The organism is Streptomyces himalayensis subsp. himalayensis, assembly GCF_013778455.1.
Classification (GTDB): Bacteria; Actinomycetota; Actinomycetes; order Streptomycetales; family Streptomycetaceae; genus Streptomyces; species Streptomyces himalayensis.
On sequence record NZ_JACEHE010000009.1, the window covers coordinates 113,705 to 170,572 of the forward strand.

Annotated in this window: 52 protein-coding genes and 1 pseudogene (1 of these 53 running past the window's edge); 25 read left to right on the plus strand and 28 right to left on the minus strand. The window is 69.6% G+C overall.

Annotated elements, in window-relative coordinates; genetic code table 11:
* Positions 1 to 6: 6 nt before the first annotated feature.
* The 5 genes from H1D24_RS16925 to H1D24_RS16945 form a co-directional block, all read right to left on the minus strand.
* The gene (locus H1D24_RS16925) at positions 7 to 2,370 is read right to left on the minus strand and encodes a SpoIIE family protein phosphatase (protein WP_309484350.1); all 2,364 of its coding nucleotides are present in this window, start codon (positions 2,368 to 2,370) and stop codon (positions 7 to 9) included.
* 581 nt (positions 2,371 to 2,951) lie between these two features.
* Positions 2,952 to 3,986, minus strand: a complete 1,035-nt coding sequence (locus tag H1D24_RS16930) for a LacI family DNA-binding transcriptional regulator (protein ID WP_181658405.1) — start codon at positions 3,984 to 3,986, stop codon at positions 2,952 to 2,954.
* On the minus strand, positions 3,983 to 4,888 hold the full coding sequence (locus H1D24_RS16935; protein ID WP_181658406.1) for a carbohydrate ABC transporter permease: 906 nt from the start codon (positions 4,886 to 4,888) through the stop codon (positions 3,983 to 3,985). Before H1D24_RS16935 ends, H1D24_RS16930 begins: the two co-directional genes overlap by 4 nt.
* Positions 4,885 to 5,808: a carbohydrate ABC transporter permease gene (locus H1D24_RS16940; protein WP_181658407.1), complete on the minus strand. Its 924-nt coding sequence runs from the start codon at positions 5,806 to 5,808 to the stop codon at positions 4,885 to 4,887. Before H1D24_RS16940 ends, H1D24_RS16935 begins: the two co-directional genes overlap by 4 nt.
* Positions 5,805 to 7,133 carry an ABC transporter substrate-binding protein gene (locus H1D24_RS16945; RefSeq protein ID WP_181658408.1) on the minus strand — a complete coding sequence of 443 codons (1,329 nt, stop codon included), beginning with the start codon at positions 7,131 to 7,133 and terminating at the stop codon, positions 5,805 to 5,807. The genes H1D24_RS16940 and H1D24_RS16945 overlap by 4 nt, the downstream gene beginning before the upstream one ends.
* Before the next feature lie 310 nt (positions 7,134 to 7,443).
* Between H1D24_RS16945 and H1D24_RS16950 the strand changes: the two genes are divergently transcribed.
* The gene (locus H1D24_RS16950; protein WP_181658409.1) at positions 7,444 to 9,516 is read left to right on the plus strand and encodes a beta-galactosidase; all 2,073 of its coding nucleotides are present in this window, start codon (positions 7,444 to 7,446) and stop codon (positions 9,514 to 9,516) included.
* Between the two features lie 216 nt (positions 9,517 to 9,732).
* Positions 9,733 to 11,304, plus strand: coding sequence for a glycoside hydrolase family 53 protein (locus H1D24_RS16955; RefSeq protein ID WP_181658410.1), 1,572 nt, complete (start codon positions 9,733 to 9,735; stop codon positions 11,302 to 11,304).
* A 209-nt stretch (positions 11,305 to 11,513) separates the two neighbouring features.
* On the opposite strand, the gene H1D24_RS16960 is transcribed toward H1D24_RS16955, so the two are convergent.
* Both H1D24_RS16960 and H1D24_RS16965 read right to left on the minus strand, forming a co-directional pair.
* On the minus strand, positions 11,514 to 12,473 hold the full coding sequence (locus H1D24_RS16960; protein ID WP_258564121.1) for a class I SAM-dependent methyltransferase: 960 nt from the start codon (positions 12,471 to 12,473) through the stop codon (positions 11,514 to 11,516).
* 486 nt (positions 12,474 to 12,959) lie between these two features.
* Positions 12,960 to 13,370, minus strand: a complete 411-nt coding sequence (locus H1D24_RS16965; protein WP_181658411.1) for a DUF3662 domain-containing protein — start codon at positions 13,368 to 13,370, stop codon at positions 12,960 to 12,962.
* Between the two features lie 206 nt (positions 13,371 to 13,576).
* Between H1D24_RS16965 and H1D24_RS16970 the strand changes: the two genes are divergently transcribed.
* Complete coding sequence (locus H1D24_RS16970) at positions 13,577 to 13,912, plus strand: hypothetical protein (protein ID WP_181658412.1); 336 nt, start codon at positions 13,577 to 13,579, stop codon at positions 13,910 to 13,912.
* 262 nt (positions 13,913 to 14,174) lie between these two features.
* On the opposite strand, the gene H1D24_RS16975 is transcribed toward H1D24_RS16970, so the two are convergent.
* Positions 14,175 to 14,543 (minus strand): hypothetical protein, encoded by a 369-nt coding sequence (locus H1D24_RS16975; protein ID WP_181658413.1) that lies wholly within the window; start codon positions 14,541 to 14,543, stop codon positions 14,175 to 14,177.
* A gap of 380 nt (positions 14,544 to 14,923) precedes the next feature.
* On the opposite strand from H1D24_RS16975, the gene H1D24_RS16980 reads away from it, so the two are divergent.
* The 3 genes from H1D24_RS16980 to H1D24_RS16990 all read left to right on the plus strand — a co-directional run bounded on the left by H1D24_RS16980 (position 14,924) and on the right by H1D24_RS16990 (position 16,851).
* A complete protein-coding gene (locus H1D24_RS16980) occupies positions 14,924 to 16,021 on the plus strand; it encodes a glutathione S-transferase family protein (protein ID WP_181658414.1) in 1,098 nt (365 codons plus the stop codon).
* 28 nt (positions 16,022 to 16,049) lie between these two features.
* The gene (locus tag H1D24_RS16985; RefSeq protein WP_181658415.1) at positions 16,050 to 16,349 is read left to right on the plus strand and encodes a DUF4235 domain-containing protein; all 300 of its coding nucleotides are present in this window, start codon (positions 16,050 to 16,052) and stop codon (positions 16,347 to 16,349) included.
* Positions 16,350 to 16,488: 139 nt separating this feature from the next.
* Positions 16,489 to 16,851 carry a four-helix bundle copper-binding protein gene (locus H1D24_RS16990; RefSeq protein WP_181658416.1) on the plus strand — a complete coding sequence of 121 codons (363 nt, stop codon included), beginning with the start codon at positions 16,489 to 16,491 and terminating at the stop codon, positions 16,849 to 16,851.
* Between the two features lie 221 nt (positions 16,852 to 17,072).
* Here H1D24_RS16990 and H1D24_RS16995 read toward each other — a convergent pair whose 3' ends face one another.
* From H1D24_RS16995 to H1D24_RS44060, 3 genes and pseudogenes are all read right to left on the minus strand, one after another.
* A complete protein-coding gene (locus H1D24_RS16995) occupies positions 17,073 to 17,597 on the minus strand; it encodes a hypothetical protein (protein WP_181658417.1) in 525 nt (174 codons plus the stop codon).
* A gap of 311 nt (positions 17,598 to 17,908) precedes the next feature.
* Positions 17,909 to 18,049, minus strand: coding sequence for a hypothetical protein (locus tag H1D24_RS17000; protein WP_181658418.1), 141 nt, complete (start codon positions 18,047 to 18,049; stop codon positions 17,909 to 17,911).
* Between the two features lie 55 nt (positions 18,050 to 18,104).
* A pseudogene (locus H1D24_RS44060) lies at positions 18,105 to 18,353 on the minus strand (hypothetical protein); the annotation flags it as partial.
* Positions 18,354 to 18,470: 117 nt separating this feature from the next.
* Between H1D24_RS44060 and H1D24_RS17005 the strand changes: the two are divergent.
* From H1D24_RS17005 to qcrB, 4 genes are all read left to right on the plus strand, one after another.
* Complete coding sequence (locus tag H1D24_RS17005; RefSeq protein WP_181658419.1) at positions 18,471 to 19,532, plus strand: PHP domain-containing protein; 1,062 nt, start codon at positions 18,471 to 18,473, stop codon at positions 19,530 to 19,532.
* Between the two features lie 156 nt (positions 19,533 to 19,688).
* On the plus strand, positions 19,689 to 20,186 hold the full coding sequence (locus H1D24_RS17010; protein ID WP_181658420.1) for an SPW repeat protein: 498 nt from the start codon (positions 19,689 to 19,691) through the stop codon (positions 20,184 to 20,186).
* Between the two features lie 431 nt (positions 20,187 to 20,617).
* Positions 20,618 to 20,860 carry a DUF5133 domain-containing protein gene (locus H1D24_RS17015; protein ID WP_181658421.1) on the plus strand — a complete coding sequence of 81 codons (243 nt, stop codon included), beginning with the start codon at positions 20,618 to 20,620 and terminating at the stop codon, positions 20,858 to 20,860.
* 186 nt (positions 20,861 to 21,046) lie between these two features.
* Positions 21,047 to 22,681, plus strand: a complete 1,635-nt coding sequence (gene qcrB / locus H1D24_RS17020) for a cytochrome bc1 complex cytochrome b subunit (protein WP_181658422.1) — start codon at positions 21,047 to 21,049, stop codon at positions 22,679 to 22,681.
* A gap of 62 nt (positions 22,682 to 22,743) precedes the next feature.
* On the opposite strand, the gene ctaF is transcribed toward qcrB, so the two are convergent.
* From ctaF to H1D24_RS17040, 4 genes are all read right to left on the minus strand, one after another.
* Positions 22,744 to 23,133 (minus strand): aa3-type cytochrome oxidase subunit IV, encoded by a 390-nt coding sequence (gene ctaF / locus H1D24_RS17025; RefSeq protein ID WP_181658423.1) that lies wholly within the window; start codon positions 23,131 to 23,133, stop codon positions 22,744 to 22,746.
* Positions 23,130 to 24,881: an aa3-type cytochrome oxidase subunit I gene (ctaD, locus tag H1D24_RS17030; protein WP_181658424.1), complete on the minus strand. Its 1,752-nt coding sequence runs from the start codon at positions 24,879 to 24,881 to the stop codon at positions 23,130 to 23,132. The genes ctaF and ctaD overlap by 4 nt, the downstream gene beginning before the upstream one ends.
* Before the next feature lie 195 nt (positions 24,882 to 25,076).
* The gene (locus H1D24_RS17035; RefSeq protein ID WP_181658425.1) at positions 25,077 to 25,895 is read right to left on the minus strand and encodes a VOC family protein; all 819 of its coding nucleotides are present in this window, start codon (positions 25,893 to 25,895) and stop codon (positions 25,077 to 25,079) included.
* Between the two features lie 244 nt (positions 25,896 to 26,139).
* Positions 26,140 to 26,706: an ATP-binding protein gene (locus H1D24_RS17040; protein ID WP_181658426.1), complete on the minus strand. Its 567-nt coding sequence runs from the start codon at positions 26,704 to 26,706 to the stop codon at positions 26,140 to 26,142.
* 366 nt (positions 26,707 to 27,072) lie between these two features.
* On the opposite strand from H1D24_RS17040, the gene H1D24_RS17045 reads away from it, so the two are divergent.
* The 5 genes from H1D24_RS17045 to H1D24_RS17065 all read left to right on the plus strand — a co-directional run bounded on the left by H1D24_RS17045 (position 27,073) and on the right by H1D24_RS17065 (position 31,364).
* On the plus strand, positions 27,073 to 28,611 hold the full coding sequence (locus H1D24_RS17045; RefSeq protein ID WP_181658427.1) for an aminotransferase class I/II-fold pyridoxal phosphate-dependent enzyme: 1,539 nt from the start codon (positions 27,073 to 27,075) through the stop codon (positions 28,609 to 28,611).
* Positions 28,612 to 28,739: 128 nt separating this feature from the next.
* Complete coding sequence (locus H1D24_RS17050) at positions 28,740 to 29,426, plus strand: HemK2/MTQ2 family protein methyltransferase (RefSeq protein ID WP_181658428.1); 687 nt, start codon at positions 28,740 to 28,742, stop codon at positions 29,424 to 29,426.
* A complete protein-coding gene (locus H1D24_RS17055; RefSeq protein ID WP_181658429.1) occupies positions 29,410 to 29,751 on the plus strand; it encodes a CDGSH iron-sulfur domain-containing protein in 342 nt (113 codons plus the stop codon). Before H1D24_RS17050 ends, H1D24_RS17055 begins: the two co-directional genes overlap by 17 nt.
* Positions 29,748 to 30,833, plus strand: a complete 1,086-nt coding sequence (locus H1D24_RS17060) for an iron-containing redox enzyme family protein (RefSeq protein ID WP_181658430.1) — start codon at positions 29,748 to 29,750, stop codon at positions 30,831 to 30,833. The genes H1D24_RS17055 and H1D24_RS17060 overlap by 4 nt, the downstream gene beginning before the upstream one ends.
* A gap of 84 nt (positions 30,834 to 30,917) precedes the next feature.
* A complete protein-coding gene (locus H1D24_RS17065; protein ID WP_181658431.1) occupies positions 30,918 to 31,364 on the plus strand; it encodes a nitroreductase family deazaflavin-dependent oxidoreductase in 447 nt (148 codons plus the stop codon).
* Here the strand turns inward: H1D24_RS17065 and H1D24_RS17070 are convergent.
* The 5 genes from H1D24_RS17070 to H1D24_RS17090 form a co-directional block, all read right to left on the minus strand.
* Complete coding sequence (locus H1D24_RS17070; RefSeq protein ID WP_181658546.1) at positions 31,358 to 31,915, minus strand: metallophosphoesterase family protein; 558 nt, start codon at positions 31,913 to 31,915, stop codon at positions 31,358 to 31,360. The genes H1D24_RS17065 and H1D24_RS17070 overlap by 7 nt on opposite strands.
* Before the next feature lie 82 nt (positions 31,916 to 31,997).
* The gene (locus tag H1D24_RS17075; RefSeq protein WP_181658432.1) at positions 31,998 to 32,264 is read right to left on the minus strand and encodes a hypothetical protein; all 267 of its coding nucleotides are present in this window, start codon (positions 32,262 to 32,264) and stop codon (positions 31,998 to 32,000) included.
* Between the two features lie 193 nt (positions 32,265 to 32,457).
* The gene (locus tag H1D24_RS17080; RefSeq protein WP_374064253.1) at positions 32,458 to 34,869 is read right to left on the minus strand and encodes a SpoIIE family protein phosphatase; all 2,412 of its coding nucleotides are present in this window, start codon (positions 34,867 to 34,869) and stop codon (positions 32,458 to 32,460) included.
* Positions 34,870 to 35,187: 318 nt separating this feature from the next.
* A complete protein-coding gene (locus tag H1D24_RS17085; RefSeq protein WP_181658433.1) occupies positions 35,188 to 36,207 on the minus strand; it encodes a zinc-dependent alcohol dehydrogenase family protein in 1,020 nt (339 codons plus the stop codon).
* A gap of 66 nt (positions 36,208 to 36,273) precedes the next feature.
* The gene (locus tag H1D24_RS17090; protein WP_181658434.1) at positions 36,274 to 37,065 is read right to left on the minus strand and encodes a maleylpyruvate isomerase family mycothiol-dependent enzyme; all 792 of its coding nucleotides are present in this window, start codon (positions 37,063 to 37,065) and stop codon (positions 36,274 to 36,276) included.
* A gap of 373 nt (positions 37,066 to 37,438) precedes the next feature.
* On the opposite strand from H1D24_RS17090, the gene htpX reads away from it, so the two are divergent.
* Positions 37,439 to 38,335 carry a zinc metalloprotease HtpX gene (htpX, locus tag H1D24_RS17095; protein WP_181658435.1) on the plus strand — a complete coding sequence of 299 codons (897 nt, stop codon included), beginning with the start codon at positions 37,439 to 37,441 and terminating at the stop codon, positions 38,333 to 38,335.
* Positions 38,336 to 38,389: 54 nt separating this feature from the next.
* Positions 38,390 to 38,968: a PspA-associated protein PspAB gene (pspAB, locus tag H1D24_RS17100; protein WP_181658436.1), complete on the plus strand. Its 579-nt coding sequence runs from the start codon at positions 38,390 to 38,392 to the stop codon at positions 38,966 to 38,968.
* A 79-nt stretch (positions 38,969 to 39,047) separates the two neighbouring features.
* On the opposite strand, the gene H1D24_RS17105 is transcribed toward pspAB, so the two are convergent.
* Positions 39,048 to 39,287: a hypothetical protein gene (locus H1D24_RS17105; RefSeq protein WP_181658437.1), complete on the minus strand. Its 240-nt coding sequence runs from the start codon at positions 39,285 to 39,287 to the stop codon at positions 39,048 to 39,050.
* A 287-nt stretch (positions 39,288 to 39,574) separates the two neighbouring features.
* Between H1D24_RS17105 and H1D24_RS17110 the strand changes: the two genes are divergently transcribed.
* Both H1D24_RS17110 and H1D24_RS17115 read left to right on the plus strand, forming a co-directional pair.
* On the plus strand, positions 39,575 to 39,832 hold the full coding sequence (locus tag H1D24_RS17110) for a hypothetical protein (RefSeq protein ID WP_181658438.1): 258 nt from the start codon (positions 39,575 to 39,577) through the stop codon (positions 39,830 to 39,832).
* 495 nt (positions 39,833 to 40,327) lie between these two features.
* Entirely contained in the window at positions 40,328 to 42,031 is a 1,704-nt protein-coding gene (locus H1D24_RS17115) for a ricin-type beta-trefoil lectin domain protein (protein WP_309484352.1), read from the plus strand.
* Here the strand turns inward: H1D24_RS17115 and H1D24_RS17120 are convergent.
* The gene (locus tag H1D24_RS17120; protein ID WP_181658440.1) at positions 42,028 to 42,264 is read right to left on the minus strand and encodes a hypothetical protein; all 237 of its coding nucleotides are present in this window, start codon (positions 42,262 to 42,264) and stop codon (positions 42,028 to 42,030) included. The genes H1D24_RS17115 and H1D24_RS17120 overlap by 4 nt on opposite strands.
* A gap of 365 nt (positions 42,265 to 42,629) precedes the next feature.
* On the opposite strand from H1D24_RS17120, the gene H1D24_RS17125 reads away from it, so the two are divergent.
* A complete protein-coding gene (locus tag H1D24_RS17125; protein WP_181658441.1) occupies positions 42,630 to 43,367 on the plus strand; it encodes a hypothetical protein in 738 nt (245 codons plus the stop codon).
* A 178-nt stretch (positions 43,368 to 43,545) separates the two neighbouring features.
* Entirely contained in the window at positions 43,546 to 44,337 is a 792-nt protein-coding gene (locus H1D24_RS17130; RefSeq protein WP_181658442.1) for a class I SAM-dependent methyltransferase, read from the plus strand.
* 76 nt (positions 44,338 to 44,413) lie between these two features.
* Here the strand turns inward: H1D24_RS17130 and H1D24_RS17135 are convergent, their stop codons facing one another.
* The 3 genes from H1D24_RS17135 to H1D24_RS17145 form a co-directional block, all read right to left on the minus strand.
* Positions 44,414 to 45,190, minus strand: a complete 777-nt coding sequence (locus H1D24_RS17135; RefSeq protein WP_181658443.1) for an alpha/beta fold hydrolase — start codon at positions 45,188 to 45,190, stop codon at positions 44,414 to 44,416.
* 296 nt (positions 45,191 to 45,486) lie between these two features.
* Complete coding sequence (locus H1D24_RS17140) at positions 45,487 to 46,401, minus strand: YceI family protein (protein ID WP_181658444.1); 915 nt, start codon at positions 46,399 to 46,401, stop codon at positions 45,487 to 45,489.
* A 603-nt stretch (positions 46,402 to 47,004) separates the two neighbouring features.
* Positions 47,005 to 48,756: an FAD-dependent oxidoreductase gene (locus H1D24_RS17145; protein WP_181658445.1), complete on the minus strand. Its 1,752-nt coding sequence runs from the start codon at positions 48,754 to 48,756 to the stop codon at positions 47,005 to 47,007.
* Between the two features lie 140 nt (positions 48,757 to 48,896).
* Between H1D24_RS17145 and H1D24_RS17150 the strand changes: the two genes are divergently transcribed.
* Positions 48,897 to 50,780: a helix-turn-helix domain-containing protein gene (locus H1D24_RS17150; RefSeq protein WP_309484353.1), complete on the plus strand. Its 1,884-nt coding sequence runs from the start codon at positions 48,897 to 48,899 to the stop codon at positions 50,778 to 50,780.
* A 42-nt stretch (positions 50,781 to 50,822) separates the two neighbouring features.
* On the opposite strand, the gene H1D24_RS17155 is transcribed toward H1D24_RS17150, so the two are convergent.
* The 3 genes from H1D24_RS17155 to H1D24_RS43590 form a co-directional block, all read right to left on the minus strand.
* Positions 50,823 to 51,806 (minus strand): aldo/keto reductase, encoded by a 984-nt coding sequence (locus H1D24_RS17155; protein ID WP_374064250.1) that lies wholly within the window; start codon positions 51,804 to 51,806, stop codon positions 50,823 to 50,825.
* 89 nt (positions 51,807 to 51,895) lie between these two features.
* Positions 51,896 to 52,693: a VOC family protein gene (locus H1D24_RS17160; protein ID WP_181658447.1), complete on the minus strand. Its 798-nt coding sequence runs from the start codon at positions 52,691 to 52,693 to the stop codon at positions 51,896 to 51,898.
* A gap of 237 nt (positions 52,694 to 52,930) precedes the next feature.
* Positions 52,931 to 53,692, minus strand: a complete 762-nt coding sequence (locus H1D24_RS43590) for a chaplin (protein ID WP_181658448.1) — start codon at positions 53,690 to 53,692, stop codon at positions 52,931 to 52,933.
* 213 nt (positions 53,693 to 53,905) lie between these two features.
* Here H1D24_RS43590 and H1D24_RS17170 point away from each other — a divergent pair, with 213 nt between their 5' ends.
* The 3 genes from H1D24_RS17170 to H1D24_RS17180 form a co-directional block, all read left to right on the plus strand.
* Complete coding sequence (locus H1D24_RS17170; protein ID WP_181658449.1) at positions 53,906 to 54,313, plus strand: ArsR/SmtB family transcription factor; 408 nt, start codon at positions 53,906 to 53,908, stop codon at positions 54,311 to 54,313.
* A gap of 286 nt (positions 54,314 to 54,599) precedes the next feature.
* Entirely contained in the window at positions 54,600 to 56,123 is a 1,524-nt protein-coding gene (locus tag H1D24_RS17175; RefSeq protein WP_181658450.1) for an MFS transporter, read from the plus strand.
* Positions 56,124 to 56,448: 325 nt separating this feature from the next.
* Positions 56,449 to 56,868, plus strand: partial view of a DUF5709 domain-containing protein gene (locus H1D24_RS17180; protein ID WP_181658451.1) — the 5' portion only. The gene runs 51 nt beyond the window's last position; 420 of the gene's 471 nt are visible here — the first part of the coding sequence; the start codon lies at positions 56,449 to 56,451; its stop codon lies beyond the right edge, outside the window.

Genomic DNA, 56,868 nt, shown 5'->3' on the forward strand with positions numbered 1-56,868 from the left:
CGGGCGTCAGAAGTCGGCGAGGCTCTGCTCGGCCCAGATCGTCTTGCCGACGCTGGTCTGGCGTGTACCCCACGCCTGGGTGAGCTGCGCGACAAGCAGCAGCCCGCGCCCGCCCTCGTCGAAGACGCGGGCACGGCGCAGATGCGGAGCGGCGCTGTTGGCGTCGGACACCTCGCAGATCAACGTCTGGTCGTGGATCAGGCGCAGCTGGATGGGCGAGCTGCCGTAGCGGATGGCATTGGTGACGAGTTCGCTGACCACGAGCTCGGTGACATACGCCGACGCCTCGCCCACACCCCACCGCGCCAGCTGGCTCGCGACCAGCGAGCGCGCCTCGGAGACCACGGCGGGCTCGGACGGGAGTGTCCAGGTGGCGACCTGGTCCGCGGTCAGGGCGCGGGTGCGGACGGTGAGCAGGGCCACGTCGTCGGAGGGGCGGTCGGACAGCAGGGCCTTGAGCGCCGTATCGCAGGTGGCCTCGAGGGAGGGAGCCGGTTCCGCGAGTGCGTGCAGCAGTTCGCTCAGGCGGACACCGAGGTCGGCCTCCCGTGATTCGATGAGGCCGTCGGTGTAGAGCGCGAGCAGACTGCCCTCGGGCAGTTCGATCTCCGTGGCCTCGAAGGGCATGCCGCCGAGGCCGAGGGGCGGGCCCGCGGGCATACGGATGTAACGGGCGGTTCCGTCCGGGGTGACCAGGGCGGGTTCGGGGTGGCCCGCGCGAGCGAGGGTGCAGCGGCGGGAGACCGGGTCGTAGACCGCGTACAGGCATGTGGCGCCGATGTCGCCGCGGGCACCGTTCGGCTCCTGTTCGGCGTTGAGACGGCTGACCACGTCGTCCAGATGGGTGAGGAGTTCGTCGGGCGGCAGGTCGACGTCGGCGAGCGTGCGTACGGCGGTGCGCAACAGGCCCATCGTCGCGGAGGCGTGGATGCCGTGGCCGACCACGTCGCCGACGACGAGGGCGACCCGGGTGCCCGACAGCGGGATGACGTCGAACCAGTCTCCGCCGACGCCGATCTGGGGCCCTGCGGGCAGATAACGGGAGGCGACCTCGACGGCCGCCTGGGGCGGCAGATGGCCGGGCAGCAGACTGCGCTGCAGCGTGACGGCCGTACTGCGCTCCCGGGTGTACCGACGGGCGTTGTCGATACAGACGGCGGCCCGCGCGGCGACCTCCTCGGCGAGGAACAGGTCGTCGTCGTCGAAGGGCAGCGGCTGCTCGTGGCGCATGAACAGCAGGAGCCCGAGCGTGGTGCCCCGCGCCCGCAGCGGCACGCTCATCACAGAGTGGACCCCGTACTGGCGGACGCTGGCCTCGCGTCGAGGGCTTGCGTGGAGCCAGGCACGCATCTCGGGATCACCGACGTAGTGGCGCGTGGCGCGGCCGGTGACCAGGCAGCGGGCCAGCGGTGAGATGGCGGGGTACTCGTGGGCCTCTCCCGACGCGACCACCGATTCGGGGTGGCCCTCCAGGACCGACTCCTGTGCCATGCGGATCAGCGTGACCCCACCGTCGGGCGGTGGTTCCGTGCCAGGGGGTTCCAGTTCCTGTTCCAGCAGGTCGACCGTCGCGAAGTCGGCGAGCATCGGAACCACCAGCTGCACCGTCTCCTCGGCCGTGCGGTGCACGTCCAGCATTCCGCCGATACGGGTGCTGGCCTCGTTGAGCACCATGAGCCGACGCCTGGCCCGGTACTGCTCGGTGACATCGAGCAGAGCCGTGCACACCGCGCGCACCTGCCCGGCCGAGTCCTTCAGGGGCGAGATGACCGTGGTCCACGCGCGCACCTGGGTCTCCGGCGGCACACGGTCCAGGATCTCCTCCATGGACGGCTCACCCGTTCGAAACGCGAGGTCGATGGCCCGGTCGAGGCGCCCGGCCGACCTGGCGGCCGGTGCGATCTCCGAAGCCGTCCGGCCGCGCATCTGCTCCTCCGAGCGGCCCAGGATCCGTGTCATCTCCGTGTTCGCCCGGATCATCCGCCGTTCGCCGTCGTGGAGGGTCATGGCGATCGGGGACTGGTAGAAGACCCATTCCAGAAGCTCACGCACATCCTCCGGGGTGGCCTCCTGCGTCGGTTGCCGCAAGGTCAGGAACCACTGCGTCCGGCCCTCGCCGTCCAGCAGCGGCACCCCTCGCAGGCACACACCCAGGCGGCGGCCATCGCGGTGCACCAAGGTGACCGACTCGCTCCACTCGGTCACCTGCCCTGCCGCCGGAAACCCGGCCATGGCCGCCTCGCGCTCCTCCGCGTCGATCAGCCCCGCCAGCGGCCGCCCCACGACGTCCGCCGGTGCATGACCCAGCAGCCGCTCGGCCCCGGCGCTCCAGGCCGTGACGTTCCCCAGCTCGTCGACGGCGACGGACACAGGTTCAGGACCGGCCGTCCGCTCCCCCACATTGTTCCGCCCTGTCATACGAGGGCCCATCTCGTATCGCCGATCTTTCCTCGATGTGCTCCGGTCCAGGCACCAACAACGCGCCACCAACACCAACACTCGGCACTAACCATGCTGCCTCGCCACCGCCGGATCGGCCGCTCGGCGGCCCTGCCGACGGCATCCGAGGGCACGCACGGGCGGTGCCCGCCCGCCTCTCCGCTTTCCTGCGCCGGCACCCCTTTTCCCGTTCCGACACCCTTTGCCAGGCCAGCGGGCGGCGCGGGTGATCGCCGGAGATGGCAGCAAGGCCGGGTGAACGACGGAGATGGCAGCAAGGCCGGGCGAACGACGGGGGAGTCACCGATCAGGTCAGCGGAATGCCGGTGCCTTCGGATACGGGCGGCGCCTCGGGCTGAGCGGGGCGGTGCCCCTGCCGATCAGCGCCACCCCGCTCGCCCAGGAGAACGCGCCGGGCTGTCGCCCGGTCGCATCCCCGTCTCCCCACACGGGGAGTGGAAAGTGTGAGCTCCAGGCCACGGCCCCTCGCGGCGGCCCTCACCCCTTCGCCGTCAGGCCGACTCCCGCTTGACCAGCTCCGTCGGGAGTATCACCGCGGACGGGTCCTCGCCGCCGATCTGGGCGAGCAGGACTCGCACCATCTCGGAGCTGATGCGGTCCCACGGCTGGCGGATCGTGGTGAGGGCCGGGCTGCCCGCGGTCGCCGCGGGCGAGTCGTCGAAGCCGCCGACCGCGACGTCCTCCGGCACGCGGCGACCGGCCCGCTGCAGTGCGGTCAGCGCACCCTGGGCCATCAGGTCGGAGGCGACGAACAGTGCATCCAAGTCCGGTATGCGGGAAAGGAGTTCGGCCGCTCCGGCCTCGCCGCCGGCCCTGCTGTAGTCGCCGGGGACGATGAGGCGTTCGTCGGCCTCGACGCCCGCATCGGCCAGTACCTCGCGGTAGCCCGCGAGGCGTTCGACGCCGCCCGGGGTGTCGAGCGGGCCCGTGATCATGCCGATACGGCGGCGGCCCAGAGACAGCAGATGGCTGACCATGTCACGGGCGCCGTCCCGGTCGTCAGCGGCGACATAACTCACCTTGGAGCCCTGCCCGATGGGCTTGCCGCAGGCCACCAGCGGCACCCCTGCCTCGCGCAGCTGCTCGGCGACCGGATCGCCCGAGTGGCTGGAGACCAGCAGTACCCCGTCGACATGGCCCGCGGTGATGTACCGGCTTATCCGCCGCCGCTCGTCCTCCGTGCCCGCGATCATCAGCAGCAGTGGGATGTCGTGCGCGGCCAGCGCCTGTGTGCATCCTCGCAGCAGCACGTTGAAGTTGGGGTCCTCGAAGAACTTCTCCTGCGGCTCCGTGAGCAGGAAGCCCACGGAGTCCGAACGGCCCGTGATCAGCGACCGGGCGTGCCGGTTGACGACGTACCCGGTCTTGCGGATCGCGGCGTTGACCGCCTCCTGCGCGGCGGGGCTGACGTAGTGGCCGCCGTTGAGGACACGGGAGACCGTGCCCCGCGAGACTCCCGCCTCGCGGGCCACGTCATGGATCGTCGGCGGCTTGCGCCTGCCCCCCGTCTGGTGACTCATGGTCATGACTTTACGGCCCCGGACAGCAGGTCGAGGCTCCAGAACCGCTGGATGACCAGGAACAGTGCGATGAGCGGGACGACCGCCAGCAGGGCGCCGGTGATGACGAGGGTGTACAGCGCCGGTGTGTTGGCGCCCTGTTCGAGCAGCGTGAACAGCCCGAGGGTGATCGGGAACTTCTCGTCGTCGCTGAGCATGATGTACGGCAGCATGAAGTTGTTCCAGATCGCCACGAACTGGAACAGGAAGACCGTCACCAGTCCGGGGATCATCATCGGTAGCGCGATCCGGGTGAAGATCCGCCACTCGCTCGCGTTGTCCATCCGACCGGCTTCCACCACATCGGTGGGCACGGCCGCGGCGGCGTAGATCCGCGCGAGGTACACCCCGTACGGGGAGAGGATCAGCGGCAGCAGGACCGACGCGTAGGAGTCGGTGAGATCCACCTTGGCCAGCAGCAGGTACTGCGGCACGGCCAGGATCACCGGAGGCATCAGCACCCCGGCGAGCAGGATGTTGAAGACGCTCTCACGGCCGCGGAAGCGGTAGATGGCGAGCGCGTAGCCGCTGACGGCCGAGACGGCCGTGGACAGCAGGGCGCCGAGGCCCGCATACAGCGCGGAGTTGCCCATCCACTTCCAGTACACGCCGTCGCGGTACGCCGACAGGTCCTTGAGGTTGTCGGCGAACCCGGTGCCCGGCAGGAACGTGAAGGTGGAGAACAGCTCACGTCCCGACTTGGTGGAGGCGACCACCACCCAGGCGACGGGCAGTAGGCAGTAGAGCGCTCCCAGGAGAAGCGCGAAGGTCGGGACCAGGGCGATACGGCGGCGCTGCGGCGGCCCCTGGACGGTTCCGGGCGTCGTGCCGGCGGCCGGTATGGCCTTGGTGCTCGCGACAGAGCTCATCGTGCTTCCTCCTGCCTGTTGCGGGAGTTCGCGGCGCGCAGGAAGCCGAAGGACAGGACGAGCGTGGCAACGGCGATGATCACGGCGGTGGCGGCCGCCGAGTATGTGTCTGCCTTGCCGAAGGCGTCCTGGTACACCTTCATGAGCGGACTCCAGGTGGTGGAGATGGAGTTGGTGAGCGGTTTCAGGGTGGTCGGCTCGCTGAACACCTGCAGCGTCGCGATGATCGAGAAGAAGAAGGTGAGCACCAGCGAGGGCGCCACCATCGGGATCTTGATGCGGAGCGCGACCTGCAGCTGCGAGCAGCCGTCCAGCTTCGCCGCCTCGTACACCTCGGCCGGGATGGCCCGCAGCGAGGTGTAGATGACGATCATGTTGAAGCCGGTTCCGCCCCAGACCGCGATGTTCGACAGGGCGATATAGAGCGGCCCGCCGTCCAGCAGGTCCGGCTGCGGCATCCCCAGCTTGTCGAGCACGAAGTAGAAGGGGCTGACGTCCGGGAGGTAGAGGAATCCCCACAGCAGTGCGGCGATGACGCCGGGGATGGCGTACGGCAGGAAGATCGCGAGCCGGGTGAAGGGCGCGAGCCGTACGCGCTCGGTGTCCAGCATCAGCGCGAAGAGGAGGGCGAGGCCCAGCATCACCGGGACGACGATGACGCCGTAGCCGAGGACGTGCAGGGCACCGTCGAGGAGTTCGGGATCGGTGAGCGCGTCGGTGTAGTTGCCGAGGCCCGCCCAGGTCTCCTCGCGGGCGCCCTTGCCCAGGCCGAGGCCCTTGACCTCGACCTTGTGCAGGCTGAGCCACACCGCGTACCCGATGGGCAGTGCGAAGAACAGGGCGAAGAGCACGGTTGCCGGGAGGAGGAAGAGGTACGGGGCGCCCTTCACCCCGTACGTCTTCCGGCGTGCGCTGGTCACTCAGCGACCTCGAAGCCCTGCTTCTCGAGGTCCGCGACGGTGGCGTCCTGCATGGTCGTCAGGGCGGCACCGAAGCCGGACTGGTTCTTGGCGGCCTTGCCGAAGGCGTCCTTGAAGGAGGTGTAGGCGACGTTCACGTTGGGACCCCATGCGGCGGGCGCGGTGGTCTTGGCGATCTCGGCGGCGGCCGTGTAGAAGTCGGGCTGGTTGGAGAAGAAGTCGGGGGCCTTGGCCAGTGCGTCACCGGTCTGGGCGGCGGTGGCGGCCGGGTAGATACCGCTCTCCTTCACCAGCGCGGCCAGCGCCTCGGGGTCGGTGTTGAGCCAGCTGGCGAACTTTGCGGCGGCGGCCTTGTTCTTGCTGTCGTTGGTGACTGCGGTGGAGGATCCGCCCCAGCTGCCGGTCGCCGAGTCGCCGGCGTTCCACTGCGGGAGCGGCGCCATGGCCCACTTGCCCTTGGTGTCGGGGGCCGCGGTGGTGAGGGTGCCGGGCGCCCAGACCGCGCTCACCCAGGCGATCTGCTTGCCGGTGTTGAGCGCCTTGTTCCAGGCCGGGGTGTACATCGGCTGGTTGTCGATGACGTCGTCCTTGACGAGGCCGCCCCAGAAGTCGGCGACCTTCTGCGTCGCCGCGTCGTCGATGCCGACCTTCCACTTGTCGCCATCGACGGTCCACCACTTGGCGCCGGCCTGCTGGGCGAGTCCGGCGAAGAGGCCGGAGTCGTTGGCGGAGAACGTGGTCAGGTCCTTGTCCGGGGCCTTCTTCTTCAGCTTCTGAGCGGTCTCGGCGAACTCGTCCCAGGTCTTCGGGACCTCGAGGCCGTACTTCTTGAAGAGGTCCTCGCGGTAGTAGAACGCCATGGGCGCGGAGTCCTGCGGAATCGCGTAGAGGGCGTCCGTGCCGAGCGTGGTCTGCTGCCAGATACCGGCGGCGAACTCCTTCTCGACGCCCCCCACCTCGCCGGATATGTCCGCGAGTGCGTCATTGCTGACGAGAGTCGCCAGCGCCTGGTACTCGGCCTGGACCAGGTCAGGTGCCTTGTGCGCCTTGGCCGCGGTGAGGATCTTGGTGACGAGCGTGTCACCGGACGCCTGCTTCTTGACCGTGACCTTGATCTGCGCCTTCTTGCCCGGACCCTTGTTCCAGATGTCCGCGACCTTGTCCATTCCCGGCGCCCAGGTCCAGTACGTCAGCGAGACCGGCCCCGACGAGGCCTCCTCGTTGTCGTCGGACGAGCCGCAGGCGGCGAGCGAGGACGCGCCGAGAGCGACGGCGACGGCGGTGGCGGCTGCTTGACGGAGCCGACGGCGCGACGTGAACGGCATGGATGTTTCTCCCCTGACCAGGGTCTCCGCCTGCTGCGGAGACCTGCCCCTGTTTCATACGCGGCTCGCCTCCGGGGCGCTTCAGCCGGTGTCGAGGGCGCGACCGTGCTCAGCCCTCCGGGCCTCCGCGCGCTCACGCCCTCGACACCGGCGCGCCCCTTCGGCTCACTCGCGGTGCTTCTGTGAGCGTTCACAGTAGAGAAACATCCAGGACACTTGTCAATGGTTGTTGCCGTGCGGTTATGTTTGCATCACGTCGCCACCGCCGTGTGTGCACGTTCCCATTTGATCGACCTTTCAGGAGACATTCATGCCGGACGGCGCGGAGGCGGCGCAGGCCGCGAAGTTGGCTCCCCCTGCGGCCGCGGGGGCCGCACCCAAGGGCCTCACCCGGCTCGCGTTCGGCGGGGACTACAACCCCGAGCAGTGGCCGGAAAGCGTCTGGCACGAGGACGTCGCTCTGATGCGTGAGGCCGGCGTCACCATGGTGAGCGTCGGCATCTTCTCCTGGGCCCTGCTCGAACCCGAACCCGGGATCTACGACTTCGGCTGGCTCGACCGGCTCCTGGACCTCCTGCACGAGAACGGGATCCGCGCCGACCTCGGCACCCCCACCGTCTGCCCGCCCGCCTGGTTCTACCGGGCCCACCCGGAGGCGCTGCCGGTGACCCGCGAGGGCGTCCGCCTGGCGTTCGGGTCGCGCGGCGCGATCTGCCACAGCAACCCCGCCTACCGCGAGGCGGCGGCGGCCATCACCACACGGTTGGCCGACCGCTACGGATCCCACCCGGCCGTCGCCCTGTGGCACATCCACAACGAGTACGGCGTTCCCGTATCGGCCTGCTACTGCGACAGTTGCGCGGAGCACTTCCGCCGCTGGCTGGACACCACGTACGGTTCGGTCGAGGCGGTCAACGAGGCCTGGGGCACGGCCTTCTGGGGCCAGCACTACGCGGCCTTCGACCAGATCGACCCGCCCCGGCTGACCCCCACCGCCGCCAACCCCGCCCAGCAGCTCGACTACCGCCGCTTCGCCGACGCCACCATGCGCGAGAACTTCGTGCGGGAACGCGACATCCTGCACCGCCTCTCCCCCGGCATCCCGGTGACGACGAACTTCATGACGGCGCTCAGCCAGTGCGACTCGGTCGACTACTGGGCCTGGGGCCGCGAGGTCGACATCGTCACCAACGACCACTACCTGATCACCGACGGCCGCCGCACGCACGTCAACCTCGCGATGGCCGCCGACATCACCCGCTCCGTGGGCGGCGGCGCGCCCTGGCTGCTCCTGGAGCACTCCACGTCCGGCGTCAATTGGCAGTCGCGCAACCCCGCCAAGTCACCCGGCCAGATGGCCCGCAACTCCCTCACCCATGTCGCGCGCGGCTCCGACGGAGCGATGTTCTTCCAGTGGCGGCAGTCCCGGCGCGGCGCCGAGAAGTTCCACTCGGCGATGCTGCCGCACGCGGGCACCGACTCGCGGGTGTGGCGAGAGGTGGTCCAGCTGGGCGCGGACGTCGATGCGTTGGGCTCACTGCGCGGTACGCGCACGGTCGCGGATGTCGCGATGCTGTGGGACTGGCAGTCCTGGTGGGCGCAGTCTCTGGAGTGGCGGCCCAGCGAGGACCACGACGCACGCGAGCGCGCCGACGCGTTCTACGAGGCGCTGTACGACCGGCACCTGACGGTCGACTTCGCCAACCCCGAAAGCGACTTGTCGGCGTATCCCCTTGTCGTCGTCCCGGCGCTCTACCTGGCCACCGAGGCCGCGGGCCGGAACCTCCGCGCGTACGTGGAGAACGGCGGCACCCTCGTCGTGTCGTACTTCTCCGGCATCGTCGACGAGCACGACGCCGTCCACGAGGGCCCGTACCCGGGCGCGCTGCGGGACGTGCTCGGCCTGACGGTGGAGGAGTTCTCGCCACTGCTCCAGGGCGAGCGGGTGCGCATCACTGCGTCCGACGGTTCCGAGCTCTCCGGTGACGTCTGGACGGAGTTCGTCAGACCGATCGGTGCCGACACCGTGTGGACGTACGCCGACGGGCTCGCCGCCGGAGGCCCGGCCGTCACCCGCAACCACCTCGGCAAGGGCACGGCCTGGTACGTCTCCACGCGTCTCGCGCCCCGCGACCTCGACGTACTCCTGGGCTGGGCCTGCGAGGACGCCCGGATCGCGCCGCGCGCCGACCTCCCCCGCGACGTCGAGGTGGTGACCCGCTCCGGCGAGTCCGGCCGCTACCTCTTCGTGATGAACCACACGGCTGCGGACGCCAAGGTGCCGCTGGAGGCACACGGCACCGAGCTGCTGACGGGCGAGCGCGCCGCGGGCCGTCTCGCAGTGGCCGCGGGCGCCGTACGGGTCGTCCGCCTCGACGACTGACCGTACGGGGGCGTGCGCCTGGACGGCTCACTGTGCAGGCGCACGCCACAAGGGCTGACCGCAGAGGCTCGGAGGCCTCAGCAGGCGCCCCCTTTGATCGCCGGCCGGGACCGTGGGGGGACCCCCGGCCGGTACGTGCGGCGTCGTGCTCGAGCTCAGGGCACGACGCCGCACTCCACCCCCCACCTCCGTTGAATCTCGTCGAAGGGACCGACGATGTTCCATCCGAGACGCACCCTGCGGGCCCTGCTCCTCCCGCTGGCAGCCGGCCTCGCCTTCACGGCACTTCCCGCAACCGCCGCACACGCGGCATCCACGCTCACCAACGGCGGCTTCGAGTCGAACGGCACCGGTACGGCGACCCCGACCGGCTGGTCGACCTACTCCGCGGCCGGCCAGAACGCCGCCTCCTTCACCGAGGCGGGCGGCCACGGCGGCAGCTACCGCCTCACCCACTGGTCGTCGTCCGCGTACAAGGTGGAGACGTACCAGTACCTGTCCGGGCTGACCAACGGGAACTACACCCTGACCGCGTGGGTCCGGTCGGGCGGCGGCCAGAACTCCGCGTACATCGCGCTGAAGAACTGCGGCAGTTCGGAGCAGCGCACCGATCTGCCGGTCTCGTCGAGCGGCTGGATACGGATCGTCACCTCCATCGCGGTGACGAACAACCAGTGCACGATCAGCATCAACTCCGATGCCAAGGCGGGCAACTGGATCAACGTCGACGATCTGACCTTCACGTCGGGCAAGACCGGCCTGTCCATCAAGGGCTCCGACGTCTCGTCGCTCGCCAAGAGCGAGGCTCTCGGCGGCGTCTACAGGAACAGCTCCGGCACGACCGGCGACGCGCTCGCCATCCTGAAGTCCGCAGGTCAGAACTACGCCCGCCTCAAGGTCTGGGTGAACCCCGCCGACGGCTACAACAACAAGACGCGCGTGCTGGCGATGGCCAAGCGCATCAAGGCGCAGGGCATGAAGCTGCTCGTCGACTTCCACTACTCGGACACCTGGGCCGACCCAGGCGCACAGACCAAGCCGGCCGCCTGGTCCGGGCACTCGTACAGCCAGCTGAAGACGGACGTCTACAACCACACGTACGACGTCCTGAACGCCCTGAAGGCGCAGGGCACCACGGCCGACATGGTGCAGGTCGGCAACGAGATCAACGGCGGCATGCTGTGGTCCGAGGGTTCCACCGACAACTGGTCGCAGCTCGCCGGGCTGCTCAACTCCGGCTACGACGCGGTCAAGGCGGTCAACTCGTCCACCACCGTGGCGCTGCACCTCGCCAAGGGCGGCGACCTGTCGGGCACCCGCTGGTGGTTCGACAGCGCTGTCTCCAACGGTGTGAAGTTCGACGCCATCGGCCTGTCCTACTACGGCTACTGGCACGGTTCGCTCTACGACTTCCAGACAACCCTGGACGACGCGGCGTCCCGCTACGGCAAGCCCGTCTTCGTCGCCGAGACGGCCTACCCGTTCCGGCTGGACAGCGAGGACTCGCACGAGAACATCATCGACACGACCGGTGAACTGGTGGCCGGGTACGCGGCCTCGACGGCCGGGCAGTCCGCCTGGCTGCGGGACATCATGAACATCGTGGAGGCCGTCCCGAACGGCCGCGGCCTCGGCGTCTTCTACTGGGAGTCCACCTGGAACGCGGTCACCGGCAACGGCTGGGACCCGACGGACTCGTCTTCGGGCAACGGCTGGGAGAACCAGGCCTTGTTCGGCTACGACGACAAGGCGCTTCCGGCGATGTCCTGGTTCGGGGCGCACAGGTAGGCCACAGGCGGCCGCCCGTCGCTGTTCCGATAGGCCGACAGGCGGCCGCCCGTCCTGTTCCGATAGCCCGACAGGCGGCCGCCCGCCACTGTTCCAACAGGGACACGTGTCGGGCCGGCCGCCACAATTGAACCGGAATCCGCTGTCCGGGTGCGTCGTGAGGCGCACCCGGACAGCGGTGTTCGAGCCCGTCGCAAAACTCCGGTCAGTCAGTCCCCGGTCAGCTGGAAATGCCAGATGATCACTGCAGGCACTCCGGCGTGTGCGACTCCTGCGGCCTCGGGTACCAGGTCGGCCAAGCACCACGGCCAGACCTCCCACGGACCCAGTTCCGTCATGCGTTCCCTTGGCGGCTCGCGACCGTCGGACCTCTCGACGGCCGGCTCCGTCGGTTCCTCGCACCGGCGCACCTGCAACCCCACGGGAAGCGCGGCGCGGAGGTAGTCCCCGGTCGGGTGGCGGTAAGTCTCCAGACGTCCCGGTCGCCCGTCCGGCAGGCGTACCGGCGGAATCGAGCCCCGCGCCACCCACTCGGGGTGCATATCGCTGATGACCAGGTGTCCGCCCGGGCGCAGCACCCTGGCGAACTCCGCCATCACCGGCTTCAGGTCGGCAACATGCGTCAACGCCAGGGAACAGACGACCAGATCCACGGCGTCGTCGGCCACTGGCAGCCGGCCCACGTCGCCCAGGTGGAATGCGCCACCCGGCACGCGTTCGCGTGCCCGTGCGAGCATGTCGGGCGAGCTGTCCACGCCGATGACCCGGTGGCCACGCTCAGCCAGCAGGGCCGCGAGCCGGCCGGTGCCGCACGCGGCATCCAGGGCGACGCCCGTCGGCAGCCCGGCGACGATATCCTTGACCACGGGCCCGTCGAAGTCGAACGCCGAGTTGGGGCCGTCATACGTTTGCGACCAGATCCGGTATCCGTCGACCGTGTTCACGCGAGCCACTTCCACGGCCGCGCTCGCCAGCGACTCGTCGTCGAGCAGCTTACGGATCTCGGCGATGCGCGAGTCGACGAACTCCCGGTCGGCCTCGCCGGTGAACGAACGCAGCAGGGCTATGCCCTCAAGGCCAAGCAGGTAGGCCAAAGGATGCTCGTAGATCACGGGATGACGGTAACGATGCCCACCGCACAGCGCGACCGAATTAAGACCGACCGGCAAATGGGGGGGGTGACGCCGCCCCACCATTTGCCGGTCGGTCTAAGCCGCTCCCGGACGCGGCCGGTCACGGGGGACCGCACGCCGCGCTCACTCCGCTCGCCGAGCAAGGATCCGCTGATCAATCTGCGGCCCGCCTTGAGCTCCCGGTCGACCTGTTCGGACCGCTGTTGCCCTTACTGGCGCCGTCGCGCGCCGCCCCTCGTACTCCGTCCACGCCCGTGACGACCAGCACGCTGGAAGCGACATCCCCGCTGCCCGGATGCACGAGCTGGAACAGCTGCTGCCGGGGGTGACGCGCGGCAAGGGCGTGCTCGAATGCCCTTCGACCGCTAGGAACCCGTCCGCGGCACGCCGCCGACGCGCCCACGCACGGACCACAACTCCCTCAACCGCAAGGAGTACCTGGTCCATGTGGTACGCCGCGTCTGACGGCGGTGCCGCGGCGATACCGGCGATCCCACAACAACCCCGCGCATGCCCGCCGTTTCACGCCCACGGGTGCACGGCCCCGGCGTGCGCGGGCGCAATGCCGTGAGTCCTGGCATTGCTCACCACGCGGTACCGGCCGGCGGGCAGATGACGGACCTTGGTCACGTGGACGGTGAGCGGCCCAGCCCATTCATATCCGTTGGCCTCGGCATGCCGGTCCAGGACGTCGGTCAACTCCTGACCCAGCTCGCCGCGCCGTCCGACCAGTTCGTCGTGGACGAAACCGACGAGCTCGACCGTGTAGACATTGGGGACGAGTACACGGCTTTCGCTGCACACGACAGCGTGGTCATCGCACTCCCGCCGCAGCGCGTCGAGCAGTTGGACGGGGTCGCTCCGGAAGACCTTGTCCAGCAGAGCACTTTCCCAGCGCTCCAACGTCCGTTCCCATCGGCTCAGCGTTCCCATGGCGCATCGGGTTCCCGGGGCGAATCCACCCATGCGTCCCATACGCCCTCAATTGTCGGACCAGCAGGGGGCATCACGCGCGTGGTCACGCGGCTTGGTTCAGGTGCAGACCAGGTGATCGAAAGAAATCGAGACCTTGATAACGGGACGATTGCAGAACCGGTCGGCTCCATTGCCACGCGATCGACGATGACGTTGGTCAAAGCATGAACGCTTCTGCTGGTAATCCGATTCCGACGCCCAATGCGCAGCTCACAGGTGCCTACTGGCTGGACAGTCCGGTCGGACACGCGGAGGACTGTCCGTGGTGTGAGCAGCTGCGCGAGGCGGAGAAACGTCGCACCGATGATACGACAGTACGCAGTAACCTTTCGGCCCCGGTGTCCCCGGCGGTCCCGGCGGTCCCGGCGGCGAATGGCAGGACCACCATTGCGTACCCGCCACGGCCGGGCGAGCTGAACTGCCTCACCGTCCGAGCGGCGATGCTCGCGACCGCCCTCGCCACCATCATCGCGGCGGCGGCTTCGGTGGTACTGGGCTGAGAGGCCGCGCTGGCGGGTGCGGGCGATCGGGGGCAGAACAACCGGTATCGCCCGCCCGCAGCGGTACCGGCCGGCTCTAGCGGTCTGCTTCGCACCCGCCTTCAGGGGACTTCCGCGCGTTGTCCGGGCGGCGGAGGCTCCCTGACGGCGGCGACTCCCTGACGGCGCACGCCCCCGGACTGCGGGCCGGCCGCGGCGCCGCCCCCGCGGTCCCGCGCCGGGTCCCGATGCCCTGACGACGAGGCTCCCGGACTGCGGACGGTCAGTCCTCCCAGTCCAGCTGTTCTTCGGGAACGCCGACCGAGCGGGCGTACGCCTGCACCTCGCTGCGCGCGGCGGCATCCCCTCGCGGGTAGCGGAAGACGCGATCGGCGAAGACCACGAACGCCTCAGCCGTGGTGTTGTAGTTGACGTACCACCCGCCCGTCGGCTCCAGACACCCGGCCAACGCGGCGGCCAACCGCTCGGCGTCGGCCTCGGGGGCCTGAAAGTCCAACAGGGTCCACTCCCCGGGCTGCCCGGCCGTCGCGCTGCCAACCCCGATCCGCCGCACCCTCGTGACCTGCAGCGGAAAGCCGTTCAGCTCGCTGCCCACACGCAGGCTCTCCGCGATAAGTACGCCACCGAGCACGCCGCACTCCTCCTCATCGCACACACGACGCGCACGCTGCGCCGCAGCCTGCCCCGCCTACGGCAGGCACCCTTTGGCCACGGCTCAGCGCGCTTCTACAGGTCCTACCCGGTGGCCGTCGGCATGACCACCCCCATGACCACCCCCGCCGCCTCAGCCATGGCGATCAGCCTCACCAGGTCCTCCACAGTCCTCGCTCAGGACAGGGAGGCGGAAGACGACGGAATGGGGGCACTCGTACTGCGGGCGTTTCCCCTGCCGGACCAGGCTCCGACCAGGCGTCCAGACGGGAGTTCCTCAGAGGTGGCTCAGGAGGATCGACAAGACCATAAGGCACCCTAGCCACATCTGCCTCACAAGCACCAGAGAGGAGACCAGAAATGAGCCGGACCGACGAGGACAGGATCGGCCACGGCAACGGCGATCACACCGGCAGCAACGCCACCGGCGGCGACGGTGACGACCGTGGCGACGGCGGCAACACCGCATACGGACGCACGACCTTCACCCGGTCCAAGAGCCACTTCGCCGACCGCGTCACCGCGGACGGAAGGGACGGCTGGCCCGTCGAGGCGGGCCGCTACCGCCTGATCGTCAGCCGCGCCTGCCCGTGGGCGAGCCGCGCCCTGGTCTCGCGGCGCCTGCTGGGGCTCGAGAGCGCTCTCTCACTGGGCATCGCAGATCCCATCCAGGATGACCGCAGCTGGCGCTTCACCCTTGACCCGGACGGCCGCGATCCCGTGCTCGGCATCCGCTACCTCAGCGAGGCCTATGACGCCCGCGAGAGGGAGTACTCCGCCGGCGTCAGCGTGCCGGCGATCGTGGACATACCGAGCGGCCGGCTCGTCACGAACGACTTCCAGAAGATCACGCTGGGCTTCGCCACCGAGTGGACGGCATTGCACCGCCCAGGTGCACCCGACCTCTATCCGGAACAGCTGCGCGAGGAGATCGACGAGGTCATGGCCGACGTCTACCACGATGTCAACAACGGCGTGTACCGGGCGGGCTTCGCCACGCGTCAGAGCGAGTACGAGGGAGCCTGCGCCGACGTTTTCCGGCGCCTGGAAGCGCTCTCCAAACGGCTCGCCGACCGCCGTTACCTCGTCGGAGACACCATCACGGAAGCAGACATCCGGCTGTTCACCACGCTGGTCCGCTTCGATGCCGTCTACCACGGCCACTTCAAGTGCAACCGGTGGAAGCTGGCGGAGGACTCCGTCCTGTGGGCGTACGCCCGGGACCTCTATCAGACGCCAGGCTTCGGTGACACCGTCGACTTCGATCACATCAAGCGGCACTACTACCGCGTTCACACCGGCATCAACCCGACGCGCATCGTGCCCGTCGGCCCGGATCTCGCCGGGTGGCTCACGCCCCACCACCGACATGAGCTGGGCGGACGGCCGTTCGGTGACGGTACGCCGCCCGGACCGGTCCCACCGGACGAGCAGGTCGCGGCAGCCGGACGTCCCTGACCCTACGAACCGCACGAAGGAGATTCAGGTGCGCAAGAAGAAGAAGCTTCCCGTCGTCTACAAACCGTTCGGCTTCGTGCTCGGCTGGGCCAGCGGCGCCCTGGCCGGTCTGACGTTCCAGGCGATGTGGAAGGCGATACGCCACGAGGAGGACGCGCCGGACGCCCTCGACAAGGAACGAACCTGGCGCGAAGTGCTGCTGGCGGCCGCGGTTCAGGGTGCGATCTTCGCCGTCGTCCGCAGCGCCGTCGACCGCGCCGGCGCAAAGGCCATCGAACGCACGACCGGCGTCTGGCCGGAGAGCGCAAAGGGCAGGGGCAGGGACTGACGCCACCCCTCTGCTGCCCGACGAGCCCCCTAGCGGAGGGAGCGGACTGTTCCCGCCCGATGGCGCGTGGTGGCAAGGAGGCGTACGACGGAAGGGCGAGGGGACCCGGCTTGGGTCACCGTCACTCCGAGGAGGAATCATGCAGCAGCCCGGAACCACCACCACGATGCCGAAAGAGATGCAGGACTGCGTCGAGGCGTGCATGTCGTGCCACAGCACCTGCGAGGAGACCATGAGCTCCTGCCTGCAGATGGGTGGCCAGGCACAGATGCAGATCATGCGGGCCCTCATGGACTGCTCCGAGATGACCCGCATGTGCGCGGACATGATGATGCGCAGGTCGCCCATGGCGAACGAGATGTGCAGGTTGTGCGCCAAGGCATGCGACATGTGCGCGGAGGCGTGTATGGCCATGCCGGAGGACCCACAGATGATGCGCTGTGCGGAATCCTGTCGCCGCTGCGCGGAGATGTGCCGCACGATGGCGGGCGCCGCGGCCTGAGGCCCGCCTGAGGCCCGCTCTGATCCGGCCGTTAGGTCACATGGCCGGTGCCGGGTGCGCCCCGCGCGCATTCGGTACCAGCCGGTGCCGGATGCGTCCCACACACGGCCCAGGTCCCATACACGGCCCAGGTCCCACACACGGCCCAGCCCGTGTGCGGGGACGTTCGCGTGGCTCCGGCCGTTACAGCCGGAGCCACGGCGTGTGCGCGGGCCTGGGAATCAGGCCGGTCCGGTTTCCCCTTCGAGGAAGCGGCTGACCTGCGCGGCAATGCTGTCCTTGGCGGCGCCGGTCCGCTTTCCGCCGCATGCCGAGGGCTGGGGCATGCCGATGCCGCCGGCCCACACACAGCGACGGGTCCATTCGTCATCGGCTCTCAACTGGACCTGAATGTCGACGATCTCGATCTGGTCAGCCGGACCGGCGGCGTAGATCGTGGCTGTGGCCCGGCGCAGAGGGTAGATGTCGAAGCCCTCGATGAACTGCGAATTGCGCCAGTCGAGAAACGCGCCTTCGCCGTCGCTGCCGATCCGGACGTCGAGTTGACCGTCCTCCAGCTGAATGGCGATCGATTCCCCGGTGCGATTCTCCACGGTTACGCGGAAACTGAAGTACGTGAGATCTTTCGCGTGGTCGTCGCGACCTCGAGGCGGCTCGTCCTTTTTCAGGTCATGGACACGAACCCGGAGACCTGGGTGCTCGTCGTCGTACTCCTGCCAGTCCCCCACGATGTTCGGTTCGTGCACAATTCACCCCTCGGCTCCACAGAGCTGTTTCCTACCCGCGTGCGCGGCAGGGTGTCAAATGCCCGAAACCAACATCGTTCCGGGCTTTTTCCGGTTCCGTACCCGATGACCAGGGCATCCGGTCGGGAACTGATCAATAAGAGTCCTTTTCTGCTCGAGTCCCGGTGTCGCACATCACTTACGGTCTCTTGATCGCCTCAGCTCAGGGCGCAACGACACGCCTCTCAGACGGGTCGGCAGCTCGAGTACGGTCGCCTCCACCGCTCCCTGGATGGCCGGACGGCAGAACCGGCCGTGCTCTCCGAGCCGGATCAACGTGGGCCCGATGGTCTCGCCCGCATCGAAGCCTCGGTGGCGCGCGCCTCGTCGATGGTGACGGCGACCGCGACCGTGGCGGGCACGGTCGCGTGCCAGGTACGGAAGTCCTTGACCTTGATGTCGGTTCCCGACACCGACGGCCTGGAGGTTGCCGCCCGGCCAGGGGCAGATCCATACGTCGCGCCAGGCGGGGCGGATCGCGAGGGCGCGTATCCCGGCGAGGTGATCCGGGTCGGTGAGCGCCGCACCGGTGGTGTCCGGAAGCCGCGACCGCACCGTAGGCGACCGAAACCGGGGCGATGGATGTCGCCGGTCCGCAGTCGCACGGAGGCCTGCGGGATCCGGGCGCGGGCTGGTTCTGTCGCGCTCTGCCGACAGCGGCGCGCTCCGGGCACCGGCAGGGCGAGGAGCCGCCCGCACGCCATGCGGGCCGGGCACGGCTGAGCGAACCTGGAGCCGCGGGCCCGCGACGTCGCGGCCCGGTGACGGACGCGGTCCGGTGACGGAGGGGCCGGTCCGGTGACGGAGGGGCCGGTCCGCCGGCAGGAGGTGCCCATGGATCCCGTCGAGGCACTCAAGCGGATCGCCTTCCTGCTGGAGCGGACGCAGGCTCCCACATATCGCGTACGGGCCTTTCGCACCGCTGCCGACGCCGTCGCGGCCATGACGGACGAAGAGGTGGCGTCCCGTATCGCCGCCGGGACGCTGGAAGCGGTCAAGGGCCTCGGACCGAAGACGGCGAACGTGGTGCGGGAGGCGCTGGCCGGTGAGGTGCCCGGCTATCTCGAGCGGCTCGAGCAAGAGGCCGAGTCGTCACAACAGACGGGCGGCGGCACGAAGGGGGGCCCGCAGCGCGTCGGCGAGCGCTTGCGTGCGTTGCTGCGGGGCGACTGCCACATGCACTCCGACTGGTCCGACGGCGGCAGCCCCATCCAGGAGATGGGGCGGACGGCGGCTCAGCTGGGCCACGAGTGGGCGGCACTCACCGACCACTCCCCGCGGCTGACCGTGGCACGCGGCCTGTCGGCCGAGCGGCTGCGGGAGCAGCTGCGCGTGGTAGCCGAACTCAACACCACATGGGCGCCGTTCCGGCTGCTCACCGGAATCGAGTGCGACATCCTTCCGGACGGATCGCTCGACCAGGAGCCGGAGCTGCTCGAACTCCTCGATGTCGTGGTCGTGTCCGTGCACTCCAAACTCCGCATGGACGCCGCCGCGATGACGCGCCGTATGGTCGCGGCCGTGCGCAACCCGTTGGCGGACGTGCTCGGGCACTGCACCGGCCGACTGGTGTCCGGGCGCGGGCGTCCCGAGTCGGAGTTCGACGCGGACGAAGTCTTCGCCGCCTGCGCCGAGTCGGGCACCGCGGTGGAGATCAACAGCCGTCCGGAGCGGCTGGATCCCCCGCGGCGTCTGCTGCGCCAGGCCCTCGATGCGGGCGTGCTGTTCTCCATCGACACGGATGCGCACGCCCCGGGTCAGCTCGACTGGCAGATCCTGGGCTGTGCCCGCGCCGAGGAGTGCGGGGTGCCCGCCGAGCGGGTCATCACCAGCTGGACGGCGGAGGAGTTGCTGACCTGGACGCGTACGCGGGAGACGCCCTCGCGCGCTCCCTGACAGGTCCTGGCGGCCCGCCGCGCGGTCACCCACCGTAGCGGTTTGCCCCTTTTCTACGGTCTATCCATAAAGAAGAAATAAGCGCAGAATGAACATGTGCGGCATCCCGCCGCGCGACGCGGTCAGACTTGCAGGAACTGTAAGGAGACGAGTCTCATGGCCGACGTTTCGCACCGGGGAGACATAACAGCCCACCCCGACGTTTCCGAAATGCGGGACCGTTACGCCCGCATACTGGGCGGACGTGATGTGGTACTCGTGGATGCGCCGGTGTTCCTCATCGGCCTGTACTGTGCCGCATCCCCGTGGATCCTCCACTTCGGCGCCAGCCAGCCCGCACTCGTGGGGCACAACCTGATCATGGGCGTCGCCATCGGCCTGCTGGCCCTGGGCTTCACCGTCAACCCTGCCAGGATGTACGGCCTGAGCTGGGCCATGTGCGCCATCGGCGTCTGGATGATCATTTCTCCGTGGGTGGTCGGCCGGGGACCCGACGCCGGCGTCATCCTGAACAACGTCCTCATCGGCGCCCTCACCGTCCTGCTGGGCCTCGTCTGCGCCGGAGCGGCGACCAAGACCGGCCGCGGGACGACGACGGGCCAGGCAACGACGGCCGAGCCGTACAGCCGGACGGAGGCGCGACCCGAGGTGTGAAGCCGGAGGCGCGAAGCCAGCTGCGCGAAGCCCGAGTGTGAAGCCGGAGGCGCAAAGCCGGCTGCGCGAAGCCCGAGTGAAGCCGGAGGCGCGAAGTCCGAGGTGTGAAGCCTTCGCGCAATACGACCGAGGAGTCAGCCGCGTACCGCGGAGCCTGCGGGCTTGGGGTACGCGGCTGCTCTCTTGTGCGGCTGGATCGCCGTACGCGGTCGTGGCCGAGCCGGTCGTGGCCGAGCTGTCTCACACCGTAAAGGAGGTGAAGTTGAAGGGCCAACAAGAGGCATTCGGGGAGAAGGCGCGAAAATTACTCGTGGAGCAGCCTGGCGTACAGCCCGGCGCACGGCCTGGCGTAACGACATAGCCCGCTCGGGTGGCGCTTGCGCTCGGCCCCCGCACAACGAATCCCAATCCGTCCGGAGGGGAGCAGTGCAATGCTTCAGCCCGACAAAGCCCGGGTCGCCCGCCTTCTCAACCGCTATCGCGCCTGGGAACGCATGATGCTGGCAGATCCGTCCAATCTCACGGTGCGCCGACGCTTCGAGGACACCGCCTACACGTTGTGCGTACTCATGGGCCGACGCAACGCACGCGAGGCCGCCCTGGCGGCGGAGAGCTACCTGTGGCCGTCGCGCAGCTCGCGGGCGGAGCCCCAGGTGCATGAAGCCGATACGTAGGCCGTGCCGCCGGCCGGTTGGAATTCTGTGAGGTACCCGCTTCGACACCGTAAGTCGCCCCTTGGGCGTTGCCGCTGTTCTGCCTAATCCCAAAAGCCCGCACGATTGGCCGGACCGCTCCCCGGTTACCCATCAGCACGCCTGAACACTCAGCGCATCCATGGTGACCAGGGGTGAAGGTGGCGCATGCTGTTCCGCAAGCGGAGGGAGAGGCTGACAGAGTCTGCGCATTCGGCGGCGGTCACCGGTTTTCATGCGCTCGACGCTCGGCTGCCCGCGTCCGAGGCGGGCCGGGGCCTGTTGCGGAAGGCGTTCCCCGACCACTGGTCCTTCCTGCTGGGCGAGCTCGCCCTGTACAGCTTTGTGGTCCTGGTGCTGACGGGCACCTATCTGACCTTGTTCTTCGACCCGAGCATGACCGAGAGCGTCTACCAGGGGAGCTACGAGCCCCTGCGCGGCCAGGCCATGACGCAGGCGTACGCCTCCACGCTCGACATCAGCTTCGACGTCCGCGGCGGACTGCTGATCCGGCAGATCCACCACTGGGCGGCGCTGGTGTTCGTCGCCGCCATCGGCCTGCACATGCTGCGGATCTTCTTCACCGGTGCCTTCCGCAAGCCGCGCGAATTCAACTGGATCATGGGAGTGACGCTGTTCCTCCTTGCCCTTCTCGAGGGCTTCGCCGGCTACTCCCTGCCGGACGATCTGCTGTCGGGCACCGGGTTGCGCACAGCGCACACCATCGTCATGTCGATTCCGGTCCTCGGTACCTATCTCAGCTTCTTCATCTGGGGCGGGCAGTTCCCCGGCGAGGAGGTCCTTCCCCGGCTCTACGTCGTCCACATTCTGCTGGTGCCCGGCGTGCTGGTGGCTCTTGTCGCTGTCCATCTCATGCTGGTCGTGTATCTCAAGCACACACACTGGGCCGCGCGTGGCCGGACCAACCGCAATGTGGTCGGTCAGCCGATGTTTCCCCAGTTCACCGCCAAGTCCACGGGCCTGTTCCTGATGGTGTTCGGTCTGCTGTCCGGACTGTCGGCGGTCGCGCAGATCAACCCCGTCTGGCTTTACGGCCCGTACCGCACCGACCAGGTGGCGACCGGCGCACAGCCGGACTGGTACGTCGGCTTCCTGGAGGGGGCCATGCGCATCATGCCGCCGTGGCAGACCACGGCGGCCGGGCACACGGTGATGTGGAACGTGTTCCTGCCCGCGGTGGTTCTGCCGGGCCTGCTGTTCATGGTGCTGTTCGCTTACCCCTTCTTCGAGCGATGGGTGACGGGCGACCGGAGGGAGCACCACCTGTGCGACCGGCCTCGTAACCGGCCCACCCGTACCGCTCTGGGCGTCGCCGCCATCGTGTTCTACGCGGTGTTGCTGCTCGCGGGCGGCAATGACGTGATCGCCTATTCGTTCCTGGTCTCCGTCAACGCGCTGACGTGGATTTTCCGTATCGCCGTCTTCGCCGGTCCCGTTGTCGCCTTCGTCGTCACGAAGCGGCTCTGTCTGGCGCTGCAGGACCGCGAACGGCGACTGCTGCTGGAAGGCGAGGAGACCGGCGCGGTGAGCCAGAGCGTCTACGGCGGGATCAGCGAAAGCCACCGCCCGGTGGACGCGGGCCTGCGCTACCGCATCCTGGTGCGGGACGTGCCCCGCCCACTGGCCCGCCCGCAACACCCCGCAACGCGCCTGCAGCGGCTTCGGTCCGCTCTGAGCACCTGGTACTACGGCGACCGCGTGGAGATGCCGGCGACGCCCGAGCAGGAGCGCCATATCCAGGAGGCGCTCGCCGAACCGGCCCGCGGCGAGGCAAGGGAGTAGTTGCCTGCCAACAACCCGATGCCCCCGTCACTCACCCCGCTGCCAACAGCCCGATGCCCGCTTCACTCACCCCGGTGGGCGTACTCGAAAACCATCCCGACCACACCGGCGCCGAGAACTCCCAACCCGATCACGAAAAGCCACAGGCCGTACACGACCCCCAGGGCCGCCACCGCCGCACCCAGAGCGGTCACCGGCGGATAGGCGCTGCGCGGTGGAAAGAAGTCCAACGCGCCCACGCGTTCTGCCACTTCCCCGTTTTTGCGGTCCTCCGGCCGGGACCCGCCGAGCCGGTATTTCCGCGTGAAGAAGAGAGCGATCAGGCCGGCCATCAGGAAGCAGACCGTCAGCGCCGCGGTGCCGGCGGGCTCCTGAGAAAACCAGGCGTAGCCGACACCCGTGACGAGGAAGAATCCCGCCACCCCGGCGAAGAGCCAGGCTTCGGTTTTCACACGCTGTACCTTCCGTGCGAATCGGGGCTCGGTCTCTCCTTGCCCTCTCCCGCTGGTTCCTCCATGCCGATCTCCGAACGGATCCTCGCTCTGGCCTCGGGGTGGTGCAGGTCGAAGGCGGGCGAGTCGGAACGGATCCTGGGCAGCGCAACGAAGTTGTGGCGCGGCGGAGGACAGGAAGTCGCCCACTCGAGAGAACGCCCGAACCCCCAGGGGTCGTCGGTGTCGACCCTGGGTCCGTATTTCGCTGTCTTCCACAGGTTGTAAAGGAACGGCAGTGTGGACAGGCCCACGAGAAACGCGCCGATGGAGGAGATGGTGTTCAGTACGGTGAATCCGTCCGCGGCAAGGTAGTCGGAGTAGCGCCGCGGCATGCCGATCTCCCCGAGCCAGTGCTGGACGAGGAACGTCGCCTGGAATCCGATGAACAGCGTCCAGAACTGGATCTTTCCGAGGCGTTCGTCGAGCCTGCGGCCGGTCCACTTCGGCCACCAGAAGAAGAACCCGCCGAACATGGCGAAGACCACGGTTCCGAACAGCACGTAGTGCAGATGCGCCACGACGAAGTACGTGTCGGTGAGATGGAAGTCCAACGGCGGTGAGGCGACGAGAACTCCGCTGAGCCCGCCGAGCAGAAAGGTGACCAGAAAACCGAGCGACCACAGCATCGGCGTCTCGAACGAAATACTGCCGTGCCACATCGTGCCGATCCAGTTGAAGAACTTCACCCCCGTGGGAACCGCGATCAGAAACGACATGAGGGCGAAGAACGGCAGCAGCACCGCGCCAGTGGCGAACATGTGGTGGGCCCAGACGACCGCGGAGAGCATGGTGATGAGGATCGTGGCTCCGACCATGCCCAGATAGCCGAACATCGGCTTGCGGCTGAACACCGGAATGATCTCGCTGACCACACCGAAGAACGGCAGGGCGACGATATAGACCTCCGGGTGCCCGAAGAACCAGAAGAGGTGCTGCCAGAGGATAGCGCCGCCGTTCGGCGAGTCGAAAATGTGAGCACCGAATTTCCGGTCCGCGACCAGGCAGAGCAGTGCGGCAGCCAGTACGGGAAATGCGAACAGCGCCAGGATGGACGTGAACAGGATGTTCCAGGTGAAGATCGGCATTCGGAACATCGTCATTCCCGGCGCCCGCAGGCACACGATGGTGGCGATGAAGTTCACCGAACCCAGCGTGGTGCTGAGGCCCGCCAGCACCAGCCCCATCGCCCACAGGTTCCCGCCCGCGCCGGGCTCGCGGACGGCGCTGTTGAGCGGCGCGTACGCGAACCAGCCGAAGGCCGCCGCGCCGCCCGGGACCACGAACCCGGAGACCACGATCAGCCCGCCGAACAGGAACAGCCAGTAGGTCAGCGCGTTCAGCCGCGGGAAGGCCACATCGGGTGATCCGATCTGGAGCGGCATCACGGCGTTGGCGAAGCCGGCGAACATCGGCGTGGCGAAGAGCAGCATCATGACCGTGCCATGAATGGTGAACAGCTGGTTGTACTGCTCCGACGACACCAACTGCAGCCCGGGCCGGGCGAGTTCGGCCCGCATCAGCATCGCCAGGAAACCGCCCAGCAGGAAGAACCCGAAGGCGGTCACCATGTACATGTTGCCGATGACCTTGTGGTCGGTGGTCGTCAGGTAGGTCAGCAGCCTGTTCCCCGCACCGACCCGGCGGCCCGGCCCCGGCGGCCCCGCCTCCGGAGCCGGTTGCGCCACCTCGTGGCCGAGTTGCGGCATGCACCCTCCGTACGCCGAGGACCGGCTGATGCCATCACGGCATCAGCGCGGCAGGTGATTAGCCGCGGCCGGGCGCCCGCAAACCTGCGCTCGGCCGTTCGGTCCAGGACCTCGGCGCCGGTCCGGTACCGGTTCCGGAGCGCGCCGGAGGCAGGGCCTGCGGAGCGGTCGTCACTTCCTGAGCACGCCCGGAGGTCACGGCCTCACGGCCATGGAGCGGGGTGCGACGGTGAACAGACCGCCCTCCGTGTCGCGCAGAGTGATCTCCTCACCGAGGCTCGTCTTCTGCTCCTCCATGATCGTGCCGCCGAGTTTCACCGCCACCTTGGCCGCCTCGTCCACATCGGGAACCGTGAAGATGACCTGCCATCGGGGCCTGACCGTGGGGTCGGCCGCGGCTTCGAGCGCGCCGGAGCTGAGGCGGGCGAGGATCTGTCCTCCGCAGCGCAGGAGAACCTCCTCGTTCGCGTACTCGACCTCGCAAGCTCCCGGCTTGTCGGAGGCCCATTCCAGGACCTGTCCATAGAAGATGGCCGCCTCGAAGGCGTCCCGGGTGCGCAGGCGCAGCGAGGCCGGCGCCTCGTCCCGCCAGGTCCCCCAGCCGGCGAAGAGCTCGCCTTCCCAGATACCGAACACGGCGCCGTCACGGTCGGCCGCGAGTGCACCGCGTCCCGACGTGAAGGTCAACGGGCCCACCGCGATCGTGCCGCTGCGCTCCCTGATGCGCCCGGCGGTCTCGTCGGCGTCTCTGACGGCGAAGTAAGGGGTCCACGCCACGGCCACCTGCAGGGCGTGCGCGAGAGCGCCGATGCCGGCGACCGGCTTGCCGTCCACCATGGCGACGCTGAACTCGTCGCCCAGTCTGGCCGGCCGGAATCTCCATCCGAGCACCCTGCCGTAGAAGTCGTGTGCCTCCTCGAGGTCGCGGGTCATCAGGCTGACCCAGCACGGGGCCCCGGGGACGGCATGGCTCGTGGTCGTCTGTGCGGCGGGTGCCGCGGATTTGTTGTCCATCGCAGTCAGCGTCTCGTTCGTATGAAGGTTCGCCGGGCCCCTGGGGCCGACGATCACCTCTGTCTTCCGGCCGACGGGCGTCCCCCGGGGTCGCTGCCCCGGGGTAGCGCGGGTGCGGGACGCCCATCGTCCGTCGGGAGGCCGTGCGGCGCTCGTCGGCGGCACTGAGCCTATGGGCAAGTACCCACTTCCGAGCGCCGGACACGGAGGGGCATCCGTAATGAATGCGCCATGTCCGGGGCCGTCAGGCCCGCTGCCGCACCAGGCGGGCGGCGGGCACGACCTCGGCCAGCTCACGTTCCCGCTCCTCGACGTCGTCGAAGCTGATGAGCGGCATGCCGGCCGGGACCAGCGACGGGCTGTCCGGAGCCCGCTTCGCCTCCTGCAGGAACGGCGACGGCTTGGACCACGCCAGCGGTTCACGGTCGAGGGCCTTGACGCGCCTCGAGAACCAGACGAGCTTGCCCTCAGGGGTCCCGTAGGCGCCCCAGCCGTCACTCATGGCCGCGATCCGTGCGAGACCGCCCCGCGTGGGGCCGAGCAGTCGCGGCATACGGCGGTCGTAGTCGGCCACGGCGGCGATCAGGTTCTTGCCGTTCCACCACAGCTCGACGACACAGCGCTTGTCGTCGCCGGTGTGTTCCACGACGTTCAGCATCAGCTCGTCGACACCGCGGCACATCGGGCCGATGTGGTGCTGGAGCCTCCAGTACCGGAGATGCGCGGCCACGATGCGCCTGATCTGTGGAACCCGTTCGCGGCGCGCCTCTACTTCGACCATGTAGTAGCTGCTGTTGACCGGAACGTTCATCGTCTTGGCTCCTCACCCGCGAAGCTCACTGCGTTCGCCTCGCCCGAATGGGAGAGCCCCGAACACGAAGCGTGAGCAGTGGTCGCTTCTGAGTTGCCTCCAGCGTGGGGGCATGACTCGACTCCTGCAACAGGAGCACCGTGGGTAGCCGACCACGCCTGCGACCTGCATATTTCGACGTCGTCAAACCGCTTGATCCGCACTCTGTGTTACCTGTTCGCAACATTGAGTGGCCGCTCGCTCCGTCGCGTCGCTCCCCATACGGAGTACGGGGTGTGGCGAATGCCCAACCGCCACGTCGCGATGTGCCCCGGAACGTCGCGAGCCGTGGTGTTCGAAACTGCCTCGCCGAGGAAACCGTCTCCTATGGATCACACACAGGCCCCGGTACTGGAGGCCCTCCACCGCTATCACCAGCAGGGCGAGCTGGCCTTCACACCACCGGGACACAAGCAGGCACGCGGGGCGGACCCCGCGGCTCGGGAGGTACTGGGGGACGCGGTGTTCCACTCGGACGTCCTCGCCTCCGGCGGCCTCGACGACCGGCGTACCAGCGGCGACGTCCTGCGCCGTGCCGAGCGGCTGATGGCGGATGCCGTCCATGCCGAGCACACGTTCTTCACCACCTGCGGCAGTTCCCTGTCCGTGAAGGCGGCGATGCTGGCGGTGGCGGGCCCGCACGAGAAGCTGCTGGTCGGGCGGGACGCGCACAAGTCGGTGATCTCCGGGCTGATCCTCTCCGGCATCGAACCCGTGTGGGTCGACCCGCAGTGGGACACCCGGATGCGACTGGCCCACGCTCCCTCACCCGAGGCCTTCGAAGGCGCGTTCCGCCGTCATCCCGACGCGCAGGGCGCGCTGGTGACCAGTCCCACGCCGTACGGAAGCTGCGCGGACCTCGAGGGGATCGCCGAGGTGTGCCACGCACGCTCGGTGCCCTTGATCGTGGACGAGGCGTGGGGCGCGCATCTGCCGTTCCATCCGGACCTGCCCTCCTGGGCGATGGACGCGGGCGCCGACGTCTGCGTCACCAGCATCCACAAGATGGGCAGCGGTCTTGAGCAGGGCTCGGTCTTCCATCTGCAAGGGGACCTGATCGATCGGTCGCACCTGAAGTCACGGGCCGATCTGTTCGGCACGACCAGCCCTTCCGTACTGATCTTCGCCGGGCTCGACGCCTGGCGTCGGCAGATGGTGCTGCACGGCGAGGACCTTCTGGAGAGCGCCCTCAGACTGGCTCGCGAGGTGCGTGCCGGCATCGAGGCGGTTTCCGGCCTGCACGTGCTCGACGAGCACGACTTCGTCGGCCGCGGCCTGGCGGCGGACATCGACATCTTTCCCGTGGTCATCGACGTGACCGGGCTGGGCACGAGCGGCTATCACGCGGGCGACTGGCTGCGCGCCCGGCGAGGCATGGACATGCACATCGTGGACCACCGGCGCATCAGTGCCCAGCTCACCCATGCGGACTCGACGGCCACCACCGCGCCGCTGCTCAGCGCTCTGCACGACCTCGCCGATCACGCGGGTGAACTCGCGGGTGCACCATTCGTCGAGGTGCCGAGCGGCGAGAACATGCGCATGGAGCAGACGTGCCTGCCACGCGACGCGTACTTCGGTGAGGTGGAAGACGTGCCCGTGGAGCAGGCCGCCGGGCGCGTCGCAGCCGAGATGCTCACCCCCTACCCTCCGGGCATCCCGGCAGCGCTGCCCGGGGAGCGCCTCACCGACCCCGTCCTGCGCTATCTGCGGACCGGTGTCGAAGCCGGGATGCATCTCCCCGACGCGGCGGATCCGGCGCTGGACACCGTGCGGGTCCGGGCGGTCCGGACCGGCGACAGCACGGACATGGGCATGGGCACAGGCGGAGGCCCAGACACGGGCATGGGCACGGGCACGGGATGAGGTCCTCCGGAAGCGCTCTCGGCCACACGCTCTCTGCCACCACGGCCGCACGTGTGGGCCACAGCCAGTGGGGCACCCGCAGCCCGACGGAACCGAGTGTGCGGTGTGCCGCGTGACGGAGGTGTCGCATGACCACGGCAGCAGCCGTGAGGCTGCCCGGAATGGACCATGTCCTTACGCTGCCGGGGGTGTACACGCCGCAGTACGACACATACCTGCTGGCCGAGTCCCTGCGTCGGGAAGCTGTCGGAGCGGGCACGGACGTGCTGGACGTGGGGACCGGAAGCGGAGCACTGGCCCTGTACGCCGCGCGCCTGGGCGCCCGGGTCACCGCGACGGACATCGCACGACGGGCCGTGCTGACAGCCCGGCTGAACGCCCTGCTGGCCGGGCGCCACATCGCCGTACACCGAGGAGACCTGCTGGAGCCGGTGCACGGCCGGTCGTACGACATCGTCCTCAGCAACCCTCCCTATGTGCCCACACCTCCCGGCTCCCCGCCTCGGAACCGCGCGGCCCGCTCATGGGACGCCGGTCCCGACGGTCGGGCGTTCGTGGACCGCATCTGCGACACGGCGCCGTCCCTGCTGCGCCCTGACGGCGTGCTGCTCCTCGTGCACTCCGCCCTGTGCGGGACCGAGGCCACCCTCAAGCGCCTGGCCGACGCCGGGCTGTGGGCCACGGTCACCGACCGGGCATTCGTCCCCTTCGGGCCGGTCGTCCGCTCCCGGCTGTCGTGGCTTCGCTCGCGCGGCCTGCTGGACCCCAACGACGAGCAGGAAGAACTTGTGGTCGTCCGTGCCGAACACATCTGACCGCCCCCGCCGCGTCACCATCGACCGCGACGGGCCCCTCGTGGTGGAGGGACCCGTGGAGGTCGTCATGGAGGACGGCAGCGTGGTGACCTCACACCGGTTCGCCGTAGCCCTCTGCACGTGCCGGCGCAGCCGTACGTATCCGTGGTGCGACACCAGCCACCGCCGCCGCGTCAGGGCCGGACCGCAATCGCACGGCCCGGGCTCGAGGCGGAGCGATGCGGCGGGCACGGGCAATGCCGAAGACCCGCAGGACACGGAAGTCGCGGAGGGCGCGCACGACGACGCGGAGGACCCGGCGGACGCGAACGGAGCCGCAGAATGACCACCTCCCAGGAAGGCCGCCCAGTGATCTCGGCCCGGGAAGAACGGCGCAGGCACGTGCAGTCATTGCGTCGGCGGCCCGCCGGTACCGTGCTTCCGCAGCCGCGCGGCGCTCTGTCCTCCTCCGTGATCCCGGCACTGCAAGGCGCCGCGCATCCCCTGCCGGGGCACGCGGACGTCGCCCGCGCCGACCCGTACGGCGAGGATCTTCATCTGGCCCTCTACGTCCTCTACGAAATGCATTACAGGGGGTTCGAGGGAGTCGACGACCATCTCGAGTGGAACGCCGGTCTGCTGGGTCTGCGCGGCATCCTGGAGGACCGCTTCCTCACCGCGCTGCGAAGGGACACCCCTCATGGCCGGGGCGTGGACGACGCGCTCGCGGATCTGCTCGTCGAACCGATCGGCGACGACGGCACCAGCGTCACCCACTTTCTCAGGAACCAGGGCCAGTTGTGGCACCTGCGGGAGTACGCAGCCGTGCGTTCGCTCTATCACCTCAAGGAGGCCGACCCGCATGCCTGGGTCATCCCGCGGCTGCGCGGCCGTGCCAAGGCCGCCATGGCGGCCGTCGAGTACGACGAGTTCGGCGCCGGTCACGCGGAGGACATGCACGCCCGTCTCTTCGCCGATCTGATGGCGGACCTGGGGCTGGACACGACCTACGGCCACTACGTCGACGTCGCACCCGCCGAGGCGCTGGCCACCGTCAACCTCATGTCGCTGTTCGGGCTGCACCGGGTCCTCCGCGGCGCTCTGGTCGGGCACTTCGCGTTCGTGGAGGTGACGTCGTCGCCCGGTTCACGGCGCCTCGCCGAGGCCATGCGCCGTACGGGCGCGGGTCCCGCCGCGGAACGCTTCTACGCCGAACACGTGGAGGCCGACGCCGTGCACGAACAGGTGGTCCGCCATGACGTCATCGGCGGCCTGCTCGACGACGAGCCCACACTCGCTCCCGACGTGGCCTTCGGCATCGACGCCACGGGCCTGCTCGAGGACCGGCTCGGGCACCGGCTTCTCGAGGCATGGCACGACAACCGCACCGCCCTGCGCACCCCGCTCCCGGACGGCCCGTCCTCGTGAATCCGTCTCCTGCCTTCTGTCGATCCGCCTCCTCGAGGATGATGGGACGTCAGCGACAGACGATGCGAACGACGGGAGCGTTCTGTGCCTCTTGAGGGCGAGTACGAGCCGAGCCCGACCCAGTGGGCCCGTGAGCAGGTCGGGCTCTACGAGAGCTCCGGCGGCACCGAGGGCACGACGATGCGCGGCAAGCCCGTGATCGTCCTGACGACCCGCGGCGCCAGGACCGGAAAGATCCGGAAGACCCCGCTGATGCGGGTGGAGCACGACGGCACCTATGCCGTGGTCGCCTCACTGGGCGGCGCCCCCAAGCACCCGGTCTGGTACCACAACATCGTGGCCGACCCCAGGGTCGAGCTCCAGGACGGCCCGGTGCGCCAGGACATGACGGCGCGTGAGGTCACGGGCAAGGAGAAGGCCGTGTGGTGGGAGCGCGCGGTCGAGGCGTGGCCCGACTATGCCGAGTACCAGAAGAAGACCGACCGGGTGATCCCGGTCTTCGTGCTGGAGCCGGCGGCAGAGGATCACTGAGCGGGCGGCGCCGGCCGCCGCGTGACGGGAGGGCGGCGAGTCGCTTCCTCGGCACGGGGCGGCAAGCGGTGCAGCCGCACGTCGGTCAGCCGGCCCTCCTCCACGACAGCGGTCATGTACGTGCAGTGGGGCTGGCGCCGCCGGTCCGTGGGCGAACCCGGGTTCAGCAGCCGCAGGCCGCCGGGCGCCGTGGTGTCCCAGGGGATATGGCTGTGGCCGAACACCAGGACGTCCAGGTCGGGGAACCGCTCACTGCAGCGGCGCTCCCGGCCCTGGGCCGAGCCGGTCTCGTGGACGACTCCGAAGCGCAGCCCGGCGAGCTCCGCCCGGGCCACCTCGGGCAGCCGCGCCCGCAGCTCGGGCCCGTCATTGTTGCCGTACACGCCGATGACCCGCCGTGCGCGGCTCTCCAGCAGGTCCAGGGTGTCCGTGTCCACCCAGTCACCGGCGTGGATCACCACGTCGGCGAGCGGAACTTCCTCGAGGAGTTCCGGAGGTAGTTCCCTGGCCCGGCGGGGCAGATGCGTGTCGGACATCAGCAGCAGGCGCACGCCCTCCACCGTATCCGCCGTCCTGCCGCCTGTGGCGCCGGGGAACACGATGGACACGACGGCACCACAGCCGGCGGGGTCATCACCCGGTGGGACCGGTGGGACAGGTGTAGTTGAAGTCCGGATCAAGCTGCTGCGCCCATTCGACCCAGGCGTTGCACATCTCGATCGCCGCTTCGATCGGCCAGTCGTAGAGGTCCTCGGGCCAGTCGATCCCGGGGACGTTGATCACGATTCCCGGGATGTCGACGTCAACGTCGGTGTGGTTGTCGGCAACTGCGGCGCCTGCGCCGCCGAAGAGCGCGCCGACGGCCAGGACGGCCGCAGCGACCGTGGTACGGATCCGCATGTGAATCTCCCGTGGTCGGAGGGGGAATGTGCGGATCCATACGACAGCAGTAGCTGCGCGGTACAGCCGTGTTGATCCACGCGTGGGCATGGCGCTGAGGGCCAGGTGGACCACACGGGGGCATGGCACTGACGGCCACGTGGATCGGGGGCCTTGTCCCGAGGGCCAGTCGGACCACAGCGGCGACGGGGCGTCAGCCCACGTCGATCTCGCACCACACCTGTTTGCCGCCGCCGGCCGGTACGGTGCCCCAGGCCGTCGACATGGCCTCGACGAGGAGGACGCCGCGTCCGCCAGTGGCCTCCCAGCCGATGTTCGCGGGCTTGACCGGAGTACGCGGTGAGGCGTCGGCGACCGCGACGCGCAGCCGGTCGTCGATCCGCGAGAGGTCGAGCCGTACCGGGCCGTCGGTGTGCACCAGGGCGTTGGTGACCAGTTCGGACACGACCAGCAGCACCGTGTCGGTCTCACGTGTCACCCTCCATGAGCGCAGGGTGCGCCTGGTGAAGCGGCGCGCGTGGCGGACCGCTTCCGGGACGCGCCACACCGTCCAGGTCTCGCGGGCGGGCCGCACGGCCATGCCGTCGTAGCGCATCAGCAGCAACGCCACGTCGTCGCCCCGGTGCGCGTTGTCGAGCAGCGCGTCCGCCATGAGGCCCAGGTCGTCCTGGTCCGCGGCGGACAGTGCGACGCTCAGCCGGCGCATACCCTCGTCGAACTCCAGGTCCGCGGACTCGACCAGTCCGTCCGTGGTGAGTGCCAGGAGTGTGCCGGGCCCGAGCCGCAGTGGCGTCATGCGGAACTCGGCCTCGGTGATCACACCGAGCGGCGGCCCGCCCTCGGCCTCCACCACCTCGGTGGACCCGTCCGGGTGGCGCAGCAGCGGTGGCAGATGACCCGCCCGTACGCACCATCCCGTGCCGTCCTCCATGTCGACGTCGACGTAGGAGCAGGTGGCGAAGAGGTCGGTCTCCATGCCCATGAGCAGGCGGTTGGCGTGGGAGACGACGACGTCCGGGGGGTGCCCTTCGACGGCGTAGGCGCGCAGGGCCGTCCGCATCTGGCCCATGACGGTCGCGGCTCCGGCGTTGTGTCCCTGAACGTCGCCGATCACCAGTGCGACGTGGTTGTCCGGCAGCGGGATCACGTCGTACCAGTCCCCGCCCACCTCCAGGCCCGCCGTCGCCGGGAGATAGCGCGCGACAGCCTCGCCGCCCGGCAGGGTCGGCAGCCTGCGCGGCAGCAGGGTCCGTTGCAGCATGCCGACGAGCTCGTGCTCGGCGTCGAAGGCGCGGACCCGCATCAGCGCCTGCCCCGCGAGACCCGCGACCGCGGTGAGCAGGGCGCGCTCGTCGGCGCCGAAGTCGTGCGGGGTGTCCCAGCCGATCAGACAGACGCCCACCATACGGTCGCCGGCCGGCAGCGGCAGAACTACGAGTCCGCCGCGTCCCACCTCGGCGAGCGGCGGCTCCAGCTCGGTCCCGGCCGGCCAGACCGCGGCGCGTCCCTCACGGAGCGCCGCCGCGAGCGTGGGCATGGCGCGCACCGGGGCGTCCGGCCACTCGGAGCGCCACTCGCTGCGCCACACCTCGGGCCAGGCCTCGGGCTCGGGGGGATCCAGGACGGTGACCACCAGCCGGTCGCCTTCCAGCTCCGCAAGCGCCATCCGGTCGGCCTCCATCGGTGCCCGCAGGGCCGCCACGACCGCCTGGCTGACCTCGCGGACGGTGGTCGCCGTGGCGAGCACGGCGGCCAGCCGCTGCACGCGGGCGACGTCGTTGACCTGGGTCCTCAGGTCGGAGGCGTCGACGACGGTGCCGAACAGCCGGGCCGGACGGCCGTCTCCCGCCGACAGAAGCTGCCCGCGCAGGCGCAGCCACCGCTGCGTGCCGGAGGGCTGCCGGATGCGGAACTCCAGCTCACGGTCGCCGATGGCCATGTGGTTCGCTTCGACCACGGACATCAGGGTGGGCAGGTCCTCCGGCACGGTCAGCGCCAGCAGCGTCTCCACCTTCCCGTCGAACTCCGCCGGGACCAGCCCGAAAAGCTCGAGCACCTGTTCGTCCACGTCGATGCGCCCGGTGTCCATGGCCAGGCTGAAGGAGCTGGCCCGCCCGTCGCCTGCCGCGCGCGCGTCGGACGGATGCGCGGCGGCCACGCCGGTACGCGCGGTGGGGGCCTCGGACGGGGAGCGGGACAGGTCCGGGACCGGCGAGGCGGGCGCGTGCGGGGGCGCGGACTGCGACGGGAGGTGCGAGGGCGCCGGAAGCGGGGACCTCGACGAGACCGTGGGCGCGGGCAGGTGCGGAGACGGGGTGAGGCCCTTGACCGCCGCGGTGAACAGCTCCAGGCACCGCCGCTCCTCGGCGTCGAAGCCGTCGGTGCTCTCTGTCACAGCGAGCAGGCAGCCCGCGGTCCGCCTGCCCTCCCCCAGCGGCAGGACGGCCAACGAGAAGTCATCACCGGGCACGTACTGGGCATGGACGGCGTCGGCGAGCTCCTCGGGGGTCAGCCACAACGGCCCACCGGAACGGTGCGCTGCCGCGACCGGGGAAGATCCCGAGACGGGGTAGACCTCCCGCAGCCCGTACAGGGCCCGTGGCACACCGGCTGACTCGAGGAGCCGCAGTTCGCCGGCCGTCCCGTCGGGTGCGTAGACGGCCACCAGTGTCGCCCCGGAGAAGACGAGGGCCTGCTCGACAAGGGAGCGGAGCCGCTCTCGGGGACCGGTGTCGGCGGGGAGTGCCTTGAGGGCGAGTTCGGCACGGAGTGTCCGCGATCGGCGGTCCGCTGCACCCTCACTCACCACGTCCGCAATTACAGCGCTTCTGGACGAGTTACGCAGCCCTTGTGACCACTTCTCGAACACTCTGAGTCGCCGATCGCATCGGAGGCGCAAAGAGTCGCCAAGGCCGCCGACCGGTCAGTCCGCGACCAGCACGCCGACGCCTGTGATGCGCCCATGGGCGAGGTCCGCCAGCGCCTGGTCGGCCTCCCCCATGGAGTAGCGGGCCATCCGGACGCTGGGCCGCAGCCGCGCCGCCTCCGCGATGAAGGCGCGCCCGTCCTCGCGTGTGTTGGCGGTGACGCTGCGGAGGGTGCGTTCCTGGTACAGGTGGCGCCCGTAGTCGAGCCCGGGCACCGCGGTCAGATGGATGCCCGCCACCGCAAGAGTCCCGCCCCGGTCGAGCGCCGTGAGCGCGGCGGGCACGAGGCCGCCGGCCGGTGCGAACAGGATGGCGGAGTCCAGCGGCTCCGGGGGGCCGTCCGGCGCGGCCGACGCGGCCCCCAGCTCCAGCGCGAGTTGCTGGGCCTCGGCGGATCGCGTGACCACGTGCACGGTGGCTCCGCGGGCGATCGCGAGCTGGGCCGTCAGATGGGCGGAGGCACCGAAGCCGTAGATCCCGAGCCGCCCGCCCGTCGGCAGATCGGCCCGCAGCAGTGCGCGGTAGCCGATGATTCCCGCGCAGAGCAGGGGTGCGGCTTCCTCGTCCGTCCATCCCTGCGGCAGCTCGTACACGTACCGGGCGTCGACGACGGTGTGTCCGGCGTAGCCGCCGTGAATGTCCCAGCCGGTGTAGCGAGAACGGGGGCAGAGGTTCTCCCGCCCCGAGCGGCAGTACCGGCAGTCCCCGCAGGTCTCGGCCAGCCAGGCTGCCCCCACCCGGTCTCCGGCGCCCACCCCTTCCACGGCCGATCCAGCGGCGACGACCCGTCCGACCACCTCGTGGCCCGGCGTGCACTGCGGCGTCCGCGGCGCGAGGTCGCCTTCCGCCAGGTGCAGATCGGTACGGCACACACCGCACGCCTGGACCTCCAGCAGCAGTTCGTAGGGGCCGGGCGCCGGTATGTCCCGCTCGACGCGGCGCAGGGGGCCGTCGTCGACGGGCCCGGGCCGGTCGACCACCCAGGCGGAGGTGGTCAGCACACGCCGCGGTGCCATGCCTCCATCATGTCTCCCGTTCCCGCGTCCACCACCCCTCAGGTTCGTCGCCCACCACTCCGGATCTCATCCGAAGCCGACCCGCTCAAGCCAGAAGTCGAGCAGCTGCGCGTCGCCGAAGATCTCGAAGGCCTCGCTGTGCGCGGGCAGTCGGCGGTACACGAGGAGCAGCAGGTCGGCGAGCCGGCCGCGCACGGCGACGGCGGCCTTCTCGTGTGCGCGGCGCCAGACGATGGTGTCACCGGTGAGGTCGATCAGCCACTCCGCGGACGTCTCCGGCGGAGTGTCGGTGGCATGGAAGTGGAGCGTGCGGCCGGGGCCCAGCAGCTCGCGCATCTCCGGGTGGTACTCGAACATCTCCGGCAGCGAGCCGAGCTCCATCCACTCGTCGAAGGCGTCGAGGGCGACCTCCCGGTCCACGGTGAAGTCGCCACCGAGTGCCAAGGTCGCGTCGGCTCCGTGAATGAGGGTCTCGTGCGCGAAGCGGCGGGCGAAGAACTCGGCGGTCTGTCCCGGGACCGGCGTCCACATCTGCGCATCCGGCCCGGCGGCACGCAGCGTGTCCGCCAGCTGTACGGCACCCTTCGTGAGCCAGGGCCCGAGCACGGCGGGGTCCTCGTCGGTGTATCCGGAGAGGTCGCGGAAGTGTTCGTCGGAAGGGGGCTGCGTCGCGCGCGTTCGTACGATCTCCTCGACCCAGCGGTGCCCGCCGCCGAGATGCCTCAGCAGCTGACCCAGATTCCAGCTGGGGCACGTGGGCACGGCGACCGTGAGATCCGCATCGTCGATACGGGATCTCAACAGGTCCGTCTGCGTGACGATTTCGGCGCAGTACCGCTCGTAGCTCAAGACGCGCATGGGGCCACGATAGACCCGCCCACCGACAAGCCGACCACCCAAAGCGAAGCAGCGCTCACCATATGCGACGACTGGTGACATCCGAGACTGTGCCGAGCCGCACGCCCGCTGATGGCCGGTCGCCGAGGCGGTCGCGAGCCGCACCCCCGCTGACGGCCGGTCGCCGAGGCGGTCGCGAGCCGCACCCCGCTGACGGCCGGTCGCCGGGGCCGTCGCAAGTCGCACCCCGCCGACGGCCGGCTGCCGAGACAGTCTCGATCCGCTGCCGCTCGACGCCCACCCGGCATCGCGGCGGATGCGCGATGATGGAGAGGACGCCGCGAGGCCGCCGCACCCGGCGGCCCTTTCACGGGGTGACTGGGGTGATGACGTCATGCGCTCCCGATTCCAGCCCGACCGGCAGCTGTCCGCCCGCATGCTGCTGACGCTCTTCCTGCTCGGCCTGCTGTACGTGGCCTTCATCGCCGCGCTGATCGTGCTGCTCAAGTCCTGGGTGCTTGTGGTCGTCATCGCGGCGGCGCTGCTCGGGGCCCAGTACTGGTACTCCGACCGTATCGCGCTGTACGCGATGCGAGGACGCCTGGTGAGCCGCGAGGAACAACCGCAACTGCACGGCATCGTCGACCGGTTGTGTGCGACAGCTGACATGCCCAAGCCCCAGCTGGCCGTCTCCGACATGGACCTGCCGAACGCCTTCGCCACGGGCCGCAACGCCGATCACGCGGTGCTCTGCGTGACAACCGGGCTGCTGCGCCGCCTGGAGCCGGAGGAGCTGGAGGGCGTGCTCGCCCACGAGCTCTCGCACGTGGCCCATCGTGATGTCGCCGTGATCACCATCGCCTCGTTCCTGGGTGTCATCGCCGGGCTCATCGTGCGCTTCGCGTTCTACTCGCAGGTGTTCGGGCGCCGCGATCAGAACACCGCCGTCGTGTTCCTGGGCGTCATGGGCGTCTCGGCTCTCGTCTACGCGCTCAGCTTCGTCCTCATCCGCGCGCTGTCGCGCTACCGCGAGCTGGCCGCGGACCGGGCCGCCGCCCTGCTCACGGGCCGCCCCTCCGCTCTTGCCTCGGCGCTGACCAGGCTCGAAAGCGACATCGCCCGGATCCCGACGAAGGACCTGCGTACCGCGCAGGCGTTCAACGCCTTCTACTTCATCCCCGCGCTCGGGGCCGGAGCCTGGCTGGGGCGCCTGTTCTCCACGCATCCCACCCTGGAGCAGCGCCTGGACCAGCTGGCCAGGATCTCGGCGCAGCTGGGCCGCCCGGCCTGATGCGGCCCGTACGCAACTGAGCTCGCCCGTACGCCCTGAGGAGTTGACGACACCGTGGGTTTCCTGGACGTCCTGCTGGGCCGCAGCAAACCGGCGCTGCCCGATCTCGACCGGCTCTTCGCACTGCCGTCGGCGGCCATCACCCTGCAGGCTGCCACCGGTTTCACACCCACCGGGCGTGGCTCCGTGTGCTTCGCCACCGCCGAGGGCGCGGCCTTCGACCAGATCCGGCAGGACGTCCGGGATCTGCTCGACGCGGACACAGGCCGGGGCGGTATTCCCGTGGAGTTCAGCCGCGACGAGTACGGCTACTCGTGGCTGCTCTCCCAGCGGGACCCCGCCGACCTGCCCGGCCTGGTCGGGGATCTGCACGCGGTCAACAGCACCCTCCAGGACACCGGCTTCGCATCCGGGCTGCTGTGCTCCCTGGTGGGTTTCCGCAACGCGGAGCAGCAGACGCTCGCGCTCGTCTATCTGTACAAGCGCGGCACGTTCTACCCGTTCGCGCCGCTGCCCGGCGAGCGCCGCGACCACGCCCTGGAACTGCAGGTCAGAGCGGCGGTCGCGGACGATCTACGGATCGAGCAGGATCTGACGCGCTGGTTCCCGGTGTGGGGCGCCCCAGGGCTGTGAGCACGGGGCCGCCGACCGTGACGGCGGCATCACCGGCGGCCAGCCGACCGTGACGGCGGCATCCCGGCGGCCGGTGAGCTCACTCGGCGGCGTGTACCGCGCTGCCACGGGCCTCTGCACACAGACCGTGCTGCGGCTCTTCACCCTCATCTCCCGCGTATCCCGCATCGCCCTCGTCTTCCTGGGCCTCGTCCACGGGGTACCTGACGTACGTGTATATCGGCGGTTCAAGCCAGTAGGCGTCGGTGAGTTCGGCGTAGGTCGCGTGATGGTGCGTGTGTCCTGGCAGGCACCCAGGGGTGGCGGATGTACTGTCCATGGCCTCATCCAACGCGCTGTGTGGGTCGGTGATGCGACGGCTTCGCGCCGCTCCACCGGAAGCAGTGAATGCACGGGATGTTACCCCGATCGTGTTACGCGCCCTCTTCGCGCCCCGCACGTAAGAAGGTTTCGCGGCAGCCCGGGCGATCCCCGGGCCGCCGTGCTGTTGGCCACCACGCTCGAGAGAGCGGACACGGCTGCGCGCTGACCGCCACTCGGGTGACGATGAGGCGGGGTGAGCCTCAACGCCGTTGCCCGGCAGGCAGGAAGCCGTTGGCCAAAGGTATGGACGGCTTCGACAGAGACGACGACATCCGGGCTCCCGGCATCCGTCCGCCACGCGTGCGCACCGAGGGCACATCGCCGGTACACGCGGCGGACGAATGCATCTGGTGCGTACAGCTTCGGGAGGCGCACACGCGCGACGATCGCCGCGATGCTCCCCATCGCGGCGGATCCGCATCCTTCTGGATGCACGCGGGGATGGCCGGCATGGCGACTGTCGCGATCACTGCGGCCGTTCTGTGGATGATGCTGAGCTGAGAGCCGTACGGCCGGGCAACCGAGCGCCCAACTCCCTCGACATCGAAAGCCGGTACGAATAGCCGTGGTCACCGGCGCCCTCAACGCCCTTTCAACTAAACCGTCGTTGCCCGAATCCCTTGTTACGTCAGAGGACCGTGTGCAAGGGTGAGGCTTGTTCACGCATGAATAGTGACCGAGTTGGCTCCACCCGTCGATATCCCATGCTGCGGGCCGACCCAAAAGGTGCTTCCCGCAGCCGCCACACGGCCCTGCACGCCACGGCCGCTTTCCCCGCCCCATTACCTGAGAAGGTATGTACCAAACGGGGATTTCTTTCCTCGGTCAGAGCTCCTGCGTGCCACGTAGTGCCCTGGAAGGAATGTCCCTGTGCGCACCCCCCACCCCCCTCAACCGTCATATCCTCCTGCCCCAGGTCCTGACCCGGCGGATTCCGACGCGACCCTGGCGGCCGCACTCCGGGAGCCGGCCGCCGAGGCCGAAGCCACACATGCCGTGGCCGCACTGCTGGTCCGGCACTGGGAGCCCGTCCGCGACTACGCCGCCATCTGCACCGCCTCCTCCGAGAATGCGGCGGCGGTACTGGCCACCGCGGCATTCGACAAGGTATGGCAGATCCTTCGGCGGTCGGAGCCGACCGCCGCCCTGCGTCCACAACTCCTTGTGACCGTAAGGGACATGGCCAAGGCGTGGTCCACCGATCGGCGCGTCTCCGCCCTTCTCCCGGAGTCGAGAAAACCGGTCAACGGCCGCGAGATGCGGACATCGAACGTCATGGCACCCGAGAACCGGATCCTCGCCTCACGCTCTTTTCAGGCAATACCTGCGGACGCACAGTGCCTGCTGTGGCACATCGAGGTCGAAGCCGAACCCATATCGTCACCCGCGGCACTCCTCGGCATAGATACCGAAACCGCACTGGCCGAACTCGAGCAAGCCCGCGAAAAATTCCGGTCAGGCTGTCTCCGTGCCCATGTTGAACTCGCCACGAACCCGGAATGCCGCTACTACAGCCGGCTGCTCGACGTTCCCATTCGCCGCGGCGGTGCCTTGCTCCCCGACGTTCAACGCCATGTAGAGGAATGCCGGCACTGCCGGTACGCGGCCGAGCAACTCAGCCACTTCGACGGAAGGCTCGGCGTCCTGCTCGCCGAGTCGGTGCTCGCCTGGGGCGGCAGACGCTATCTCGACACACGACCGGCCCGCCGCCGCCCCGGATCGGCACCAGCACAGTCCGCATCTGCCCCCCAGCCCCCACGTCGGCACTCCCCGCCCGGACGCCATCGCCATCTGCCACGTGTCACCCCCGCAGGCGTCCGCGCGGTTCTGGCCCGGGACAACGCGAAGGCCGTGCTCACCGGGATAGGCGTCGGATCGGCCGTCCTTCTCGCCGGACTCCTTGCCGCGAGCCTCTGGCCGGACAGCAGCAATGACGCCGGACCGGCCACCCCCGGCGGTGCCACCGCCACCCGTACCGCCGCCCCCGGCTCCCAGGCACCCACCGCTTCGTCTACGTTCCCCCCGTCCGGGACCCCCACGTCGCCGCTGCGCACCAGGCTGCGCAATGCCGCCGCCGACCTGTGCCTCGACCTCCAGGACCGCACGCCGAAAGCGGGCACCGGGACGAAGCTGGCGGCGTGCTCGTCCGCGGCTGCGCAGCAGTGGTCGTACGAGAGTGACGGACTGCTGCGCAGTGTGGCCGAGCCCGACCTGTGCCTGGACTCCCATGCGGATGACGGGGTGATCGCTCTGGGTCAGTGCGCGGGACCGAAGACACCGGACGGAGCCGATGTGCGCTATGACCTCACCCTGCAGGGCCGGCTGATCCCCCGCTGGCGCTCCGAGCTGGCCGTGGCTCCCGCGTCTCCGACCGCGGGCTCCGAGATCGTGGTCAAGATCCGCAACGAATCCGCGGAGCAGGTGTGGCTGATCGACTCCGCGACGGCCTCGCCCACGTCGCGGACGGATGCCCGGGCCGCCTCACCGCCGGCCCGGAGCGCCACCACCCGGCCACCGGCAGGCGACGGCCTCGCCCTTCCGCTGAGCAGGCCTCTTCCGTCCGTCAGGCCTCTTCAACCCGCGGCGGGGAACCGCGGTGTGCCGCCTGCGCCGCCGTTCACGGCCGACGCCGACACGCCGGCCGCGTACGGCACACGGCGGGCTGAGTCGGGCGCAGGCCACGGAGCGTACGGGACCTAGTGCACCTTCCAGGTGTACTTGTCGCCACCCACCCAGCGCACCACGTCCGGATCGTCGAGGTCATGGACGGTGATGCCGGCGATCGCCGCATGGAAGAGCACGTCCGTCATGGTCCTGGCCTGACCGACCACGGCTCCGTCGATCTCCACAATGCGGAAGGGGGGATCACCGGGCTGCACTGCCAGCACGACGATCCGCGGGTTCGAGATGTAGGGGCTCGCACTTTCGGTCATGCATAGACCGGTTCCACGTAGATGGCACCAGTATGCCCGGCAGTCCACATCGCCGCCGCCGGGCATCACACGTGACAGCTGCCAGACAGCACACGTCGCACCCGCCGAACAGCGCACGTCACCACTCCCGGGCAACGCACATCGTCACCTACGAGCACCACGCGTCGCCGCTACCGACAGCGCCTCGGCGGCCACCGGTCGGGGCGGGGCGGCGTCGTGCGGTGCCCCGATTGCCGTCACGGTGACACCCCGGTGACACACTCGGGCGGGTGGGCATCGTTCACCACGCCCCGTCGCGTGCCGTAGGTGAGTACCATCCGGCACTGACACCACATCATGTCGGCACACCAGGGAAGTAGGTTGTTATGCCGGAAGACACGTTGGATGCCACCAACCTGAAGTCTCAGTACGTCTCCCAGGTCGCAGGGGACCTCGAGCGCAATGCCAAGGAGCAGGAACGTATTAGCGCCGAACTGACTGCTCTCGAGGAGCAGTTGCAGGCACTTCGGCATGACCATGCGCTGCTCGTGAGTATGCGAGAGGCCCTCACAGGCGAGTCGTCCGCACCTCTTCCTGAGGGTGGGACGAGCACTGCGTCGCCAGAGGCGACCGCGGCCCCGAGGCCGGCAGCGGTGCCGACGGCACGCAAGCCGAAGGAATCGGGGAAGTCCACCGACGACGCAACGGCCGACACCAAGACGGCCGGAAGCAAGACGGCCGGGAGCAAGACGGCTGGAAGCAAGGCCGGCGCGAAGGGCAGGAAGAAGTCCCAGCCCGCGCCCAGCCAGGCCAAGGAGTCGAAGGGCGCCGGAGCGCCCACGCTCCGTGAACTCGTGCTCCATCACCTCGGTGGACAGAGCGAACCCCGTTCAGCCGCCGAAGTCACCACGGGCCTGGCCGAGGCGCACCCGGACCGCACCTTCCAGGGCACCGTCGTCCGCAACACGCTCGAAGCTCTCGTGGCCAAGGGGCACGTCCAGCGGAACAAGCAGCAGAAGTCCGTCTTCTACTTCGCCGCCGGAAACCCGCCGGTGACCGCCTCACCGGCCTCCGCTGCGGAGACGGATGACGCGGCGCAGAAGGTCGAGGAGCCCACGGCCTGACGCGCCGAGGGCCGGGAACCCGCTCCCGGTCCTCGAGCGAGTGCCTGAGCGCGGCGTGTTCGGCTGCTCACTTTCAGGAAGGCCGGCATGCATCAAGTCGGGCCCCAGGTGTACTCCGCTTCGGGGCCTCCGGCTCAGGTCTCGTCTCGCGCCCCGCGCATCACTACGCTGATCAATGATGTTCACTCCTCAGGGCCCCACCTTTCTCGAGCTCGCCGTACAGGCGCTGTCGTCCACCGCGCGCGGCTACGACCTGCTCGCGCCGAAGTTCGACCAGACGCCGTTCCGGACTCCCGACCGGCTGCTGGACGCGGTGGCGTCCGCTCTCCGACCGCTCGGCCCGTTCCAGAAGGGCCTCGACGTCTGCTGCGGTACGGGCGCCGGCGTGGGCGTACTGCGGGAGCTGTGCGAGGACCGGGTCACCGGGGTCGACTTCAGTGCAGGCATGCTGTCCGCCGCGCGATCTGCCGTTTCGGACGACCGGGGCGGGACCGGCCCTCACGACGGACGGGGAAGTCGGGGTGGGCCGGCACCTCAGGTGCGTACGGGCGGACCCGCGGTGGACTGGGTCCGTGCCGACGCGCGGGCGCTGCCCTTCCGGCCGGTGTTCGATCTGGCGGTGAGCTTCGGGGCCTTCGGGCACTTCCTGCCTGACGAGCAGGGGTTGCTGTTCTCGCAGGTGCACGCGGCGCTGCGGCCGGGCGGCAGGTTCGTCTTCCCCATCGCGGCACCGCCCCGGGTCGGCTCACGGCTCTACTGGGCGCTGTGGTGCTTCGACATGGCCATGCGCGTGCGCAACGCCCTGTGGCGGCCGCGTTTCGTCATGTACTACCGCACGTTCCGGCTGCCCCGTGTATGCCAGGAGTTGAGGGCTGCCGGGTTCGCTGTGGAGCTGCTGCCCCTGCCGGACCTCGGCCGGCAGCCGGACGGAAGTCCGCGCTGCCGACTGGTCGTGGCACGCAAGGTGTGAACAGCACCGTCAAGCGTCACAGAACTCGAGGCCGGTCTCGAGGACGGTCTGGTGGCCGGTCACTTGCACAGGCCGGTCACTGGGACTGGACCCAGTCACGGATGAGCCGCGACGTGCGCTTCGGCCGCTCCTCGTGCAGATAGTGGCCGGTGGCCGCCCAGTGCTCGACGCGGGACTCGGCCACGTGCAGCGTGGTGCGTTCCCAGGCAGCCATCGCCTCGGACGTCCACACCGTCAGCGACGGGCAGGACCGCAGGCGCAGATACTGCTCCGAGTACGGGCGGATGCCGACGGCACCGGCGTCCAGGTACATGCCCGCGTACGCCTGCGCGATGACATGGCCCGGCGTGCCGAGAATCGTCCGCACGTGCGCGGCACGCAGGCCGTGCGGGGCAGTCTTGGCCAAGGTGGCCTCGATGAAGTCGGCCGCTTCCTCGGCGCCGCCCTTCTCGTACGCGGCGAGGTTCGGCCGGATGAAGGCGAGGTCGGATTCCGGGGCCCCATGAGCGGGGTCGAGGGCGATGACGGAATGCACCACGTCGGGATGGTGAACGGCCATCAGGTTGACCACCTGCCCACCCATCGAGTGACCGACGGCGACGACGGGACCGGTGCCCAGACGTGCCACGAGCACTGCCAGGTCGTGCGCCATCTCGACAGGTGTGTTCTCTTTCTCCGGCACCGGCGAGCGGCCGTGGCCCCGCAGATCCGGCACGATCACGCGGAAGTCGTCCTCGAATGCTTCCGCGTGCCACGACCACTCCCGGCCGTCGCCGCCCCAGCCGTGCACGAGCAGCACGGCGGGCGCATCTTCGGGACCCAGGTCTGTGTGGAAAAGGTCAACGGTCGTCATGGCTGCCCGCTCCGGTAGGTGATCAGCGCGAATTGTGCGGCGTGATGGCTCAACATCACGTACGGCGCATACGAGTTGCACCCGACACCGGCGGCACAGTACCGGAGCGCGGGTCACCCTGGGGCGTGCGTTGCGCGAGCTGCTCGACTCGTGGTGGGATGACCGTCCGGAGTGCGCCCGCGGTACCTGCCGTCGCAAGGCGGGGGCCGCCGCCGTGCTCTTCGCAGCCGGCCAACCGTAGGCCAGAGCCCCACCGACTGCGCGGTGGGGCCTGTAGTTCGTCCGTCAGCAGATGCCTACTCCGGCGGGGTCGGGGTGTCGTGGCTGCGGTACATCGCCTGGACGTCCAGCTCCAGCTTGATGGTCGGGCCGACGACCGCGATGCCGCGGGCCAGCATGCTCCGCCAGTTCAAGGTGTAGTCCTCACGGTGCAGTTCGGCCTTGGCCAGGGCGGCGCACCGCAGCTCCTCACCGTATCCGCCGTTGACCGCGCCCAGGTAGGTGGTGTCGAGCCCCACCGTACGGCTCACGCCGTGCATGGTCAGTGAGCCCTGCACCGTCCACTTCGTTCCGCCGCGGTAGATGAAGCGGTTGCTGGCGAAGTGGAGGTACGGGAAGTTCTCCACGTCCAGGAAGTCGGCCGAACGCAGATGGTTGTCGCGGGTCTTGTTGCCCGTGGTGATGCTCGAGGCGTCGATTCTGACCTCGACCGAGGAGCGCTCCATCTCGTGCTCGACGCGTATGCCGCCGTCGAAGCGTGTGAAGCGGCCGTGGACGTTCGCCATGCCGACGTGCTTGGCGATGAACCGGATCGCGGTGTGAGGAGGGTCGAAGAGCCAGATGCCGGGCGGCGGCAGTTCCAGCTGCGGGGCCGACTCCATCCGCACGTCGGCCATCGGCAGCATCGCGTCGGGCACGATGTCCACGCTCTCACGGTGCGGCTGCAGGCCCTCCGCGGTGATCATCATGCTGTAGTTGCCCGGGGGCAGCATCGCGCTGAACATCCCGTACGGATCGGTCGTGCCCTGCGCGGCGATGCGCTGCGACTCGGTCGAGGTCACGGTGACGTCGGCGCCGCCCAGCGGATGGCCCAGCGGGTCCGTCACCGTCCGGCTGACGCCACCTGCTCCCGCCGGGAGTGGAAGCACGAGCCCCGCTCCGCCGCGAGGTCCGCCCAGTGGGCTCCTTCGCCGGAACAGTGCCAGGGCCATGTCGTTCACCTTTCATCGTGCTGCTTACGCTGTGTACTACGTGCGTGGGTGCCGGTCCGGGGAGGGGGCCTGCCACGTGTGCGGCCCGCAGTAGGCCGTCCACCGTTCGGTGTGACCTCTCACGGCCGGCGTAGGGCGCCGCGCGACTCGGCCGGGCCGCGCGCTCCACATTCGCCGAGGACCGTCCTGGATCCGCGAGGGAGCGAGGGGCGCCCAGCCGGCTCCCACAGCGCCCCGCGGGGCCTCGAAGGCCAGCGCCCGTCCGACCGCCACAGGCGCGGGGCGGCCGGCGCGTCGTACGCGAGCGCATACGGCAACACCACGGCGTGGACCTCGGCACGGCGGACCGAACCACCGAGTACATGACACATCTTATGGTGCGGTCCCGTGGTGGTTGCACCCGGTCGACGACGGCGCCGTGGAACGGCCCGAGCACGGTCGACTCGGTCGCCCCGGGCCTGGGCCTCGGTCACTTCGGCTTCGGCCGGCATGGGCCTTGGCCACTTGGGCCTCGGTGCGACCACGGGTGGGGCTGGATCGCTCTTCATGCTGTCCCTTGGTGTGTGCTCGGCCTGTCCCTTGGCGTGTCCTCGGCAGCCCTGCTCAGTCTCGTCCGAGAATCCGCCTCAGGGCTTCTGACAGTTGCCTCTCCGCGTCGTCGGGCGCGGTGGTGTGACGGAAGGCGATGTAGTTGTCCGGCCGTACGAGCAGGGCACCGGCGTCGCCGATCTCGCGCACCCGCGCCCAGTCGCCGTAGGGGTCCTCGTACTGCCGCCCCGGGCCGATGACCGCGCCCGCGATCTCGACGCCGAGTGCCTTCGTGGCGGCCTCGGCCGCCCGGATCCAGCCGTCACCGCCGATGCCGGTGAACAGGGTGAACCGGCCGTGGCCCGAGGCGTCCAGTGTGGAGATCTGTCGCCCGCCCCGTGTGATCCAGGCATGCGGCAGCTTGGCGCCGGGCCGGGTCGAGGGCTGATGGTGCAGCTCGGGGTCACGATCGAAACCGGGGTCCTCGGTGCCGTCGGGGACGATGGCGTCCGAGACGTAGCGCTGGTTCATCTCGACGCCGTGCGCGTTGAACTCGTACACCTTGAACGCGATGGCCTCCCGGAGCCTCTCGCGCTGCTTTTCGGCGGCCGGCGTGGCGTCCTTTCGGGCGGCGATGTTGGCCCACAGCTGCTCGGGTGTCTGCGGGGTGAGCCCGTTCAGGGCCTCGAAGACGGGAGCTGTCTCACCGATGCTCTGGTTGGCGCGGTCGACGGTCTGCCTGCCGATGGGAGCGCGTTCAGCAGAGTACGAGTCGAGCAGAGACGCCGCAGCGGTGCCGTCGAGTACGTGCCTGAGCTTCCATGCGAGGTTGTAGGCGTCCTGGATGGAGACGTTGGAGCCGAGTCCGTTGGACGGCGGGTGGCGGTGCACGGCGTCGCCGGCGCACAGCACGCGACGGTCGGCGTATCGCTCCGCGTAGAGGTGATTGACCGTCCAGGCGGAGGACGACTTGATCTTCACGGGGATCTCGTCGTCGCCGATGAGCCTCCGGACGACCGAGAGAGCGTATTCCTCGGTGAGATCGGGGGCGCCCGCGTCGAGGTCGTAGCCCCACACGATCATCCACTCGTTCCACGGCCGCACACAGCGCACGAGTCCCGCGCCGATGCCGCCGACCGTCGCTCCCGGGGCGAGTACCCAGTAGAGGGTGGAGGGGCGGTGAGCCGTGTACTTGCTCAGGTCTGCCTCGAAGACGATGTTGATACTGCCCGCGACGCCCATCCGGCCGACGGTCGGCAGGCCCGCGTTCTCCGCGACCCGGCTGCGCGCGCCGTCCGCACCGACGAGGTACCTGGCGCGTATCTCGTAGGTGTCACCGCGCATCCGGTCCTTGACGGTGGCGGTCACACCGTCCGCGTCCTGCCCATGGGAGATGTACTCGGTCTCGAACCGGAGCGACGTGCCGCGCGCCACCGCCGCGTCGACCAGGACGGGTTCCATGAGGTGCTGCGGCATGTCGCACATGCGGCTGGGGCTGGCGAGCTCGTGCTCGGCCTGTACGTACGGGTCGTTCCCCCAGGAGCGAACGCGCCCCAGCTCCTCGCCGGCGATGCTGGTGCAGAAGACCGTGTTGCCCATCAGATGCTGCGGGGTGGCTTGCGCGACGACCTGGTCCTCGACGCCGAGGTCGCGCAGGACCTCCATCGTGCGCTGGTTGGTGATGTGGGCACGAGGTGTGTCGGCGAGGCTCGCGTAGCGGGTGACGAGGATGTTGGGCACCCCGTAGGTGCTCAGCGCGAGCGCAGCCGTGGCTCCCGCGGGCCCACTGCCCACGATCAGCACATCGGTCTCGACGGTGGGGGGCACGAGTAACGCTCCTGACGTCAAAGGCACGAACAGGTATTGATCTTGGCCCCCGGAGAGGGAGCGCGGGTGTCTCATTACGAGACACCTCGGACACCCCCGCGTACCTTTCGTGGAGCGGTGGCCGATACGGTGATTCTGTCGTGACCACTACAGAGGACTTCCGCTCACCGATGACTCTCGCGCCGATCCGCCGTGCGCGTGAGCGCTTTCTGGCCGATCTGCCGCTACCGGACGGCATTCCGGACGACGTCGTCGCGGGGTGGCGCCGTGCACGATTCTTCGGCGTACAGCGCGACCTGACGGCCGACCGGGACCTTGCCGCCGCCCCTGCTTCTCCGCTCCTCGCGGCGGCCTCCCCCGTGCTGCAACGCCTTGTGCCCGTGCTGGGCGACCGGGACCACGCGATGGTGCTCGCCGACGAGCGCTGCCGCGTGCTGTGGTGGCACGGCCGGCGCCCCGTCGCGGCGCTGCGGCACGATCTGTCGGAGCGGGAGGTCGGCCACAACAGCGCCGCTGTGGCGCTCCGTACGGGACTGCGCGCCGAGGCGCACGGGCCGGAACACTTTCTGGACCTGTGGCAGGACGTGTCGGCGGTGAGCGTACCCCTGCACGCACCCGAAGGGGCACGCGCGGTGGGCACCGTCACCGTGGTGACCGACCTGTGCGCGGGCCGCGGCTCTCACCCTGGCACGGCCCTCGCCGAGGCGACAGCGGCCGCGGTCGAGGCGGAACTGGCGGCCCGGTGGCAGCGTCCGGCCGAGCGGTTGCTGCTGGACGCCTACCTCCGTGAGAGCGTCAGCGGGCAGGCCGTGGTCGCCCTCGACGGGAGGAATCGATTCGTCAACGAGGCCGCGGCACGGCAGCTGTCGCCCGAGGCGCTCAGCCATCTGGAACGCCGTGCGGTAGCCCTGATGCACGGTGAGAGCGCTTCCGACGTGCCGAGGCCGCGCGGAGGGGAGAGATCGTACGGGCTTCACGAGCCGGACGAGGCGCGGGATCGGGACCAGGCGCAGGAGCGGTGGGGAGTCCGCGAGCCGTTGGACGTGGACATGCCCGACGGCTCGGGGCAGGCTGCGCGGCTGACTCCGGTACGGCACGGAGACACGGTCATCGGCATCATCGCCGTCGCGCGCAGGACATCACCGAGCCCGGGCCCCGGGTCACCGGGCCCGGGCGGATCCCTGCGCCAGGCCGGGAAACTCGCCGCGCTGGCGGGCAGTTCCGTCGCGTGGCGGCACGCTACGGCACGGGCCGCGGAACTCGCCCGAAGCTCCTCCCAGCCCCTGCTGCTGACCGGTGAGCGGGGCTCCGGAAAGACCGCTGTGGGCCGCGCCCTGCTTCTGGAGCGGGACGGCACCGAGCCGCTCACGGTCGACGCCGCTAAGGCGCCGGACGGAAGGCTCGCAGCGCTCTGCGCCACCTTGACGAACCGTCAGGACAGCCCAGGATGTCCCGCGCGATCACTGCTGCTGCGCCACGCCGAACGTCTCGGCCAGCGCGACGTCGCCGCACTCATCGCGCTGCTCGACGAGTCCCCGCACCTGCCCCTCGTGATCACGTACACGCCCGACGCGCCGGTCGGACCCTGTCTGCAGCGGCTACTGGACGGCCTCTCGGCCCGTTCCGTCGTCCTGCCTCCGCTACGCGGACGCCCCGAGGACATCGAGGAGTTGGCGTCCCGCCTGGCACCGGAGCCGGCCCCCGGACACCCCCCGCTGACCTGGACCCTGGACGCCGTACGCGCACTTGAACAGCACTCCTGGCCCGGTAACGTCACCGAACTCGCCCATCTCGTCCGTGCCGTGGCCGAACAGCGCCGTGCGTCCGGCCCCGTGCGGCGCTCCGAGCTCCCGGACGCCGTGCAGGAGAGGCCGGCCACGCGACGCCTCAGCGCGATCGAGCGCGCCGAGCGCGACGCGATACTCGAGGCACTGCGCCGCCACGGTGGCAACAAGGCACGCGCGGCCGCCGCACTCGGCATCGGCCGCGCCACGCTTTACCGGAAGCTGCGCGGCTATCGGTGACAGGCCTCCGGCCGGCCCTCAGGACCGCCGGAGGCCGACCGCCTACCAGCGGTGGTGTACCTGAGGCCGGATCCGCGTGTCGTACAGCTCCCGCACCGCCGCAAGCGTGGTCTCGGGGAGCGGCGGCAGCTGCGCGGCCTCCGCGTTGGCGCGGGCCTGGGCCGCCGAGCGTGCGCCCGGGATCACGCTGGTCACGCCGGGCTGCTGGATGATCCACCGCAGAGCCGTCTGGGCGGGCGTGGCTCCCTCGGGGGCCAGGGCGGAGAACTCCGCTGCCGCCTCGAGACCGCTCTCGTAGTCGACTCCGGAGAAGGTCTCGCCCTGATCGAAGGACTCGCCGTGCCGGTTGTACGTCCGGTGGTCGTCGGCGGCGAACACGGTGTCCTTGGTGTACTTGCCGGACAGCAGTCCGGAGGCGAGCGGCACGCGCGCGATGATGCCCACTCCGGCCTCGGCGGCCGCCGGCAGGACCTCCTCGAGGGGCTTGAGCCGGAACGGGTTGAGGATGATCTGGACGCTCGCCGTGCCCGGGCGGGCGATCGCGGTCAGCGCTTCGGCGCACGTCTCGACGCTCACGCCGTACGCGGCGATGCGTTCTTCCGCGACGAGGGTGTCGAGAGCATCGAAGACGGCGTCCGACGAGTACACCGGGGTGGGCGGGCAGTGCAGCTGTACGAGGTCGAGCGTGTCGACGCCGAGGTTCTTGCGTGAACGGTCGTTCCAGGCGCGGACGTTGTCCAGCACGTAGTTCTCGGGGATCTGCTCGACCCGGCGGCCCATCTTGGTCGCGACGAACACCCCGGCGTCCGGCCGCTCCCGCAGATAGCGTCCGATCAGCTGCTCACTGCGGCCGTCACCGTACACGTCGGCCGTGTCGAAGAACGTGACGCCCGCGTCGACGGCCGCGTCCAGGACGGCCAGCGCGTCATCTTCCCGTACGTCGCCCCAGTCGGCGCCGAGCTGCCATGTGCCCAGCCCCACCACGGACACGTCCCGGCCCGTCCTGCCCAGTACTCGCTGTTCCATGAGGCGCATCGTACGTTGTGGGCCCCAGGCCGTTCGTCGTCCGGGCCGGGGCCGGGTGAGAGCCCCGTGAGAGCGCTCTCAAGGCCGAGTCACGATACGTCCGACACCTTCGGCATATCGCCCGTGGTCGTAGCGACGTCGATCACGGAGAACGACGCGCCCCGCGGGTCGCTGAGCGCCGCGAAACGGCCGAACGGGGTGTCCATCGGCCCGAACCTGAGCACCCCGCCGCGCTCGGTGGCCTGGGCCACGGCCGCGTCGCAGTCGTCGACGGTGAAGTAGACGTTGATGTACGACGGCACTTCGGGAGGGAACTCCTCCGTCATCTTCATCCGTCCCAGGACCGCCTCGTCCCCGAGGTTGTAGAGGTTGAAGTCGATGGCGTCGTCCTCCAGGCGCTTCACGCTGTACGGGAAGACGGCGGGGAAGAAGGCGTCCGACTTCTCGGGCTCCCGCGTGAAGATCTCGGCCCAGCAGTACGCGCCGGGTTCGGCCTTGGCCTCAAAGCCCTCATGGGTTCCGGCCTGCCACACCCCGAAGGCCACACCGCTGGGGTCGCGGGCCAGGAGCATCGAGCCGAAGTCACCGACCTGCATCGGTTCCATCAGCACCTCGCCGCCGGCCTCACGGATCTTCTCGGCGGTGGCGGCGACGTCCGGTGACGCGAGATAAAGGCACCAGGCCGACTGGCCCTCCTGGCCGGGCATCGGAGGCACGACGGCGGCCACCGCCTTGCCGTTCGAGTACGCCTGCGTGTAGTTGCCGTACTCCGACGACGACTCGCCGAACGTCCAGCCCAGCACGTCACCGTAGAAGCTCTTCGCTCCCTCGACATCGCTGAACATCGCATCGGCCCAACATGGTGTGCCCTCAGGTTCTACGGCCATGACTCTGCTCTCTCCCGCTCGGCGATCGGTCCTTGGCTGTTGGTCCTCGGCTGTTGGTCCTGCGCGACGGTGGCTCGCCTTCGCCCGTTCGGCGGCTCCCTCTGCCACGCTAGCCAGTCACCCGGCGCCCCGCGCGCCGAGCGCGCGACTCCCTCGCACCGCCGGAAGGGAGGGGGCCCCACCGCCATGCGGCGATCTCGGTGGGGCCCGACCCGTACGGTGCTGTGCCGTCGGGTGTTACACCAGCCTCGCGGGCCTGAAGCGCCGGTACAGAATGGTTCCGCCGAGCAGAACCAGACCGGCCGGGAACGCCAGTACCAGGGGGTCCGCGCCGGTGTCCGCGAGGGTTCCGGCCGTCTCCCCCAGCGAGAGCGGCGCCGAGGCCAGCTGCGTCCCGTTGCCGCCTTCGTCGCCGCCTTCGCCGCCGTCAGGCGTCGAAATCGTCTCCGGCGTGTCGTCGCCGCCCGGCACCGAGACGGGAGTCGACGGCGTGTCGTTCCCGTTCCCGCACGGCGGAGCCGAAACCGTGTCCCCGCACTGCGACGACGGCGTCGTGGGTTCTGACACCGGCTCGGAGGCGCTGTCGGAGCCGTTCGAGGACTCGTTGCCGACGGCGGCGTTACCGATGCCGACGACGTTCACCGAGTTGCCGCTGGCGTTGACCGGCACATCGATCGGCACCTGCACGTTGTTGCCTGACACCACCCCCGGCGAATTCTGCGCCTGGCCCTCTGCGGTGGCACCGCCCCCGTTCTCGCTCGGCCCGTTCGTGCAGCTGTTGTCCACGGCAGGGTTCAGCAACCCCACGACGTTGACCGTGTTGCCGCACACATTGACCGGCACATGCACGGGGATCTGGACCGTGTTGCCGGAGATCACGCCCGGTGAGCCCGTCGTGCTGCCGTTCGCCCCGGAGTCCGCGTATGCCGCCCCCACCGAGGCCACGGCGCCTCCGGCAACAGCTACGGCGATCAGTCCATTACGGGCAACCCGTTTCATGGTTCCCTGCCTTCCAGACATCGTCGCGAGCACTCGCTCGCACCGGAGAAAACGCCGAAGGGCCAAGGGAGTTATGGCCAAGGGCCCTCACTCCATCGAGTGGCCCATTTGTCGAACTGGGCATGCGCGGAGGACCAGTAGCCGCAATCCACCCGGTCCACCTGCGTCTTTAACCCTTGACTTATATAAGTTGCGGCTGTCACAGTCGGGCGGGTGCACGCATTCGAGGTACTCGGGGATCCGGTGCGGCGCCGGATATTGGAACTCCTGGCCGAGGGCGAACAGCCGTCGGGCGCGGTCAGCGCCGTGATCCGTGCGGAGTTCGGCATCTCGCAGCCGGCCGTCTCGCAGCATCTCCGGGTGCTGCGAGAAACGGGGTTCGCCTCCGTGCGTGCCGAGGGCACGCGGCGCCTGTACGCCGTCGACGCCCAGCCCCTGCGCGAGGTCGACCTATGGCTGGAGCGGTTCCGGGGCTTCTGGGAGCAGCGCCTGGACGCGCTCGGCACGGAGCCGGCCCGGGGCAGGCGCCAGAGCCGCCGGCAGAACCAAGAACTACGAAGAACAAAGCAAGCCGGGCACGAACAGACCGGCGGTGAGCAGGGCGGACGACACGAGCGATGAACGACTGCGACAAGGGTCAGCACCGCTGAACGACATCGTCGACCAGGTCCATGAGATGCACCGCGAGGTGGGCAGATCCTGGTACGGCGTACCTACGAGGCGTCAGGAGCGCCGACCGATGGTGGCTGCGGCGGTGCGCGGGACGACTCGCTTCTCTGTACCCGGGCAATAGCCTGTGTGGTGAGTGACCGAAACGCGTCCCGCCCGAAGGGCGCCGGCATCCGGACAGGACAGTGACGCCGATGGTGGAGTACCTGGAGCACCTCAGGCGCCCGGCAGGCCGGTCGTGAGCGCCGCGGAACCCGGTGCTGCGGGCGGCATCAGGCTGTCGTCCGCGCGCGGTCGGTGGGTGCTGGGCTGTGTGGTGCTGGCCTCCGGGATGGCGATGCTGGACGGCACGGTCGTCAATGTCGCCCTGCCGAGGATGGGGCGGGACCTCGACGCGTCGCTGTCGGCACTGCAGTGGGTCGTGAACGCGTACATGCTCACGTTGTCGGCGCTGCTGCTGTGGGGCGGTGCCATGGGCGACCGTATGGGCCGCCGCCGCACGCTGGTGTTCGGGGTGGCGTGGTTCGCCGTGGCTTCGGCGCTGTGCGGGCTGGCGCCCGACGAGGGCACGCTCATCGCCGCCCGTGCGTTGCAGGGCGTGGGCGGTGCCCTGCTGACGCCGGGGTCGCTCGCGCTGGTGCGCTCCGTCTTCCACCCCGACGACCAGTCGCGCGCCGTCGGCGCGTGGTCGGGCCTTACGGGTGTCGCCGGGGCGCTCGGGCCGTTCCTGGGCGGCTGGCTGATCGACGGCCCCGGCTGGCGGTGGATCTTCCTGATCAACATTCCGCTGGCCGCGCTGGTACTGGTCGTCGCGCTGCGCCACGTACCGGAGAGCCGGGACCCCGAAGCCGCGGCGAAGCCCTTCGATGTGCTGGGCGCCTGTCTCGGTGCGCTGTTCCTCGCAGGGGTCAGCTACGCGCTCATCGGCGCTTCGGGAGACCCCTCCCCCGTCAGCGTCGTGCTGCCCGCACTGCTCGGCATCGTCGCGGGCGTGTCCTTCGTCGTCGTGGAGCGCAGGCGACCCGACCCCATGCTGCCGCTCTCGTTGTTCCGGTCCCGGCTGTTCAGCGCCACCAACGCCATGACGCTGGCGCTCTACGCGGCCATCGGCGGCATCTTCTTCTTCCTGCCCGTGCAGCTGCAGACGGCCCTGGGATACAACGCGCTCGAGGCGGGCGTCGCAACGCTTCCGGTGACGGTGCTGATGCTGCTGCTGTCCGCGCGCGCCGGCGACCTCGCCCGGCGGGTGGGGCCCGCGCTGCCGCTGACGGCGGGGCCGCTGATCGCCGCGGCGGGGGTCCTGCTGATGCTGCGCGTGCGGCCGGGGTCCCCGTACGTCACGGACGTGCTCCCGGCCGTGGTGACTCTTGGCCTCGGCATGAGCCTCTTCGTGGCACCGCTGACGGCCACGGTGCTGGCCTCCGTCGAGGCCGGCCACGCGGGGCTTGCCAGCGGTGTCAACAACACCGCGGCGCGCATCGCCCAGCTCCTCGTCGTCGCCGGGCTGCCGCTCGCGGTCGGTCTGTCGGGCGACGCCTACCAGGCCGCCGAGGCCGTGAACACGTCCTTCCACCGCGCCGCGATCGGCTGTGCGCTGCTGTTCGTGCTCAGCTCGGCCGTGGCGGCGCTCTTCGTCCGGCCGCAAGGCCGGAGGTGTCTCCGCGGCGCCCCGCAACCGATGTGCCGCTCGCACCTCGGGCTGAACGCCCCCGCCCTGGAACCGGGCTCCACCACCGCACGGCCGGCTGCCGATGCGGACTGATCGCGTGGGCTGCACGCGGGCTGACACGCGTGCGCCCACGCGCGCGTGCACGCGGACCGGCCGCTACGGAGGCCCGCCGCGACCGTCCGCGACGCCGCGAGAAGTCCCTGGACCTGGGGACCGGACGGGCGGAATACCGGGCATGTCGAGGAGGGAGGCGGCGCGCGGCCGGCGGGCCGTGGTGGCTCCGGCAGGCCAATGCCGACCGGGACGCCCCACAATGGTCGTAGACACGCGGTGGTCATAGGTCATCGACGGCGAAGCGGGAGATGCCCTGCCGAACGGTTCCGGTCCGGCCCAACGCGACGCTCCGGAGGAGGTGCGCATGGAGATCGACGCAGCTTGGGGAGATGACGTGTACCAGCCCGACGGGTCCGAGGTGCAGGACGACGAGGGCCTGCTCGACGCCGAGGACACGCTGATCGACGAGGGCGTGCGGGACCCCTTCGACGAGGGGTACTCACCGCCCGAGCGCCCGCGGGCGGTCGAGAGTACCGGCGTCACCGCCTCGGAGCAGCAGCACGGCGAATCGCTCGACGAACGCCTCGCCAAGGAGCTGCCGGATGTCGCTCCGCCCGAGGGCGACGGCATCGGCGACACCTGGGACACCGACGGCGAGCCGCTCGACGACGAGGTCGGTGGGCGACGCGCCGGGCGGCTCGTGGCGCCCGACGAAGGGGTACGCGAGGACGACGAGAGCCGGCTGATCGCGTACGACGTGGGCATCGACGGTGCGGCCGCGTCG

Bases quoted from the DNA above. Each gene is read 5' to 3' on its own strand.
- H1D24_RS16950 (WP_181658409.1), top strand. From the start codon at position 7,444: ATGCCGGACGGCGCGGAGGCGGCGCAGGCCGCGAAGTTGGCTCCCCCT.
- H1D24_RS17005 (WP_181658419.1), top strand. From the start codon at position 18,471: ATGGATCCCGTCGAGGCACTCAAGCGGATCGCCTTCCTGCTGGAGCGG.
- H1D24_RS17010 (WP_181658420.1), top strand. From the start codon at position 19,689: ATGGCCGACGTTTCGCACCGGGGAGACATAACAGCCCACCCCGACGTT.
- H1D24_RS43590 (WP_181658448.1), bottom strand. From the start codon at position 53,692: ATGAAACGGGTTGCCCGTAATGGACTGATCGCCGTAGCTGTTGCCGGA.
- H1D24_RS16965 (WP_181658411.1), bottom strand. From the start codon at position 13,370: ATGGGAACGCTGAGCCGATGGGAACGGACGTTGGAGCGCTGGGAAAGT.
- H1D24_RS17050 (WP_181658428.1), top strand. From the start codon at position 28,740: ATGACCACGGCAGCAGCCGTGAGGCTGCCCGGAATGGACCATGTCCTT.
- H1D24_RS17140 (WP_181658444.1), bottom strand. From the start codon at position 46,401: ATGGCCCTGGCACTGTTCCGGCGAAGGAGCCCACTGGGCGGACCTCGC.
- ctaD (WP_181658424.1), bottom strand. From the start codon at position 24,881: ATGCCGCAACTCGGCCACGAGGTGGCGCAACCGGCTCCGGAGGCGGGG.
- H1D24_RS17015 (WP_181658421.1), top strand. From the start codon at position 20,618: ATGCTTCAGCCCGACAAAGCCCGGGTCGCCCGCCTTCTCAACCGCTAT.
- H1D24_RS17110 (WP_181658438.1), top strand. From the start codon at position 39,575: ATGGACGGCTTCGACAGAGACGACGACATCCGGGCTCCCGGCATCCGT.
- H1D24_RS17045 (WP_181658427.1), top strand. From the start codon at position 27,073: ATGGATCACACACAGGCCCCGGTACTGGAGGCCCTCCACCGCTATCAC.
- H1D24_RS17120 (WP_181658440.1), bottom strand. From the start codon at position 42,264: ATGACCGAAAGTGCGAGCCCCTACATCTCGAACCCGCGGATCGTCGTG.
- H1D24_RS17060 (WP_181658430.1), top strand. From the start codon at position 29,748: ATGACCACCTCCCAGGAAGGCCGCCCAGTGATCTCGGCCCGGGAAGAA.
- H1D24_RS17090 (WP_181658434.1), bottom strand. From the start codon at position 37,065: ATGCGCGTCTTGAGCTACGAGCGGTACTGCGCCGAAATCGTCACGCAG.
- H1D24_RS17135 (WP_181658443.1), bottom strand. From the start codon at position 45,190: ATGACGACCGTTGACCTTTTCCACACAGACCTGGGTCCCGAAGATGCG.
- H1D24_RS17160 (WP_181658447.1), bottom strand. From the start codon at position 52,693: ATGGCCGTAGAACCTGAGGGCACACCATGTTGGGCCGATGCGATGTTC.
- H1D24_RS16955 (WP_181658410.1), top strand. From the start codon at position 9,733: ATGTTCCATCCGAGACGCACCCTGCGGGCCCTGCTCCTCCCGCTGGCA.
- qcrB (WP_181658422.1), top strand. From the start codon at position 21,047: ATGCTGTTCCGCAAGCGGAGGGAGAGGCTGACAGAGTCTGCGCATTCG.
- htpX (WP_181658435.1), top strand. From the start codon at position 37,439: ATGCGCTCCCGATTCCAGCCCGACCGGCAGCTGTCCGCCCGCATGCTG.
- H1D24_RS16980 (WP_181658414.1), top strand. From the start codon at position 14,924: ATGAGCCGGACCGACGAGGACAGGATCGGCCACGGCAACGGCGATCAC.
- H1D24_RS17125 (WP_181658441.1), top strand. From the start codon at position 42,630: ATGCCGGAAGACACGTTGGATGCCACCAACCTGAAGTCTCAGTACGTC.
- H1D24_RS16930 (WP_181658405.1), bottom strand. From the start codon at position 3,986: ATGACCATGAGTCACCAGACGGGGGGCAGGCGCAAGCCGCCGACGATC.
- H1D24_RS17040 (WP_181658426.1), bottom strand. From the start codon at position 26,706: ATGAACGTTCCGGTCAACAGCAGCTACTACATGGTCGAAGTAGAGGCG.
- H1D24_RS16945 (WP_181658408.1), bottom strand. From the start codon at position 7,133: ATGCCGTTCACGTCGCGCCGTCGGCTCCGTCAAGCAGCCGCCACCGCC.
- H1D24_RS16990 (WP_181658416.1), top strand. From the start codon at position 16,489: ATGCAGCAGCCCGGAACCACCACCACGATGCCGAAAGAGATGCAGGAC.
- H1D24_RS17075 (WP_181658432.1), bottom strand. From the start codon at position 32,264: ATGCGGATCCGTACCACGGTCGCTGCGGCCGTCCTGGCCGTCGGCGCG.
- H1D24_RS16935 (WP_181658406.1), bottom strand. From the start codon at position 4,888: ATGAGCTCTGTCGCGAGCACCAAGGCCATACCGGCCGCCGGCACGACG.
- H1D24_RS17085 (WP_181658433.1), bottom strand. From the start codon at position 36,207: ATGGCACCGCGGCGTGTGCTGACCACCTCCGCCTGGGTGGTCGACCGG.
- H1D24_RS17105 (WP_181658437.1), bottom strand. From the start codon at position 39,287: ATGGACAGTACATCCGCCACCCCTGGGTGCCTGCCAGGACACACGCAC.
- H1D24_RS17130 (WP_181658442.1), top strand. From the start codon at position 43,546: ATGTTCACTCCTCAGGGCCCCACCTTTCTCGAGCTCGCCGTACAGGCG.
- H1D24_RS16970 (WP_181658412.1), top strand. From the start codon at position 13,577: ATGAACGCTTCTGCTGGTAATCCGATTCCGACGCCCAATGCGCAGCTC.
- H1D24_RS17035 (WP_181658425.1), bottom strand. From the start codon at position 25,895: ATGGACAACAAATCCGCGGCACCCGCCGCACAGACGACCACGAGCCAT.
- H1D24_RS17155 (WP_374064250.1), bottom strand. From the start codon at position 51,806: ATGGAACAGCGAGTACTGGGCAGGACGGGCCGGGACGTGTCCGTGGTG.